57 protein-coding genes (2 of these 57 running past the window's edge) are annotated in these 55,601 nt (G+C 64.5%); 42 read left to right on the top strand and 15 right to left on the bottom strand.

Translation table 11 applies throughout. The features are described from left to right. On the bottom strand, positions 1–681 hold the 5' portion of the coding sequence (locus ACP92_RS05700; RefSeq protein ID WP_013233170.1) for a glucarate dehydratase family protein. The gene continues 594 nt to the left of window position 1, outside the view; only the first 681 of its 1,275 coding nucleotides appear in the window; it begins with the start codon at positions 679–681; the stop codon falls past the left edge of the window. A 42-nt stretch (positions 682–723) separates the two neighbouring features. Next, the gene (locus ACP92_RS05705; protein ID WP_041310283.1) at positions 724–2,052 is read right to left on the bottom strand and encodes an MFS transporter; all 1,329 of its coding nucleotides are present in this window, start codon (positions 2,050–2,052) and stop codon (positions 724–726) included. A 207-nt stretch (positions 2,053–2,259) separates the two neighbouring features. On the opposite strand from ACP92_RS05705, the gene ACP92_RS05710 reads away from it, so the two are divergent. After that, the gene (locus tag ACP92_RS05710; protein ID WP_013233172.1) at positions 2,260–2,970 is read left to right on the top strand and encodes a GntR family transcriptional regulator; all 711 of its coding nucleotides are present in this window, start codon (positions 2,260–2,262) and stop codon (positions 2,968–2,970) included. Positions 2,971–3,092: 122 nt separating this feature from the next. Here the strand turns inward: ACP92_RS05710 and ACP92_RS05715 are convergent, their stop codons facing one another. Next, positions 3,093–5,369, bottom strand: coding sequence for an NADP-dependent malic enzyme (locus ACP92_RS05715; protein ID WP_013233173.1), 2,277 nt, complete (start codon positions 5,367–5,369; stop codon positions 3,093–3,095). 456 nt (positions 5,370–5,825) lie between these two features. Here ACP92_RS05715 and ACP92_RS05720 point away from each other — a divergent pair, with 456 nt between their 5' ends. Then, on the top strand, positions 5,826–6,557 hold the full coding sequence (locus ACP92_RS05720) for a DUF2076 domain-containing protein (protein ID WP_013233174.1): 732 nt from the start codon (positions 5,826–5,828) through the stop codon (positions 6,555–6,557). Here ACP92_RS05720 and ACP92_RS05725 read toward each other — a convergent pair. The 4 genes from ACP92_RS05725 to mdlC form a co-directional block, all read right to left on the bottom strand. Next, the gene (locus tag ACP92_RS05725) at positions 6,536–7,492 is read right to left on the bottom strand and encodes a ketopantoate reductase family protein (RefSeq protein ID WP_013233175.1); all 957 of its coding nucleotides are present in this window, start codon (positions 7,490–7,492) and stop codon (positions 6,536–6,538) included. The two genes, ACP92_RS05720 and ACP92_RS05725, sit on opposite strands and share 22 nt — an antisense overlap. Then, positions 7,489–8,871 carry an MFS transporter gene (locus ACP92_RS05730; RefSeq protein ID WP_013233176.1) on the bottom strand — a complete coding sequence of 461 codons (1,383 nt, stop codon included), beginning with the start codon at positions 8,869–8,871 and terminating at the stop codon, positions 7,489–7,491. The genes ACP92_RS05725 and ACP92_RS05730 overlap by 4 nt, the downstream gene beginning before the upstream one ends. A gap of 220 nt (positions 8,872–9,091) precedes the next feature. After that, positions 9,092–10,543: an aldehyde dehydrogenase gene (locus ACP92_RS05735; RefSeq protein ID WP_013233177.1), complete on the bottom strand. Its 1,452-nt coding sequence runs from the start codon at positions 10,541–10,543 to the stop codon at positions 9,092–9,094. A gap of 75 nt (positions 10,544–10,618) precedes the next feature. Beyond that, positions 10,619–12,217 carry a benzoylformate decarboxylase gene (mdlC, locus tag ACP92_RS05740; RefSeq protein ID WP_013233178.1) on the bottom strand — a complete coding sequence of 533 codons (1,599 nt, stop codon included), beginning with the start codon at positions 12,215–12,217 and terminating at the stop codon, positions 10,619–10,621. Positions 12,218–12,383: 166 nt separating this feature from the next. Between mdlC and ACP92_RS05745 the strand changes: the two genes are divergently transcribed. The 8 genes from ACP92_RS05745 (at position 12,384) to ACP92_RS05780 (ending at position 22,127) form a co-directional block, all read left to right on the top strand. Continuing rightward, on the top strand, positions 12,384–13,352 hold the full coding sequence (locus tag ACP92_RS05745; protein WP_013233179.1) for a LysR family transcriptional regulator: 969 nt from the start codon (positions 12,384–12,386) through the stop codon (positions 13,350–13,352). Positions 13,353–13,472: 120 nt separating this feature from the next. Continuing rightward, positions 13,473–13,910, top strand: coding sequence for a MarR family winged helix-turn-helix transcriptional regulator (locus ACP92_RS05750; protein WP_013233180.1), 438 nt, complete (start codon positions 13,473–13,475; stop codon positions 13,908–13,910). A gap of 48 nt (positions 13,911–13,958) precedes the next feature. Continuing rightward, a complete protein-coding gene (locus tag ACP92_RS05755; protein ID WP_013233181.1) occupies positions 13,959–15,251 on the top strand; it encodes an MFS transporter in 1,293 nt (430 codons plus the stop codon). A gap of 177 nt (positions 15,252–15,428) precedes the next feature. Next, entirely contained in the window at positions 15,429–16,832 is a 1,404-nt protein-coding gene (locus ACP92_RS05760; RefSeq protein ID WP_041310287.1) for a S1C family serine protease, read from the top strand. Positions 16,833–16,905: 73 nt separating this feature from the next. Next, positions 16,906–18,003, top strand: a complete 1,098-nt coding sequence (locus ACP92_RS05765; RefSeq protein ID WP_013233183.1) for a LacI family DNA-binding transcriptional regulator — start codon at positions 16,906–16,908, stop codon at positions 18,001–18,003. 203 nt (positions 18,004–18,206) lie between these two features. Continuing rightward, positions 18,207–19,574 carry a glucarate dehydratase gene (gudD, locus tag ACP92_RS05770; RefSeq protein WP_013233184.1) on the top strand — a complete coding sequence of 456 codons (1,368 nt, stop codon included), beginning with the start codon at positions 18,207–18,209 and terminating at the stop codon, positions 19,572–19,574. Positions 19,575–19,685: 111 nt separating this feature from the next. Next, positions 19,686–21,029: an MFS transporter gene (locus ACP92_RS05775; RefSeq protein WP_013233185.1), complete on the top strand. Its 1,344-nt coding sequence runs from the start codon at positions 19,686–19,688 to the stop codon at positions 21,027–21,029. A 174-nt stretch (positions 21,030–21,203) separates the two neighbouring features. After that, positions 21,204–22,127, top strand: a complete 924-nt coding sequence (locus ACP92_RS05780) for a DedA family protein/thiosulfate sulfurtransferase GlpE (protein ID WP_013233186.1) — start codon at positions 21,204–21,206, stop codon at positions 22,125–22,127. On the opposite strand, the gene ACP92_RS05785 is transcribed toward ACP92_RS05780, so the two are convergent. Beyond that, entirely contained in the window at positions 22,109–22,495 is a 387-nt protein-coding gene (locus tag ACP92_RS05785) for an OsmC family protein (protein ID WP_013233187.1), read from the bottom strand. The genes ACP92_RS05780 and ACP92_RS05785 overlap by 19 nt on opposite strands. A gap of 53 nt (positions 22,496–22,548) precedes the next feature. Then, positions 22,549–23,340, bottom strand: a complete 792-nt coding sequence (locus ACP92_RS05790; RefSeq protein WP_013233188.1) for an IclR family transcriptional regulator — start codon at positions 23,338–23,340, stop codon at positions 22,549–22,551. 346 nt (positions 23,341–23,686) lie between these two features. On the opposite strand from ACP92_RS05790, the gene ACP92_RS05795 reads away from it, so the two are divergent. The 4 genes from ACP92_RS05795 (at position 23,687) to ACP92_RS05810 (ending at position 27,263) form a co-directional block, all read left to right on the top strand. Then, positions 23,687–24,463 (top strand): ABC transporter substrate-binding protein, encoded by a 777-nt coding sequence (locus ACP92_RS05795; RefSeq protein ID WP_013233189.1) that lies wholly within the window; start codon positions 23,687–23,689, stop codon positions 24,461–24,463. Between the two features lie 100 nt (positions 24,464–24,563). Further along, positions 24,564–25,220: an amino acid ABC transporter permease gene (locus tag ACP92_RS05800; RefSeq protein WP_013233190.1), complete on the top strand. Its 657-nt coding sequence runs from the start codon at positions 24,564–24,566 to the stop codon at positions 25,218–25,220. Next, positions 25,217–25,945 carry an amino acid ABC transporter ATP-binding protein gene (locus tag ACP92_RS05805; RefSeq protein WP_013233191.1) on the top strand — a complete coding sequence of 243 codons (729 nt, stop codon included), beginning with the start codon at positions 25,217–25,219 and terminating at the stop codon, positions 25,943–25,945. The genes ACP92_RS05800 and ACP92_RS05805 overlap by 4 nt, the downstream gene beginning before the upstream one ends. 16 nt (positions 25,946–25,961) lie before the next feature. Then, a complete protein-coding gene (locus tag ACP92_RS05810) occupies positions 25,962–27,263 on the top strand; it encodes an NAD(P)/FAD-dependent oxidoreductase (protein WP_013233192.1) in 1,302 nt (433 codons plus the stop codon). A 112-nt stretch (positions 27,264–27,375) separates the two neighbouring features. Here ACP92_RS05810 and sodB read toward each other — a convergent pair whose 3' ends face one another. After that, entirely contained in the window at positions 27,376–27,954 is a 579-nt protein-coding gene (gene sodB / locus ACP92_RS05815; RefSeq protein WP_013233193.1) for a superoxide dismutase [Fe], read from the bottom strand. A 318-nt stretch (positions 27,955–28,272) separates the two neighbouring features. After that, complete coding sequence (gene xseA / locus ACP92_RS05820; protein ID WP_048348506.1) at positions 28,273–29,670, bottom strand: exodeoxyribonuclease VII large subunit; 1,398 nt, start codon at positions 29,668–29,670, stop codon at positions 28,273–28,275. 163 nt (positions 29,671–29,833) lie between these two features. Between xseA and ACP92_RS05825 the strand changes: the two genes are divergently transcribed. From ACP92_RS05825 to ACP92_RS05900, 16 genes are all read left to right on the top strand, one after another. Continuing rightward, complete coding sequence (locus ACP92_RS05825; protein ID WP_013233195.1) at positions 29,834–30,439, top strand: MotA/TolQ/ExbB proton channel family protein; 606 nt, start codon at positions 29,834–29,836, stop codon at positions 30,437–30,439. 15 nt (positions 30,440–30,454) lie between these two features. After that, positions 30,455–30,883: an ExbD/TolR family protein gene (locus ACP92_RS05830; RefSeq protein WP_013233196.1), complete on the top strand. Its 429-nt coding sequence runs from the start codon at positions 30,455–30,457 to the stop codon at positions 30,881–30,883. A gap of 115 nt (positions 30,884–30,998) precedes the next feature. After that, positions 30,999–32,036, top strand: coding sequence for a tetraacyldisaccharide 4'-kinase (lpxK, locus tag ACP92_RS05835; protein ID WP_013233197.1), 1,038 nt, complete (start codon positions 30,999–31,001; stop codon positions 32,034–32,036). Beyond that, a complete protein-coding gene (locus ACP92_RS05840; protein ID WP_041310294.1) occupies positions 32,017–32,205 on the top strand; it encodes a Trm112 family protein in 189 nt (62 codons plus the stop codon). The genes lpxK and ACP92_RS05840 overlap by 20 nt, the downstream gene beginning before the upstream one ends. Before the next feature lie 15 nt (positions 32,206–32,220). Continuing rightward, complete coding sequence (gene kdsB, locus ACP92_RS05845) at positions 32,221–33,036, top strand: 3-deoxy-manno-octulosonate cytidylyltransferase (protein WP_013233198.1); 816 nt, start codon at positions 32,221–32,223, stop codon at positions 33,034–33,036. A 279-nt stretch (positions 33,037–33,315) separates the two neighbouring features. Beyond that, a complete protein-coding gene (adk, locus tag ACP92_RS05850; RefSeq protein ID WP_013233199.1) occupies positions 33,316–33,972 on the top strand; it encodes an adenylate kinase in 657 nt (218 codons plus the stop codon). A gap of 306 nt (positions 33,973–34,278) precedes the next feature. Next, positions 34,279–36,321, top strand: coding sequence for a sodium-translocating pyrophosphatase (locus ACP92_RS05855; protein WP_171941788.1), 2,043 nt, complete (start codon positions 34,279–34,281; stop codon positions 36,319–36,321). A gap of 226 nt (positions 36,322–36,547) precedes the next feature. After that, positions 36,548–37,306 carry an SDR family NAD(P)-dependent oxidoreductase gene (locus ACP92_RS05860; protein ID WP_013233201.1) on the top strand — a complete coding sequence of 253 codons (759 nt, stop codon included), beginning with the start codon at positions 36,548–36,550 and terminating at the stop codon, positions 37,304–37,306. Positions 37,307–37,366: 60 nt separating this feature from the next. After that, complete coding sequence (locus ACP92_RS05865; protein ID WP_013233202.1) at positions 37,367–38,572, top strand: patatin-like phospholipase family protein; 1,206 nt, start codon at positions 37,367–37,369, stop codon at positions 38,570–38,572. 113 nt (positions 38,573–38,685) lie between these two features. Further along, positions 38,686–39,081: a guanyl-specific ribonuclease gene (locus tag ACP92_RS05870; protein ID WP_013233203.1), complete on the top strand. Its 396-nt coding sequence runs from the start codon at positions 38,686–38,688 to the stop codon at positions 39,079–39,081. Positions 39,082–39,122: 41 nt separating this feature from the next. Further along, positions 39,123–39,602, top strand: a complete 480-nt coding sequence (locus ACP92_RS05875) for a barstar family protein (protein ID WP_231944497.1) — start codon at positions 39,123–39,125, stop codon at positions 39,600–39,602. A 123-nt stretch (positions 39,603–39,725) separates the two neighbouring features. Continuing rightward, positions 39,726–40,337: a phosphoribosylglycinamide formyltransferase gene (purN, locus tag ACP92_RS05880; protein ID WP_013233205.1), complete on the top strand. Its 612-nt coding sequence runs from the start codon at positions 39,726–39,728 to the stop codon at positions 40,335–40,337. 51 nt (positions 40,338–40,388) lie between these two features. Next, entirely contained in the window at positions 40,389–41,648 is a 1,260-nt protein-coding gene (locus ACP92_RS05885) for an RsmB/NOP family class I SAM-dependent RNA methyltransferase (RefSeq protein ID WP_013233206.1), read from the top strand. Then, positions 41,645–42,229 carry a phospholipase D family nuclease gene (locus tag ACP92_RS05890; protein WP_013233207.1) on the top strand — a complete coding sequence of 195 codons (585 nt, stop codon included), beginning with the start codon at positions 41,645–41,647 and terminating at the stop codon, positions 42,227–42,229. The genes ACP92_RS05885 and ACP92_RS05890 overlap by 4 nt, the downstream gene beginning before the upstream one ends. Positions 42,230–42,268: 39 nt before the next feature. Further along, positions 42,269–43,627, top strand: a complete 1,359-nt coding sequence (locus ACP92_RS05895; RefSeq protein ID WP_041310298.1) for a mechanosensitive ion channel family protein — start codon at positions 42,269–42,271, stop codon at positions 43,625–43,627. Positions 43,628–43,709: 82 nt separating this feature from the next. Further along, positions 43,710–44,906 carry a DesA family fatty acid desaturase gene (locus tag ACP92_RS05900; RefSeq protein ID WP_048348507.1) on the top strand — a complete coding sequence of 399 codons (1,197 nt, stop codon included), beginning with the start codon at positions 43,710–43,712 and terminating at the stop codon, positions 44,904–44,906. A gap of 314 nt (positions 44,907–45,220) precedes the next feature. On the opposite strand, the gene rpmG is transcribed toward ACP92_RS05900, so the two are convergent. From rpmG to radC, 3 genes are all read right to left on the bottom strand, one after another. Beyond that, a complete protein-coding gene (gene rpmG, locus ACP92_RS05905; RefSeq protein WP_006463731.1) occupies positions 45,221–45,388 on the bottom strand; it encodes a 50S ribosomal protein L33 in 168 nt (55 codons plus the stop codon). Between the two features lie 24 nt (positions 45,389–45,412). Then, positions 45,413–45,649 carry a 50S ribosomal protein L28 gene (gene rpmB, locus ACP92_RS05910; RefSeq protein WP_006463730.1) on the bottom strand — a complete coding sequence of 79 codons (237 nt, stop codon included), beginning with the start codon at positions 45,647–45,649 and terminating at the stop codon, positions 45,413–45,415. Between the two features lie 206 nt (positions 45,650–45,855). Beyond that, the gene (radC, locus tag ACP92_RS05915) at positions 45,856–46,530 is read right to left on the bottom strand and encodes a RadC family protein (RefSeq protein WP_013233210.1); all 675 of its coding nucleotides are present in this window, start codon (positions 46,528–46,530) and stop codon (positions 45,856–45,858) included. 195 nt (positions 46,531–46,725) lie between these two features. Here radC and ACP92_RS05920 point away from each other — a divergent pair, with 195 nt between their 5' ends. From ACP92_RS05920 to ACP92_RS05945, 6 genes are all read left to right on the top strand, one after another. Next, the gene (locus ACP92_RS05920; protein WP_041310301.1) at positions 46,726–47,181 is read left to right on the top strand and encodes an FKBP-type peptidyl-prolyl cis-trans isomerase; all 456 of its coding nucleotides are present in this window, start codon (positions 46,726–46,728) and stop codon (positions 47,179–47,181) included. A 71-nt stretch (positions 47,182–47,252) separates the two neighbouring features. After that, complete coding sequence (gene ispH / locus ACP92_RS05925; RefSeq protein WP_013233212.1) at positions 47,253–48,224, top strand: 4-hydroxy-3-methylbut-2-enyl diphosphate reductase; 972 nt, start codon at positions 47,253–47,255, stop codon at positions 48,222–48,224. A 566-nt stretch (positions 48,225–48,790) separates the two neighbouring features. Next, entirely contained in the window at positions 48,791–49,720 is a 930-nt protein-coding gene (locus ACP92_RS05930; protein WP_013232225.1) for a branched-chain amino acid ABC transporter permease, read from the top strand. Positions 49,721–49,773: 53 nt separating this feature from the next. Beyond that, complete coding sequence (locus tag ACP92_RS05935; protein ID WP_013233214.1) at positions 49,774–50,988, top strand: ABC transporter permease subunit; 1,215 nt, start codon at positions 49,774–49,776, stop codon at positions 50,986–50,988. A 15-nt stretch (positions 50,989–51,003) separates the two neighbouring features. Beyond that, entirely contained in the window at positions 51,004–51,771 is a 768-nt protein-coding gene (locus ACP92_RS05940; RefSeq protein WP_013233215.1) for an ABC transporter ATP-binding protein, read from the top strand. A gap of 15 nt (positions 51,772–51,786) precedes the next feature. Next, positions 51,787–52,512 carry an ABC transporter ATP-binding protein gene (locus tag ACP92_RS05945; RefSeq protein ID WP_013232228.1) on the top strand — a complete coding sequence of 242 codons (726 nt, stop codon included), beginning with the start codon at positions 51,787–51,789 and terminating at the stop codon, positions 52,510–52,512. Between the two features lie 132 nt (positions 52,513–52,644). On the opposite strand, the gene ACP92_RS05950 is transcribed toward ACP92_RS05945, so the two are convergent. Beyond that, positions 52,645–53,109 carry a PA2169 family four-helix-bundle protein gene (locus ACP92_RS05950; RefSeq protein WP_013233216.1) on the bottom strand — a complete coding sequence of 155 codons (465 nt, stop codon included), beginning with the start codon at positions 53,107–53,109 and terminating at the stop codon, positions 52,645–52,647. A gap of 497 nt (positions 53,110–53,606) precedes the next feature. Between ACP92_RS05950 and ACP92_RS05955 the strand changes: the two genes are divergently transcribed. From ACP92_RS05955 to ACP92_RS05975, 6 genes are all read left to right on the top strand, one after another. Beyond that, positions 53,607–53,804: a CsbD family protein gene (locus ACP92_RS05955; RefSeq protein WP_039788837.1), complete on the top strand. Its 198-nt coding sequence runs from the start codon at positions 53,607–53,609 to the stop codon at positions 53,802–53,804. Between the two features lie 153 nt (positions 53,805–53,957). Further along, positions 53,958–54,098, top strand: coding sequence for a hypothetical protein (locus ACP92_RS24505; protein WP_156181733.1), 141 nt, complete (start codon positions 53,958–53,960; stop codon positions 54,096–54,098). A gap of 65 nt (positions 54,099–54,163) precedes the next feature. Beyond that, complete coding sequence (locus ACP92_RS05960) at positions 54,164–54,478, top strand: ElaB/YgaM/YqjD family protein (protein ID WP_041310306.1); 315 nt, start codon at positions 54,164–54,166, stop codon at positions 54,476–54,478. A gap of 102 nt (positions 54,479–54,580) precedes the next feature. Next, positions 54,581–55,141: a ferritin-like domain-containing protein gene (locus tag ACP92_RS05965; protein WP_013233219.1), complete on the top strand. Its 561-nt coding sequence runs from the start codon at positions 54,581–54,583 to the stop codon at positions 55,139–55,141. Positions 55,142–55,210: 69 nt separating this feature from the next. Continuing rightward, positions 55,211–55,423: a CsbD family protein gene (locus ACP92_RS05970; RefSeq protein WP_013233220.1), complete on the top strand. Its 213-nt coding sequence runs from the start codon at positions 55,211–55,213 to the stop codon at positions 55,421–55,423. A gap of 164 nt (positions 55,424–55,587) precedes the next feature. Beyond that, positions 55,588–55,601, top strand: the beginning of a protein-coding gene (locus ACP92_RS05975) for a hypothetical protein (protein WP_013233221.1). It continues 364 nt past the right edge of the window; only the first 14 of its 378 coding nucleotides appear in the window; the start codon lies at positions 55,588–55,590; its stop codon lies beyond the right edge, outside the window.

The raw sequence follows: 55,601 nt of genomic DNA on the forward strand, positions 1-55,601 counted from the left end.
CGACCAGTTGCCGTTGGGGTCGATGCGCAGCGGGGCGTCGGGGAAGGCTTTCCTGAGCGCCTTGATGCAGGCCACCTCGTGCTCGGGCGCGAGCGCGCCGGCCTTGAGCTTGATGCTCTGGAAACCGTTTTCCTCGATCATCTTGCGCGCCTGCGCCACGATCTGTTCTTCGCTCAGCGCCTCGCCCCAGGCATCGGGCGCATAGGGACTGTCGATGTGCTGGGCGTACTTGAAGAAGAGATAGGCGCTGAAGGGAATCTCCTTGCGCACCGCACCGCCCAGCAGATCCACCAGCGGCACGTTGAGGTAGCGCGCCTGGGCGTCCAGGCAGGCCACCTCGAAGGCCGAATAGGCATTGGAGACGGCCTTGCTGGCATGCGAGCCCGGCGCCAGTTCCGCGCCGGCGTTGCTGGCCGGGGCCATGGCGGCCACCACGCCGCGCACGATGGCGCGCAGGCCATTGAGGTTGAACGGGTCCAGGCCCACCAGTCGTTCCTTCACCAGATCGAGGATCTTCAGCGCCGGCGCATCGCCATAGCTTTCGCCCAGGCCGATGTAGCCGTTATCGGTTTCGATCTCGATGATGGAGCGCAGCGCATAGGGTTCATGGATGCCGCTGGCGTTGAGCAGGGGGCCATCCTTGAAGGCGATGGGGGTGACGGTGACGCGGGTGATTTTCATGGTGGGCTCTCTTGTGGATGTGGCCTCTGCACGGGGCCGGGTTCAGCGGGGACGGCGCGTGGCGCCCGGTCCCGAACGGGCCAGGAACACGACGCCGGCGGCCACCAGCGAGGTGATGGCCAATCCCATCAGCCCGCCCTGGATGGAGCCGGTGCGCTGTTCCAGGAAGCCGAAGGCCGTCGGCGCGACAAAGCCGCCGAGGTTGCCGATGGAATTGATCAGGGCGATGACGCCGGCGGCAATGCGCGCATCCAGATAGGCTTGCGGCAGCGGCCAGAACAGCGAGGACGCCGCCTTGAAGCCGACCGCCGCAAAGCAGATCGAGACGAAGGCATAGACCGAATTGCCGAAGGTGGAGGCGAACATGCCGGCGGCCGCGATCACCAGCGCCGTGGCGGCCCAGGCCTGCTGGTGCTTGAAACGGGCCGCCAGGGCGGCGAAGGCGTACATGGCCACGATTGAGATCAGCCAGGGAATGGAATTGAACAGCCCCACCTGGAAATCGCTGAAGCTGCCCATCTTGCGGATGATGCTGGGCAGCCAGAAGGTGGCGCCATAGATGGTCAGGGAAATCGAGAAGTAGATGAAGCAGAAGATCAGGATCTGCGGATCGCGCAGCAGTTGCCGCGGCGAGACCTGCGCGGGCTGGTGCTTCATGCGCTCGGCCTGCTCGTCCACGATGGCGCGGGTGATGGCGCTGCGTTCCTGCGCGGTGAGCCACTTGGCGTCAGCGGGCATCGAATCCAGCCAGAACCAGACGAAGCCGCACAGCAGTACCGAGGCCATGCCTTCGATGATGAACATCCATTGCCAGCCCTGCAGCCCGCCGCCGTCGATCTGCAACAGTCCCCCTGAGATCGGCCCGCTGAGGATGGACGCCAGCGCCGAGCCGGACAGGAAGATCGCCATGGCGCGCCCGCGTTCGCTGGCCGGCAGCCATTGCGTGAAGTAGTAGATCACGCCCGGGAAGAAACCGGCCTCGGCCGCTCCCAGCAGGAAGCGCAGCACGTAGAAGGTGGTCTCGCTGTTGACAAAGGCCATGGCCGTGGCCGCCAGGCCCCAGGTCGCCATGATGCGGGTCAGCCAGGCCTTGGCGCCGAAGCGTTGCAGCAGCAGGTTGGAGGGCACCTCGAAGAGGGCGTAGCCGACGAAGAACAGGCCTGCACCCAGGCCGTAGGCGGCCGTGCCGATGCCCACATCGGTGGCCAGGTGGCTGCGCACGAAGCCGATGTTGACGCGGTCGATGTAGTTGACGATGAACATGATCACGAACAGCGGCAAGACGCGCTGCTTGATCTTGGCCACCGCCTGTTGCAGGACGGTGGGCGCGGCCGCGCCGGTGGCGCTGGCTGCTGGCTGGGGTGTTTCCACGCAGGTCTCCTCGATGGACAGGGCGCAGCTGGCATGGCCTCTGTGGGCGAGATGTCGTCGTACAACTGCGCGATGTGGAGCATTAAAACACTAATATATTAGTGCGTCAATCACGGGAGGGCGGTTTATCATCGCGGGTCGGGAGGGAAGTGCTCGTGGTTGACGGGCGTGCTCCCGGGTTTCCAGCAAGGACGCAAGGACATCAGCATGACCAGCACCAGCACCGCCCCCATCGTCATCACCCCGCCGCCGCTGGACCGCTCGCGCCATGCCGCGCCGCAGGTCTTCGAGCATCTGCGCGAGCTGATCATCGGCATGCGCCTGGCCCCGGCCACGGTCTTGCAGCGCGCCGAGCTGGCCGCGCAATACGGCCTGAGCCAGACGCCGATCCGGGACGCGCTCATCAAGCTGGGCGAGGAAGGGCTGGTGGACATCTTTCCCCAGCATGCGACGGTGGTCAGCGCGGTCAATGTGACGCTGGCGCGGCAGGCGCATTTCCTGCGCCGTTCCATCGAGCTGGAAATCGTCCACACGCTGGCCGCGCAGGCTGACGCCGCGCTGGTGAACCGCCTGCGCGACAGTATCGAGGTCCAGCGGGTGCTGGCCGGGCGGGAAAACTACGCCGAGTTCGTGCTGGCCGACCAGGCCTTCCACCGCCAGATGTACGAAGCGGCGCAGGTACCGGAGCTCTGGTCCATGGTGCGGCGGCAAAGCGGCCACCTTGACCGCCTGCGCAACCTGCATGTGCCTATCCCCGGCAAGACCGCACGGGTGCTGCGCGACCACGCCGCCATCGTGGACGCCATCGCGGCAGGCGACCCGGCCGCCGCCCAGGCTGCCTTGCGCGAGCATCTGTCGGGCACGCTGGCGCAGTTGGAGGAGATCCGCCAGCGTTTTCCGCATTATGTGAAGGATTAGCCAGGCCCCATCCTTGTACCGGCCCACGAAAAACGCCCCGCGTCTCACGACAGCGGGGCGTTGTTCATACAGCCGCCGCGACGGCGGCTGCAGCTCAGCTCAGAGAGAGCTCAGAGGCAAGCTCAGGCCTTGGACTTGCCGTCCTGCGCCTTGGCCGCCGCCAGGGCGGTCATGTTGATGACGCGGCGCACCGTGCTCGACGGGGTCAGCACATGCACCGGAGCGGCCGCACCCAGCAGGATGGGGCCGATGGTGGTGCCCTGGCCGCTGCTGGTCTTCAACACGTTGAAGAGGATGTTGGCGGCATCCAGGTTGGGGCAGACCAGCACGTTGGCTGCACCGGTCAGGCCGCTGTCGGCCAGGCCGGCGTTGTTGCGGATCTTTTCCGACAGGGCGGCGTCGCCATGCAGTTCGCCGGCGGATTCGACCTCCGGGGCCAGCTTCTTGAAGGCCTCATGGGCGGCCGCCATCTTGCGGGCCGACGGACGCGAGGAGCTGCCACGGTTGGAGTGCGACAGGAAAGCCACCTTCGGCGGCACGCCGAAACGCGCCACTTCTTCGGCGGCGGCCTGGGCGATGCGGGCCAGTTGCTCGGCGTCCGGGGTGTCGTTGACGTAGGTGTCGGTGATGAACAGGGTCTGGTCCGGCAGCAGCACAGCGTTCAGGGCGGCGAATTCCTGCGCGCCTTGCTTCAGGCCGATCACCTTTTCCACATGCGCCAGGTGGCCGTCGTAGTTGCCATCCAGACCGCACAGCATAGCGTCGGCGTCGCCGGCCTTGACCATCAGCGCGGCCAAGAGGCTGCCGCTGGCGCGCACGTCGGCTTCGCCGCCGTCCTTGTACTGGGCGGCGTACTGCGCCACGCGGGCGTCGGTGGCCGGGTCGATCACCTGCACGTTCTGACCGATCTTGATGCGCAGGCCGGCCTTCTTGATGCCGGCTTCGATGGCCGCAGGTGCGCCCACCAGGATAGGCGCGGCCAGGCCTTCGTCAGCCACGAACTGCACGGCGCGCAGCACGCGCTCGTCCTGGCCGTCGGCGTAGACCACGCGTTGCGGCGCGACCTTGGCGGTGTTGAAGACGGGCTGCATGAACATGCCGGTCTGGTAGATGAAGCGGGTCAGCTCGGCGCGGTAGGCGTCGTAGTCCTTGATGGGACGGGTGGCTACGCCGGACTCGGCGGCAGCCTTGGCCACGGCGGGGGCGATCTTCAGGATCAGGCGCGAATCGAACGGGGTCGGGATCAGGTAGTCGGCGCCGAACACCAGTTCCTTGCCGGGATAGGCGGCGCTGACTTCGGCGCTGGTCTCGGCCTTGGCCAGGTCGGCGATCTCGCGCACGCAGGCCAGCTTCATGGCTTCGGTGATCTTGGTGGCGCCGCAGTCCAGCGCGCCACGGAAGATGTAGGGGAAGCACAGGACGTTGTTGACCTGGTTCGGATAGTCCGAACGGCCGGTGGCGATGATGCAGTCCGGACGCACCGACTTGGCCAGCTCGGGGCGGATTTCCGGTTCCGGATTGGCCAGCGCCAGGATGATGGGCTTGTCGGCCATGGTCTTGACCATCTCGGCGCTCAGCACGCCCGGCGCGGAGCAGCCCAGGAAGACGTCAGCGCCATTGACCACGTCAGCCAGGGTGCGCGCCTCGGTCTTGATGGCGTAGCGCTGCTTGGAGGCGTCCAGGCCACCGGGGCGGCCTTCATAGATGACACCCTTGCTGTCGACCATGTAGACGTTCTCGCGCTTCACACCCAGGCCGATCATCACTTCCACGCAGGCAATCGCTGCCGCACCGGCGCCGGAGACGGCGATCTTGACCTTGCCGATGTCCTTGCCGACCAGTTCCAGGCCGTTCAACAGCGCTGCCGAGGAGATGATGGCGGTGCCGTGCTGGTCATCGTGGAAGACCGGGATGTTCATGCGCGCCGACAGCTTCTGCTCGATGTAGAAGCATTCCGGGGCCTTGATGTCTTCCAGGTTGATGCCGCCCAGGGTCGGCTCCAGCGAGGCGATGATCTCGACCAGCTTGTCCGGGTCGTTCTCGGCCAGTTCGATGTCGAATACGTCCACGCCGGCAAATTTCTTGAACAGGCAGCCCTTGCCTTCCATCACTGGCTTGGAAGCCAGCGGACCGATGTTGCCCAGGCCCAGCACGGCGGTACCGTTACTGATGACGGCCACCAGGTTGCCGCGCGAGGTGTAGTCGAAGGCCTTCAGGGGATCGGCTTCGATATCCAGGCAGGGATAGGCCACGCCCGGCGAATAGGCCAGCGACAGGTCGCGCTGGTTCGACAGCGGCTTGGTGGGACGGACTTCGATCTTGCCGCGCGACGGCGTGCGATGGTATTCGCGTGCGGCGTCACGCAAGAGTTGCTCGGCTGCAGAGATTTGTTGGGTCATGGTCTTGATGAGGAGTAAAAACGGGTGTGGTGATAGTAGGGCGCCCGTACTCCGGGCAAGGCCCGCCTTCACCGGTCTGGTTTCCTGGTGTGAATGCGGCGGAGCGGCCGGGAAGATGCTTTGACTTCCGGCCATCCGGATCGTGGGGAGGAAACCGCTAACGGCTTCCTGCGCCTGCTCCCGCTCGTTCCGGGGCTTGTGGCGGCGGGAACGGCGACGGGGAGGGGGATATTACCTAAAATTTGGCGCTTCGGGTTTTTTGCGAGCACTTGCCTTGACTTTGCTCTGGTTCTGGATGGCTGTTACAAGCTGTTTCCATCTCGTCGATTGTTGACACAAATCTTCGATATCGGCGCGAGCATAATGATGTTGACCGCGATAACTGTCATCCACTATCACCCCAGATGTCGTTGTGTCTACATTCCTCGTCTTCATCTCAGTAGGGAGTTCGTCATCATGAGTCCGCAAGAAACCCAGGCACTGCAGGATTTTCTTCAACAACTGACCGAGGTCCGGGGCATCAGCAAGGATCCCCAGGCCGATGCGATGATCGCGGCAGCGGTAGCGCGCCAGCCCGATGCGGCCTATCTGCTGGTACAGCGAGCGCTGCTGGTGGAGCAGGCATTGAACGCCGCCAAGGCGCAGGTGGCGGCGTTGCAAAGCCAGGTACAGGCGCTGCAGGCCGGCGGTGCGCGCGAGCCGGGCTTCCTCGATGGCAATGCCTGGGGGCGCGCGGCGACGGCGTCGCGTCCGCAAGCCTATGGTTCGGCCGCACCGGCCACCCCGGCTGCGCCTGCCTACGCTGCCCCTGCCGCCCCCGCTTACCAGGCCGCGCCAGCGCCGGCACCAGCGCCCTCGTCAGGCTTCTTTGGCGGCGGCATGGGCAGCATGCTCGGCACGGTGGCCGCTACGGCGGCAGGTGTGGCGGGCGGCGCCTTCCTTTACCAGGGCATCGAGCACCTGTTCAACGGCAATGGCGGCTCCGGCTTTGCGCACCAGAACGGCTTGAGCGCGCCGGTAGAAAATATCGAGAACACCACCGTCAACAACTACTACGGCAGCGATGCCGACCGGTCCTCCGACCAGGCCAGCAGCGATGGCAACGACTTCGGTTCCAGCAACGACCTGGCCGACCTGGGCAATGTCGACCTGGACGATAGCGGCGGCTACGACGATTCGCTGGTCTGAGCGGCCGGGCGCTGTTGCGCTTGCGCCGCCCCTTCCATCAACTTCACCAGCTGATGCAGGGTCTGCGTGGTGGGGACGGGCAGGCCCAGGCGCTCTGCCTCGCGGACCACGGCGCCGTTGATGAAGTCGATCTCGGTCCTGCGTCCGGCCTCGATGTCTTGCAGCATCGAGGGTTTGTGATGCAGGTGGGTGCGGAATGCGTGTTCGATGGCGTCTTCGACCTGCACCAGGCGCGCGTCAATGCCCGCTGCCTGCGCCACTGCCACGGTCTCGGCGGCAATGCGCAGGGCCAGCTCCCGGCCTGAGGCGCTGGCCCCGGCGGCGCCCACGGTCAGGCCGGTGACGGCGCAGATCGCGTTCAGCGCGGCATTGAAGGCCAGCTTTTCCCAGATGGCCTGCTGCACCAGCGGATCGGCGCTGCAGGGCAGGCCGGCTGCATTGAAATCAGCCGCGACCTGGGTCAATTGCGCGCTGGGCTGCCCCGACAGCGTCCAGATCCTGACCTGTCCTTCTCCATGACTGTGGACCACGCCCGGCGCCCTGAGGTCGGCCGGCAGATTGGTCATGCCCACGATGATGCGTTCACGCGGGATCACCTCGGCAATCAGGTCGGCATTGCCCAGCCCGTTCTGCACCGACAGCGCCCAGGTATGGGGACCTGCCAGGTGGGCCACGCTGGCGATGGCGGCCTGGGTATGGAAGCCCTTGGTGAAGAGGATGATCAAATCGAAGGCATCCTGGAAGCTGTCGGCCCGGCCCACTGGCACCCTGACCGTGTGGGCGCCGTCTTCATCGGTGAGCGACAGGCCATGGCTGCTGATCGCCTCGATGCTGGCCGGGGCCACCTCGATCAAACTCACGTCCTGTCCGGCCAGCGCCAGGCGCGCTGCGAACAATCCCCCCATGGCGCCTGCGCCGACGATGGCTATCTTCATGCGTGTGATTCCTTCTTCAATGTTTCAGCAGCCCCCGCATTCACGCGGGGGATATGTTTGCGCACCACCAGCAGCGCCACGAACACCATCAGCATGGCTCCGGCCAGCATGGCCAGGTAGCCCGCTGCGCCGCCCTGGGTGATCACCAGCGCGCCGGCAAAGGCGCTCAGGATCGCGCCCAGCCGGCCAAAGGCCAGTGCTGCGGCGGTGCCGGTGGCGCGCACCTGGGTGGGATAGATGTAGGCGCACAGTGCATACATGGTGCTCTGTACGGCGTTGACGAACAGGCCGTGCAGGCCGATGCCCACCACCAGCAGCGTGGTCTGGCTGGCCACGTCGAGGCTGCGCAGGAACAGCGCGCTGGCCGTGGCCGCCAGGCAGCACAGCAGCATGGGCAGGCGCGAACCGAAGCGCGTGATGAACAGGGCGCACAGCAGCGCGCCGAAGACGCCGCCGAAGTTGTAGGCCGTCAGCCCGGCGCCGGCTACCGAGGGGCTCAGCCCTTCGCCCGCCAGCATCGTGGGCAGCCAGCTGAAGGCGCTATAGACCGCCAGCAGGTTCATGAAGAAGGCCACCCACAGCGCCATGGTGTCGCGTGCCTGGCCGCTGGCGAAGAGCGCGCCGAATCCCGCACGGGTCTCGATGGCTTGCTCGCGGGCGTCGGCAAAGCCGGTGTCGGCGCTGACCGGTCGCGACATGCGTTGCAGGAGGCGGCGCAATTCATCCCAGCGGTGCGGATGGCGCGCCAGGTAGCGCGGCGACTCCGGAATGACGAACCACAGCAGCACCGAAAACGCCACCGGCAGCAGGCCGCCGATCAGGAACAGGCCGCGCCAGCCATAGTGCGGCAGCACCGCATTGGCGAACAGCCCGGCCAGCATGCCACCCAGCGGTACGCAGACAATGGTGGCGGTAACGGCCAGGGTGCGGCGTCGCGCCGGGCTGAATTCGGCGGTCATGGTGGTCGAGCTGGGCAGTGCGCCGCCAATGCCCAGGCCGGCGCAGAAGCGCAGGATGGCGATGGTGGTCACGTCCGGAGAAAACGCGATCAGGCTGGTGGCCACGCCGAAGACGAAGACACTGCCGATGATGGCCATGCGGCGCCCGAAGCGGTCGGCGAACAGGCCGGCAAAGGCGCTGCCGATGCCCATTCCGACCAGGCCAGCGGCCACGGCCGGGGCGAAGGCGTTGCGGGTGATGCCCCATTCCTTGATCAGGCTGGGGATGGCGAAGCCGATCAGTTGTCCATCAAAGCCATCCATGACGATGGACAGCGCCGCCAGGCACACCACCAGTTTCTGGAATCCCGAGAAGACGCCGTCATCGAGCATGCGCCCGATGTCGACGGTCTGGTTGCCATGTGCGCCTAGCTTGCTCATGTGCGCTCCCCGGCCGCGCGCAGGGCGGCGACGACGTGCTCGAGCAAGAGCAGGGAAGGTGCGAGCTGGGGCGGCAATGGCCAGGGCGTATTGCGCATGGAAGTCTCCTCGGTTGTATCACGCCGGTCCGATGGTGGGCGGCCGGCGTTGGTGATTGTTGTGGTGGTGGAACAGCGGGCCCGGCTGGCGCAGCGTGACGCTGGCCTGGCCGGGGCAGGACTCAGAACGGATAGTGGCGCGGCGTGGTCTGCACCGTCACCCAGCGCAGCTCGGTAAATTCGGCAATGCCGGCCTTGCCGCCGAAATGGCCGAAGCCGCTGGACTTGACGCCGCCGAAGGGCATCTGGGCCTCGTCGTGGACGGTGGGTCCATTGATGTGGCAGATGCCCGATTCGATGCGGCGCGACAGCGCCAGGGCGCGCGCCACGTCACGGCTGAACAGGGCCGAGGACAGGCCGTATTCGTTGTCGTTGGCGCAGGCGATGGCGGCTTCGTCGCCGGCCACGCGCACGATGGGCTTGACCGGGCCGAAGGACTCCTCGCGGTAGATCAGCATGTTGGCGCTGACGTGATCCAGCAGCGTGGCCGGCATCAGCGTGTCGCTGGCCCTGCCGCCGCAGACCAGGGTAGCGCCCTTGGCCAGGGCGTCGTCGATGAGCGCATTGCATCGCTCGACGGTGGCCATGTCCACCACCGAACCCAGCACCACCGGTCCCTGGCGCGGATCACCCAGCGGCAGGCTGGCCGCCTTGGCAGCGAGCCTGCGCACGAACTCGTCGGCCACGCTGTCATCGACGATGATGCGCTCGGTGGACATGCAGATCTGTCCCGAGTTGGCGAAGGCGCCAAAGGCGGCGGCCTCTACGGCGGCGTCGAGGTCGGCGTCGTGCAGCACGATAAAGGGCGCCTTGCCGCCCAGCTCCAGCACGGCGGGCTTGAGGTGGCGCGCGCATTGCGCGGCAATGATGCGGCCCACGCGGGTGGAGCCGGTGAAGTTGACGCGCCGCACGGCGGGTTCAGCGATGATGGCTTCGACGATGGCAGCGGCGTCTTCCGGGGCATTGGTAACGAAGTTGACCACGCCCGGCGGCAGGCCTGCCTCCTGGAGGGCGGCGATGATCAGGCCATGGGTGGCCGGGCAGATCTCGGACCCCTTGAACACCACCGTGTTGCCACAGGCCAGCGGCAAGGCGATAGCGCGCACGCCCAGGATCACAGGGGCGTTCCAGGGCGCGATGCCCAGCACCACGCCGGCCGGCTGGCGCACCCCCATGGCCAGGTTGCCGGGCACGTCCGAGGGAATCACTTCACCGGCGATCTGGGTGGTCATGGCGGCGGCTTCGCGCAGCCCGTCGGCGGCCAGCTTGACGTTGAAGCCGGCCCAGTGATGCGACGCCCCGGTCTCGGCCGCCATGGCCTGGGCGAAGTCGTCGGCGCGGGCCTGCAGCGCATCGGCGGCGTGTGTCAACAGGGCGCGGCGCTGGCCCGGCCCGATCGCGGCCCAGGCCGGGAAGGCGGCGGCTGCGGCAGCGACCGCTGCACGGGCGTCGGCCACGGTGGCTGCCGGCGCGCGCGCAGCCACGCTATGGTCCAGCGGATTGCGCCGCTCGAAATACGCAGCGCCGGTGGCGCCGCGGCGTTCGCCGTTGATCAGCATATCGATGTCATTCATGGGTCTGCTCCTCGGTTTTCTCTTGTCTGTCTGGATTCAGGGGGACGATGTCGGGCCGGATGGCGAACCTGGGGTTCAACGCACCACGATTTCCACCAGCCGCGTTTCATTGGAACACAAGGCCTCGCGCAGCGCCGGCGCCAATGCGGCGGCCTGGCTCACGCGCACGCCGTGACAGCCCATGCTGTGCGCCAGCGCCACGAAATCCAGACCGGGAAGCTCCGTCCCATGCACCGGATCCTCGGGGCCGAAACCGAACACCGGCGCGAAATCCTGCAAGGCGGCGTAGCGCCCATTGTTGAGGATGACGAAGGTGATCGGCAGTCCCAGCTGGACGGCGCTGTAGATGGCCTGTGGCGAATACATCGCCGAACCATCGCCGATGAGCCCGATGACCCGGCTGTGCGGACGCGCCAGCGCGACGCCAACGGCAGCCGGCATGCCATATCCGAGGCCGCCGCTGGCCATGGTGTAGAAGCTGCCGGGGCGAGTGAAGGGCAGATGGGCCTGCATCACGGGACGCGAGCCGGGCGCTTCCTCGACGACGATGTCGCCGGCCTCGCGCACGTCGGCCAGGGTTTGCAGGGCATAGGCCATGGACAGCGGAGCGCTTGCCTCCACCCGCGCACGGGCAGGTCGCGCCGGCGGCTGTGCACGTTGCGTGGGCGGCTGTCGCCTGATCTGCGCCAGCAGGTCGTCCAGGCCGAGCTGGATGTTGCCGACGATGGCCTGGCCGGTCGGTGTCCAGGAGGCCGTGACCGGATCGTCGATCAGCTGGAACAGGGCCGCGCCTGGCGGCACGTGCGGGCCACTGCCTTCGACGTGATAGGTGAAGGCCGGCGCACCCAGCGCGAAGAGCAGGTCGTGGCCTTGCAGGGCCTGCACGATCTTCTCGCGCATGGCCGGCAGGAAGCCGGCGAACAGCGGATGGTCTTCCGGGAAACTGCAGCGCGAGGACATCGGCGCCACGAACACCCGCGCCCGCAGTGTCTCGGCCAGCGCGATCGCAGCGTCCCAGGCGCCGGCCCGGTCCAGCTCCGCGCCCACCACGATGGCTGGGCGCTGACTCTGCTCCAGCGCCGCCGCCAGCCTGGCGATGGCAGCAGGTTCCGGACGGCAGCGGCTGGTCACCTGGGTGGGCGGCACCAGCTCGGCCGGCTGGTCCCAGTCATCCACGGGGATGGAGACGAACACCGGCCCGCGTGGTTCCTGCATGGCCATGTGATAGGCCCGCGCCAGCGCCAAGGGCACATCGGCTGCGCGGGCGGGTTCGATGCTCCACTTGAGGTAGGGCTTGGCCAGCTCGGTGGCCTGCGTGGCGCCCAGGAAGGGGTCGAAGGGGAGAATGGAGCGCGCTTGCTGGCCGGCCGTGATGATGAGCGGCGTGCGATTGCGAAAGGCGGTGAAGATGTTGCCCATGGCATTGCCGACCCCGGCGGCCGAGTGCAGGTTGACCAGGGCGGCGTTGCCGCTGGCCTGGGCGAAGCCGTCGGCCATGCCGACCACGACGGCTTCCTGCAAGCCCAGCACGTAGCGGAAATCCTCCGGAAAGTCGCGGAACATCGGCAGCTCGGTGGAACCGGGATTGGCAAAGACGGAGGTCATGCCGAGACGGCGCATGAGATCCAGCACCGCATGACGGACGGTGATCGGGTGGGGAAACTTCTGCTGCATCGCTGATCCTGTGAAGAGACCCGCACCTGTGACCAGTGCGGGCCGGGTGGATGATGGAGGGCAGTATGAAACGCTGGCTCCAGGTTGAAAATTGCCGGATGTGATCAAAGTCATTACATCTGGTAATGTGTTGAGCCTGTCCTTTCATCCTCCCAGGAGGCCCCGCGTGAGCTTCAACCTGCAACAGCTGGAAATGTTCAATGCCATTGTCTCGGCCGGCAGCCTGGGGCGCGCGGCGGCGCTGCTCAACCTGACCCAGCCGGCCCTGAGCCGCGCCATCAAGCGGCTGGAAGAATCGGTGGGCGGGGCCTTGTTCGAACGCCATACCAAGGGCATGCATCTGACCGTGCTGGGCCAGGCGCTGCTGCCCCATGCCATGTCGCTGCAGCGCGAGGCCCAGCAGGCGCGCGAGGAGCTCGATGCCATCCGCGGCCTGGCCAAGGGCGTCATCAAGGTCGGGGCGGTGGGCAGCATCGCCAGCCTGGTCTTGCCGCTGGCGGTGCGCGGTGTGCTCGATAAGTGGCCCAACCTGCGGGTGGAGATCATCGAAGGCGTATGGGACCGGCTGGTCGAGGGCTTGCTCACGCATGAGATCGACCTGGCCCTGAGCACCTCAGGAGGACAGACCGAGGGGGTGGCCGCCATTGCCGATTGCTGCTGGACCGATCTGAGCTACGTGGTCGCCGCGCCCGACCATCCGCTGCGTCAGCAAGGGCGCATTGCGCTGGAGCAGACCCTGGGACAACGCTGGGCGCTCACGCCCAAAGGCACCGGCCCCTACCTGCACGTCCAGGAAACCTTCGCCCGGCATGGCCTGCCGATGCCGGAGATCGCCGTCGAGTCGCGTTCGGTCACGGTCCTCAAGAGCCTGGTGGCGCGCTGTGGCTTCATCGGCTGGATGTCCGGGCCGATGTTCGATACCGAGCGCCAGGCCGGAGTCATCGTCGCACTGGAGGTGGCCGGGCTGGATGCGCCACGCACCCTGACCGCCTTTCGCCGCCGCCAGGGCATCCTGCCGGCGCCGGCCGCCCGCCTGCTGGACGAGCTGCGTCATCTGACCGGCTCCCTGGCGCCGACGCAGCGGGCGGGCGCGGCATCGCCGTCTGCCACTGCCATTGCTCCCATCTTCCCCTGAGGCTGCCGAGCAACGCCACTTGACTTCGCCAGGAGTGATCAATATGATGCGCATACATCGATGTATATGCATACTTAATTGACAGTCTGCCTGAAGGGCAAGACTCCACCGGGAATCCCCATGAGCAAGGACATCTGCACCTGCGCGCCGCTGCGCCGCCTCACGCGCCGCATCACCGTCCTCTACGACCATCACCTGCAGGATTGCGAACTGAGCATTACCCAGTATTCGCTGATCAGCCGCATCGGTCGCAAGGGACCCATCGCCAACATCACCCTGGCGCAGGACATGGGCATGGACCGCAGCACCCTGAGCCGGGCCTTGAAGCCGCTCATGGCGGCCGGCTGGATAGAGACCGTTGACCTGCCCGCAGACGCCCAGCTGGACAAGCGGTCCTTCGCGCTGCAACTGAGCCAGGACGGCCGCGCCAAGCTGGAACAGGCGCGCCCGTACTGGCGGCGCGCCCAGGATGAGATCGACCGCCTGCTGGGCCCGGACCTGGCGCGCAATTTCAACGATCTGATCGAAGATGCCTACACCCGACTGCAAGAAGCCTGATCTCCACCCGGCCTTGCGCTGCTGCACCCACACCTCCACTGGACTGCCATGACCAAGTTCACCCAATCGCTCGCCAACGCCGTCACGCCCCGCTTCCACTATGCCTGGGTGGTGGTGGGCGTGATCTTCCTCGTGCTGCTGTGTTCGGCCGGCATCCGCGCCACGCCCTCGGTGATGATCCTGCCGCTGGAACAGGAATTCGGCTGGAACCGTTCCACCATCTCGGTGGTGATCTCGGTCAACATCGCCCTGTATGGCCTGATCGGTCCCTTCTCGGCGGCGGCCATGCAGCGCTTCGGCATCCGCCGCGTAGTGCTGGCGGCCCTGGTGCTGCTGGCCAGCGGCACGGCGCTGTCGACCCTCATGCACATGCCCTGGCACATGCTGCTGTCGTGGGGCTTGCTGGTGGGGGCGGGCACCGGCGTGGCCGCCAATACCCTGGGCGCGACCATCGTCAGCCGCTGGTTCGAGACCCGGCGCGGCCTGGCCATGGGCTTGCTCACGGCCAGCGCGGCCACCGGCCAGATGGTGTTCCTGCCGCTGATGGCGGCCATGGTCGGCAGCTATGGCTGGCGCTCGGTCGCCTTCCTGGTGTCGGCGGTGGCGCTGCTGGCCATCCCGCTGGTGTGGCTGCTGCTGCCGGAAAGCCCGGCGGCGATCGGCCAGAAGATGCTGGGCCAGACCAGCGAGATCAAGGACGAGGGCCTGTCCCGCCGCAATCCGCTCTTCATCGCCCTGGACGCGCTGCGCACTTCGGTGCGCATGCCGGATTTCTGGCTGCTCTTTGCCAGTTTCTTCGTCTGCGGCCTGTCCACCAATGGCTATATCGGCACGCAGTTCATCGCCATGTGCAATGACTACGGCATCAACGAAGTCAGCAGCGCCTCCATCCTGGCCGCCATGGGCATGCTGGACCTGGTCGGCACCACGCTCTCGGGCTGGCTCTCGGACCGCTACAACCCGCGCGTGCTGCTGTTCTGGTATTACGGCCTGCGCGGCCTGGCGCTGATCTTCCTGCCCTATGCCTTCGGCCTGCAGTACTACGGGCTGACCATCTTCGCCATCTTCTATGGCCTGGACTGGATCGCCACCGTGCCGCCCACGGTGCGCCTGGCCAATGATGTCTTCGGTCGCCTGGCGGCCCCCATCGTATTCGGCTGGATCGTTGCCGGCCACCAACTGGGCGCGGCCACCGCCACCACGCTGGCCGGCTACCTGCGCGCCTCGCTGGGCAACTACACCTTGTCGTCCATCCTGATGGGGGTGGCTTGCCTGGTCGGGGCGGTGCTGGTCTTGCGCATCAAGGGCAAGGCGGGCGGGGCGGTGGCGGCTGTGGCCTGATCGTGCTCTGATCGTGGCCTGATAGCGGCCTCTGGATGACGCCATTTCTCCTGCGGGGGAAATGGCGTTTTTTCATTCAGCCTGTCCCTTGGGGAAATCGCCCGCCTCGTGGCCGCCGTGCGACAATGCCTGCCTACGGGGGCATTCATTCGTACACGATTTTCCGATCGCCAGAACATGAACAAGAACAATCTTGCGCGCAGCGCCTTGCTGATCTCGATGATGTGGCTGCTGCATCCCGTCGCCCAGGCGCAAGAGGCGGCGATGCCACCGGTGGAGATCCGCCAGCCGCTGGTGATGCCCGCCACGGCGGCGGCCCGGCCCAGTTACCTGGCGCGCATCCAGCGCCGTTACGAGCAGGGCAACCAGCCCATCGGCGAATTGCAGAATGGCCTGTTCTGCAGCCGCAAGAGCGATATCTACTGGACTGCCAAGGGCAGTGAAGCGCTGCTACCGACCGGGGTGATGCTGGCGCGTTTCCGTAGCGAACTGCAAAAGCATGGCTATCCCCTTCCCGGACCGAAAGAGGCGCCGCTGTTCCAGGAAAAACCGGATGACGCCACGCCCAGCCAGGCAGAGCAGTCGTTGCAGGTGGGCGTGATCGTGGCGCAGGTGCTGACCAATCTCTGTCTCAAGGGCAATGCTTCCTGGACCGGCGAGGCCTATCTCAGGCTGGAATGGCAGGTGTTCGCGCCGGACCAGCGCAAGGTCATTTTCAAGACCGTCAGCGAAGGCGTGTTCCAGTCGCGCCAGGCCAGCCTGGAAGGGGCTGCGCCGCCCATCGTGGCCGAAGCCTTCAGCGTGGGCGTGCGCAATTTGCTGGCCGATCCGGCCTTCGCGCTGGCCTTGCAGACCCCTTACGACAGGGCGGCGGCGGCCGCCAATGCCAGTATCCTGCCGCCCTCCCAGCCCGCCGCTCCGGGTGCGGGTGCGGGCGGTGCGGTCAACAAGCCCGTTCCGGGTCTGGCGGTGAGCATCGACAATCTGCCCGCAGCCCAGCCGGGCGGCGAGATGTCCAAGGTGATCGGCCAGCTGCGCCAGGGGGTGGTGACGGTCCTGACCGAGGGCCGCTCCGGCACCGGCTTCTACATCGGCCAGAGCGGCTGGCTGCTCAGCAACCAGCATGTGGTGGGCACGGCCCGCTCGGTGCGGGTGCGGCTGCCGGGCGGTCGCGAGTTGCCGGCCGAGGTGTTGCGGGTGGATGCGGCGCGTGACGTGGCCCTGCTCAAGACCGAACCGCCCGGCGTGCGTCCGCTGCCCTTGCGCCTGGATGAGCCGGGCCTGGGCGAAGATGTCTATGCATTGGGCTCGCCGCTGGGCGATACCTTCAATACCACGCTGACCCGCGGCATCCTCAGTGGCGTGCGCCTGCTCAATGGCCAGGAGTTCCTGCAAAGCGACGTCGCCATCCTGCCCGGCAGCAGCGGCGGCCCCTTGCTGGACCGCTCCGGCCAGGTGGTGGGCATCACCGTGGCCGGCCTGGGGGCGCGTGGCATGGCGGGCATGAACTTCTTCATTCCGTTGGCCAGCGCGGTGGAGCGTCTCAATCTCCAGTTGCAGCAACGTCCGCCCAAGCGGTGATCCGGGCTTGTGCAGCCCGCTTGGCAGCGCCGCGCCTTGGTAACGCTACCAGCCGCGATGCTAGAATGCGGCCATGTCCGAGAACCGCCTCTCTTCCTCCGAATTCCCCGCCGCCTCCCATCAGGATGGCGATGCCGCCAGTCCGCGCCGTCGCGGCAGCCGCAAGAGCGCCGGTGGCGTGACCTTGCGTGATGTCGCCCAACTGGCGGGTGTGGCGCCGATCACGGCCTCGCGTGCGCTCAATACCCCCTCGGCGGTGTCGCCCAAGGTCTTGCAGAAGGTGCGCGAGGCGGTGGAGAAGACCGGTTACGTGCCCAATCTGCTGGCCGGTGGACTGGCTTCCAACAAGAGCCGGCTGGTGGCGGTAGTGGTGCCTACCGTGATCGGGCCGGTGTTCCAGGAAATCGTCCACACCCTCACCGAAACGCTCGCTGCGGCGGGCTACCAGGTCATGCTGGGCCAGAGCGGCTATGAGAATTCGCGGGAGGATGCGCTGCTGGAAGCCATCATCGGCCGTCGTCCCGATGGCGTGGTGCTGACCGGCATCATGCGCTCGGCCGAGGCGCGCAAGCGCCTGCTGGCCAGCGGCATCCCGGTGGTGGAGACCTGGGACCTGACGCCCACGCCCATCGACATGCTGGTGGGCTTTTCGCACGAGGCCATCGGCCGCGAGGTGGCGCGCTACCTGCATCAGCGCGGACGCAAGAAGGTCGCCGTGGTGGGCGGGCGCGACGAGCGCAGCCAGCGGCGCATGAATGCGTTTGCGCAGGAGTGCGTGGCGCTGGGCATGCACGAGGGCAGGGCGCCCTTGCCCATGCATCATGTGACCGCGCCGACCACGCTGGGCCAGGGCCGCCAGGGACTGGCCGAGCTGCTGCAGGCGCAGCCTGACCTGGACGCCATCTTCTGCAGCTCCGACCTGCTGGCGCTGGGCGTGATGATCGAGGCGCAGAGCCGTGGCATCGCTATCCCTGAGCAACTGGCGGTGGTCGGTTTCGGCGACCTCGAATTCTCGCGCGACCTGCAGCCGCGCCTGACCACGGTGCGCATCGACGGCACCGGCATCGGCCAGCGCGCCGCTCGTTTCATCATCGACCGCGCCGCCGGTATCGAGGTGGCTGAACGGGTGGTCGACGTCGGTTTCTCCATCATTGCTCGCGACAGCGCCTGATTCCTTGCCTCTTTTACCGGGCTCTTTTACTGGCCTCTTGGGGCGCAACATTGCTGAAAAGCTATTTCAGAAAGACTGATTGACAGCACAAATTGGTACCGCTACCATCTTTTCAAATTAATTTGGTACCGCTACCAATCAAGGTAGTCCGTACCCTCGACGATTCCGTGTTTGCCGATCCATCGGCGTGAGAGAGCAGAGCCATGAGCCACAGCGCAGCCATCCCCCATACCGTCCAGCCCGTCCAGGGCGCTCCCCGCGTGACCGAGATGCGCGTCATCCCGGTGGCAGGTCATGACAGCATGTTGCTGAACCTGTCGGGTGCGCACGGTCCCTATTTCACCCGCAACCTGGTCATCCTCACTGATAGCGCCGGCAACACCGGCGTGGGCGAGGTGCCGGGCGGCGAGGGTATCCGTCAGACCCTGGAGGATGCACGCACCCTGGTGGTGGGCCAGTCCATCGGCAATGTGCAGGGCATCCTCAACCGCGCCCGCACGGCGTTTGCCGACCGTGATACGGGCGGGCGTGGCTTGCAGACCTTCGACCTGCGCATCGCTATCCACGCGGTCACGGCGCTGGAGGCGGCGCTGCTGGACCTGCTGGGCAAGTTCCTGGATGTGCCCGTGGCGGCCTTGCTGGGCGAGGGCCAGCAGCGCGATGAGGTGGAGATGCTGGGCTATCTCTTCTATGTGGCCGATCGCAACAAGACCGATCTGCCTTACCTGGCGGCCCCGGATGCGCAGGATGACTGGACGCGTCTGCGCCATGAGGCGGCGCTCACGCCGGAGGCCGTGGTGCGCCTGGCTGAAGCGGCCTATGCGCGCTATGGCTTCAATGACTTCAAGCTCAAGGGCGGCGTCATGCGCGGCGAGGAAGAGATCGCTGCCGTGACCGCCCTGGCCGAGCGTTTCCCCAAGGCGCGCATCACGCTCGATCCGAATGGCGGCTGGTTGCTCAAGGATGCGATCCGCCTGTGCCGCGACCAGCATGATGTGCTGGCCTATGCCGAAGATCCTTGCGGCGCGGAAGATGGCTACTCGGGCCGCGAAGTGATGGCCGAGTTCCGCCGCGCCACCGGCCTGCAGACTGCTACCAACATGGTAGCGACCGACTGGCGCCAGATGGGCCATGCAATCTCGCTGCAATCGGTGGACATCCCGTTGGCCGATCCGCACTTCTGGACCATGCAGGGCTCGGTGCGGGTGGCGCAGATGTGCCACGAATGGGGGCTGACCTGGGGTTCGCACTCCAATAACCACTTCGACGTTTCGCTGGCCATGTTCACCCATGTGGCAGCGGCCGCGCCCGGCAAGATCACCGCCATCGATACCCACTGGATCTGGCAGGACGGCCAGCGCTTGACGCGCGAGCCGCTGCAGATCGTCGGCGGCAAGGTGCAGGTGCCGACCAAGCCAGGACTGGGGGTGGAGCTGGACATGGCGCAGGTGGAAGCGGCGCACCAGACCTATCGCAACATGGGTCTGGGCGCACGCGATGACGCCGTGGCCATGCAGTACCTGATCCCGGGCTGGAAGTTCGATCCGAAGAAACCCTGCCTGGTCCGCTGAGGACGGGCGCTCGACGCTCCAGCAAGGCCGCCACAAGAGCGCGCTGACGCGCCGGCGGCCTGGCATGTATTTCATCAACCGGCAGTACGGGCTCAATAGAGGAGACAACCCGTGAATCCTTCCCAGTCATCCACCCCGGCAGGCCTGGCGCTCACCTCGGCAGTCAGCAAGATCAAGTGGCGGATCCTGCCGCTGTTCGTGGCGATGTTCATCATCAATTACATCGACCGCGTCAACATCGGTTTCGTGCGCAGCCATCTGTCCACCGACCTGGGCATTGGCGCCGCCGCCTTCGGCCTGGGCGCGGGGCTGTTCTTCGTGGGCTACGCCCTCTTCGAAGTCCCCTCCAACATGCTCTTGCAGCGCTATGGCGCGCGCGCCTGGCTGACCCGCATCATGTTCACCTGGGGCCTGGTGGCGGCCTGCATGGCCTTCGTGCAGAGCGAAACCAGTTTCTATTTCATGCGTTTCCTGCTGGGCGTGGCCGAGGCGGGCTTCTTCCCTGGCGTGGTGTACTACTTCACGCAGTGGCTGCCCAATCATGAGCGTGGCCGGGCGATGGCGGTGTTCCTGTCGGGCTCGGCGATCGCCTCCATCCTGTCCGGTCCGATCACGGGAGCCCTCTTGCTCATCGAAGGCGGTGGGCTGCATGGCTGGCAATGGATGTTCATCATCGAGGGCGGGGCGTCGATGGTGTTCTGCGTGGTGGTATGGCTGGTGCTGGACTCCACTCCGCGTGAGGCCAAGTGGCTCTCGCAGGAGCAACGCGAGGCGCTGGCCGCCGTCATCGCCGCCGAACAGGAGCAGCGCGCGGCCAATCGTCCGGCCCATGTCTCGGCCTTGTCGCTGCTGCGTGATCCGCAGATCGTGCTGTTCTGCTTTATCTATTTCGCCATCCAGCTGACTATCTACGGCGCCACCTTCTGGTTGCCGACCATCATCAAGAAGATGGGGCATTTCAATGATTTCCAGGTGGGGCTGTTCAACTCCATCCCCTGGATCGTGGCCATCGCGGCAATGTACCTGTTCGCCGTGCTGGCGGCGCGCTACAAGAAACCGCAGTTCTGGGTTGCCACCACGCTGGTGATCTCGGCGGCGGGCATGGCCATTTCGGCGGTGGCCGGTCCGGTGATCGGTTTCGTCGCGGTGTGTTTCGCCGGCATCGGCTTCAAGGCGGCCTCGTCGCTGTTCTGGCCGATCCCGCAGGCCTATCTCGATGCGCGCATCGCGGCGGCGGTGCTGGCGCTGATCAATTCGCTGGGCAACCTGGGCGGCTTCTTTGCTCCCGCCACCTTCGGCTATCTGGAGCAGAAGACCGGTTCCATCCAGGGTGGCCTGTTCGCCTTGTCGGGCGCTTCATTGCTGGCGGCGGTGCTGGTGTTCCTGGCGCGCACCCGGCCGGCCGCGCCGGATGGCGGCGGCCCGGCTGAGGCGGCGGTGAAGCACGCTGCCTGAAGCGGCGTTACGGTTTTCTCCGAGGTTTTCCTCGTTTGCGCCCTGTGCGCCGGACCTGTGCCGGCGAGCAGGGCGCTTTTTCATGCCCGGCCCGATGCAAGCGGGCGCGCTGCGGCGCACCTATAATGGCGGTCTGCAATCCGCCATCGCGGCGGGACATCAAGGCTGCCTGCCATGGAAACCCTTTATCACCTGATCGAGCAGTATGGTCTGCTCATCGTCTTCGTCAATGTTCTGGTGGAGCAGCTCGGCGCGCCTGTGCCGGCCTATCCGACCCTGATCCTGACCGGCGCGCTCTCGGCGGCGGGGCGCTACTCGCCGGCGGTGCTGTTGCTGGTGGCGGTGTGCGCGGCGCTGCTGGCCGACTATGTCTGGTACCTCGCAGGCCGGCGCTATGGCCGCCAGATCATGTCGCGGCTGTGCCGTATCTCGCTCTCGCCGGACTCCTGCGTGCGCCAGACCGAATCGATCTACCTGCGCTGGGGCGCGCGTTCGCTCTTGCTGGCCAAGTTCATTCCCGGCTTTGCTTCCATTGCCAGTGCGCTGTCGGGCACGATGGGCACGCGCCGTCGCAGCTTCCTGCTGTGGGACGCCGCCGGCAGCGCCTTGTGGGCCGGGCTGGGCATCTTCCTAGGCTCGCTGTTCAGTTCGGCCGTGGATGACCTGCTCAATGTGCTGGCCGAACTCGGCCATTACGGCATGCTGATGATCGCGGTGGCGCTGGCGGCTTTCGTGGCCAACAAGTGGTGGCAGCGCCGGCGTTTCCGCAAGTCGCTGGAGATGGCGCGCATTTCGGTCGATGAGCTCAACACCATGCTCGAAGAGGGCAATGCTCCCACCATCATCGATGTGCGTTCGCCGCTGTCGCAGCAGGATGGGCGTATTCCGGGCGCCGTCACCATCTCCAACCAGGAGATCCAGACCTTCGTCTTCGATGGTCCCGTCGAGGGCGAGGTGGTGGTCTACTGCGCCTGTCCCAACGAGGCCTCGGCAGCGCTGGTGGCGCGCCAGCTGATGCGGCGCGGCTATACCCGTGTGCGTCCGCTGACCGGCGGCATCGATGCCTGGCGCGCGGCGGGTTACGCCATCGATGTCTGAATGGCGGTGCCTTGGCGGATGGTCTTGGTGACCGGGGTCTTTTCGCAGATCTCGGCCAGGCGGGTCAGTTGTTCCTGGGACAGAGTATTGCCGAAGCTGATCTTGCGGGTGATGGTTTCCAGGCCGCTGTCATCGCGTCCGAAGTGGGCGTCCACCGAGATGCTGCCCAGGTCCCAGCCCTTGCGGTCGGCGTACATGCGCAGGGTCAGCGAGGTGCAGGAGGCCAGCGCAGCCAGCAGCAGCTCATAAGGCGCGGGGCCGGTGTCCTTGCCGCCATTGCTTTCGGGTTCGTCGGACTTGAGCTGGTGGATGCGCGCCTTGATGTCCTGGGCGTAGCCGGCGGCGTTGTGCAGGGTGACGTGGGCCATGAGGGTCTCCGTGGGGCAAGTGGTCAATGTGATCGGTGATTGTGTCACAAGGCTCACACCAGCGTGCGTACCGAATTGGAAATCGCGCGAGCGCATTCCAGCACCAGCGGCCCCAGTTTCTTCTCGGCCTCTTCCACGCTCCAGCGGCTGGTCGGCGCCACCACATGGACCGATGCCACCGGCTTGCGCTCGCTGTTGAATACTGGTGAGGCGATGCTCATGTCACCCAGGAACAGCTCTTCCCGGTTGCTGGCAAAGCCGCGCTCGCGGCTGGCGGCAAGGAGTTGCATGATGTCTTCCACATCGGTGCGGGTATGGGGCGTATGTACCGTGCGTTCGCTGGACTCCAGGATGGCCTGCGCTTCCTCAGGCTCCAGCGCGCTCAGGTAGGCGCGGCCCGAGGCGGTGCAGTACATGGGGATGCGGCTGCCGATGGGCATGTGGATGGGAATGAACTTGCTGGCGACGAAGCGCGCCACGTACACCATCTCACCGTCGTAGGGCTCGGTCAGGTTGACCGTCTCGCCGGTGATGTTGGCCAGTTCCGACAGGAAGGGATTGGCCACATCCACCAGGATATCGGCGGCCAGATAGTTGTAACCCACTTCCATCACCTTGGGCGTGAGCTGGTAGCGCCGCGTTTTGGGGTGCTTGCAGATGTATCCCAGCGTCTCCAGCGTATGCACCATCCGTTGCGCCGAACTCTTGGAGATGCCGGTCGCGCTGGCCACGTCGCCCAGTGTCATGGTGCGATGCTGCGCATTGAACGCGCGCAGCACGGCCAGGCCCTTTTCCAGCGATTGATTGAATAAGAGATCCGATGCGGTGTCGTCGGGCTCGTTCATGCGGGCTCCTGGAGGAGTGGGAAGGAATGGCCAATTCTACGGTAATTCACGTCATTCGTATCGAATATCGATTCATAAATATCTGTTGACGATTCGAGTAAACCAAATATACTTATTTCAACACCTCATTTTGATATCCAAGCTCTGCATCCAGGCCATACCGGGCAGTCCGATGCGAAGGTGCTTGCCTGAGGTGTTGCAACATCCGGTTCCGTCAGGGCCGCCGCAGTCCATGCTTGTTCAGCAGGTCCACGCACCGCCGAGGGGGCGCCAGCACCGTCGCGCGGACTTCCAGTCGTCCATCCTGATCGCACCTGACCGCGATCTTGCGCCAAAGGGGAGTCGTATGAAGCCATTCCATTGCCTGTTCAAACACCTGGTCGGCAGCGTCGCGCTGGCTGCCGCGGTGGCCACCCTGGGTAGCGCGCCCGCGATGGCGCAGGCCAGCTACAACGTGGGCGCCACTTCCACGGGGGTGCCGTTCACCTTCCTCGATATCAAGACCAACAAGCTGCAGGGCATGATGGTCGACACCGTCACCGCCGTGGGCAACAAGGCCGGGTTCTCAGTCAATATCCAGCAGACGCCCTTTGCCGCGCTGATCCCCTCGCTGACTGGCAACAAGATCGACATCATCGCAGCGGCCATGTTGAAGACCGAGGCGCGCGCGCAGATCGTGGACTTCAGCGATCCGGTGTATTCCTATGGCGAGGGCTTGTTCGTCAACGCCCAGGATGGCAAGAGCTACAAGAACCTCGATGACCTCAAGGGGGAGATCGTTGGCGCCCAGGTCGGCACTGTCTTCGTGGACGCGCTGAACAAGAAGGGCGGCTTCAAGGAAGTGAAGACCTACGATTCGGTGGCTGACATGATGCGCGACGTCGCCCTGGGCCGGATCAAGGCCGGCTTCGGCGATCGCCCCATCGTGGCCTACCAGCTTGCGCAGGGCGCCAATCCGCAGGTGCGTTTGGTCAAGGAATATCAGCCTACGCTCATGGGCGATGTCTGCCTGGTCATCCGCAAGGGCGATCCCAAGTTGATGGAACGGCTCAACAAGGCGATTGCCGAGCTCAAGGCTGATGGCACGCTGGCGCGCATCGTGGAGCAGTGGAAGCTGAACTGATCCACTCCCTGTCGTCGTCTTCCTCCTTATCGGCACAGGCAGGGACGTCACCTGCGACGTCCTGCCTGCCTCTAGCCATCCTCACTGCTCGCGTTCGCCCATGCTCCTGCAAAACGTGCTGGACTTCCTGCCCATCCTCCTGAAGGGAGCGCTGGTCACCGTCGAAGTCACGATCTATTCCTTCCTGCTCAGTTCGGTCATCGGACTGCTGCTGGCCCTGATGAAAGTATCGCGCCTGAAGCCCGTGGCGCTGGCCGGGGCCACCATCGTCAACATCATCCGCGGGCTGCCCATCATCGTGCAGTTGTTCTACATCTATTTCGTGCTGCCTGATATCGGGATCCAGCTCTCGGCCTTCCAGGCCGGTGTGGTCGGCCTGGGCATCGCCTATTCGGCCTACCAGGCGGAGAACTTCCGTGCCGGCATCGAGGCCGTGGATATGGGGCAGATCGAAGCGGCGCAATCGATAGGCATGCGCGGGCCGTTGATCATGCGCCGCGTGGTCTTGCCGCAGGCCTTTCGCATCGCCTTGCCGCCCTATGGCAATACGCTGGTGATGATGCTGAAGGATTCCTCGCTGGTCTCCACCATCACGGTGCTGGAGATGACGCGCGCCGGCCAGATGATCGCTTCCAGCACCTTCCAGAACATGACGGTCTATACCACCGTGGCGGTGCTGTACCTGCTGCTGTCGCTGCCGCTGGTGTTCCTGATTCGTCGGCTGGAGATCCGCAACAGCAAAGGGAGAGCGCGATGATCGAGGTCAAGCGTATTTCGAAGTGCTTCGGCCGGCACGAAGTGCTCAAGGATGTCTCGCTCTCGGTGGCCCAGGGCGAAGTGGTCTGCCTGATCGGGCCGTCGGGTTCGGGCAAGTCGACGGTGCTGCGTTGTATCAATGGACTGGAGTCCTACGAGCGGGGCGACATCCTGATCGACGGCCAGCGCGTGGACCGCGATGGCCCGGATATCCACCGCCTGCGCACCCGGGTGGGGATGGTGTTCCAGCGCTTCAACCTGTTCCCGCATCGCACGGTGCTGGAGAACGTGACCGAGGGGCCGATCTATGTCAATGGACTGGCGCGCGCGCAAGCGCGTTCAGAGGCCATGAGCTTGCTGGACAAGGTGGGGCTGGCGGCGCGCTGCGATGCCTATCCAGCCCAGCTCTCCGGAGGCCAGCAGCAGCGCGTGGCCATTGCCCGCTCGCTGGCCATGCAGCCCGAAGCGATCCTCTTCGACGAACCCACCTCGGCGCTGGACCCGGAGCTGGTGGGCGAGGTGCTGGCGGTGATGCGCACGCTGGCCGCCGATGGCATGACCATGATCGTGGTCACGCACGAAATGGGGTTTGCCCGCGAGGTGGCCGACCGTGTCTGTTTCCTGCATAGCGGCAGCATCGTCGAATCTGGCGCGGCAGCGCAGGTGCTGGCCGAACCGCAGCATGCGCGCACCCAGGATTTCCTGCGCCGCGTGATCGGCAAGTGAGAGCGAGGTCTTGCCCATGACAAAGCATTCCAACCCGGCCTTCCCGCCATCCCTGTGGGCGGCGACCGCTGGCGAGTTTTCCGGGGCGCCGCCCCTGCAGGCCAGCGCGCGCTACGATGTGGCCATCGTCGGCGCCGGTTACACCGGCTTGTCCACGGCCCTGCACCTGGCCCAGGCCGGTGTGTCGGTGTGTGTGCTGGATGCCCATGCGCCAGGCTGGGGTGCGTCTGGGCGCAATGGCGGACAGGTCATTCCCGGTCTCAAGTACGATCCCGACCAGTTGCGGGTCATGTTCGGCAGTGCCGTGGCCGATCCCTTGATCGCGGCCATTGGTTCAGCGGCCGATACGGTGTTCGACCTGATCGCACGTCATGGCATCGAGTGCGAGGCGCAACGCGCTGGCTGGATCCAGCCCACCCATTCGCCCAAGATGATGCGCGCCCTGGAGGCGCGTGCGCGCCAATGGATGGCTGAGGGGGCGCCGGCCCAGTTGATGGATGGGGCTGAAGTGACGCGCCGCATCGGTACCGGCGCCTATGTGGGCGGATGGAAGGATGAGCGGGCCGGCAGCCTGCATCCGCTGAAGTATTGCCGCGGACTGGCGCAGGCGGCGCAGCGCCTGGGTGTGGTCATCCACGGCGATACACGGGTGACGCGCCTGGAGCGCCGTCAGGGCGGCTGGCGCCTGCATGGTCCGTCCGGAGAGCAGGGGCCGCATATCGATGCCGAACGGGTGGTCCTGGCCACCAATGGCTATACCGATGACCTGTGGCCGCATCTGCGGCAATCGGTGATTGCCGCCAACAGCTTCATCGTCGCCACCCGGCCGTTGCCGCCAGCGTTGGGCGCCAGCATCCTGCCCGGTGGCGAGGTCACTTCCGATTCGCGCCGCTTGTTGCTGTACTACCGGCGCGATGCACAGGGCCGGCTGCTCATGGGCGGCCGCGGGCCCTTCGGCGAGCCGCAGGGACCCGCGGACTTCGCCCATCTGGAGCGCTCGGTGGCCTTGCTGTTCCCGCAACTGGCCGGGGTGGAATACGAATACCGCTGGTCGGGACGGGTCGCCATCACGCGGGACTTCCTGCCCCATGTGCATGAGCCTGCGCCCGGCCTGAGCATCGCACTAGGCTACAACGGACGTGGCATTGCCATGGCCACGATGATGGGGCAGCGCCTGGCCCAGCGCCTGATCGGACCGGCCGGGACGGCGTTTCCCTTCCCAGTCAGCACCATTGCGCCCATTCCCCTGCATGGCTTGCAGCGCTTCTACATCGCCGCCGGTGTGGCCTGGTACAGTGTGCTGGACCGGTTTTCCTGAGTCGCCTGACTATCCTGTCTATCCTGATCGGAGTTCAGGCGGTGCAGGCGAAAAAAAACCACGCTTGCGCGTGGTTTTTTCTTGCCGGGAAGGCCGTCGCTGATGCTGAAGATCAGGCGAAGTTCTTGGCCACGAAGTCCCAGTTGATGATGCCCCAGTAGTTCTCGACATACTTGGCGCGTGCGTTGCGGTAGTCGATGTAGTAGGCGTGTTCCCACACGTCCACGGTCAACAGCGGCTTGCTGTCGGTGGTCAGCGGGGTGCCGGCGCCGGTGGTGTTGACGATGTCCAGGGTGCCGTCAGCCTTCTTGACCAGCCAGGTCCAGCCGGAACCGAAGTTGGCCAGGCCTTGCTTGGTGAACTCGGCCTTGAAGGCGTCGAAGGAGCCCCACTTGGCGTTGATGGCGTCAGCCAGCGCGCCGCTCGGAGCGCCTTGGCCCTTCGGGGTCAGGCCGTTCCAGTAGAAGGTGTGGTTCCACACCTGGGCAGCGTTGTTGAAGATGCCGCCGGAGGATTTCTTGATGATCTCTTCCAGGGACAGGTTTTCGAATTCGGTACCCGGAATCAGGTTGTTCAGGTTGGTCACATAGGTCTGGTGGTGCTTGCCATAGTGATATTCCAGGGTTTCCTTGGAAATCGTGGGCGCCAGCGCGTCCAGATCGTAAGGCAGTGCCGGAAGGGTATGTGCCATGATGAATCCTTTCAGTCTTGTTGGTTTGCTACGAAGGTTCTATTCAGAACCTGAGATTCTAAAGCGGAAGACAATTCTTTGCACTCGATCAAATGCCGTCTTCGCCGGGCAGGCGCCCGTATGGCGGGCGGCAATGCGAATGCTTCCTGTTGCGCAAGCGCCCGGCCAGCAGCGGGCAAAGCCGTAGATGCCAGCGCGGCGCAGACGTTCCAGCTCATCCGAAGGCGCGTGCGGCCCGCAGACAGCGCAGGCCGGCTACACCAGGGCGGCAGAAGCTTATGCAAAAAAAGTCTGCCACAGCGGTCAAGCCTGCCTGGCTCAATCCAGTCGTGGCTGCACGCTGGCGATACCCACTTCGGCGCTGCCCTGGGCCAGGCGGATGGTGATCTCGGTGCGGGCGGCCAGCTCGGCGGGGCTGTGCAGCACGCGACCCTGGTGGTCGCTGACGATGGCATAGCCGCGTTCCAGGGTGCGTTGCGGGTTCAGCAGTTCGAGCTGGGAGTGCAGGGTGGTCAGCGTCTGGCGCTGCGCACTCTGCTGCGCGCCTTGCGCGCGTTGCAGGCGGCGCGCCAGCTCGGCCAGGTCGCGCCGGGCGTGGCGGGTATCGGGCAACTGGTGCGCCAGTCGGGAAGCCAGTTGCTGCAGGCCATGACGCATGCGCGTGAGCGGGATCTGGTTGGCGTGCGAGAGCCGGTTCTGCAAGGCCAGCAGCTTGACCCGTTCATGCTGGATATAGGCGCTCGGGCTGACCAGGCGGCGCGACAGCCAGTCCACGCTCTGGGCCTTGTCGGCGAGCGTGCGGCGCAGGGCGCGGGTCAGGTCGGCGGCGTGGCCGCGCAGCTCGGCCAGCCAGTCCTGGCGGGAGCTGGCGGCCAGCTCGGCGGCCGCTGTCGGGGTCGGGGCGCGCAGGTCGGCGGCAAAATCGGCGATGGTGAAATCGGTCTCGTGGCCCACGCCCGAGATCACCGGCATGGTCGCGGCCACGATGGCGCGGGCGACCACCTCTTCATTGAAGGACCACAAATCCTCGATGCTGCCGCCGCCCCGGCAGACCAGCAACACATCGCATTCGGCCCGTTCCGAGGCGCGTCCGATGGCCGCGGCAATGCGCTGGCCCGCGCCTTCGCCCTGCACCGGCGTGGGATAGAGCACCACCTCCACATGGGGAGCGCGGCGGCGCAGCGTGGTCAGCACATCGCGCAGGGCCGCAGCCTGGGGGCTGGTGACGATGCCGATGCGACGCGGGAAGCCCGGCAGTGCGCGCTTGCGCTCGCGGGCGAAGAGGCCCTCGCGCTCCAGCCTTTCCTTCAGTTGCAGGAAGGCGGCGTAGAGATCGCCTACGCCCGAGCGGCGGATGGCTTCGACGTTGAGCTGGTAGTCGCCGCGGGGCGCATAGAGCGTGACCAGGGTGCGCACCTCGACCTTGTCGCCCTCGCGCGGCATGAAGCCGGCGTACTGGGCGCGACCCTTGAACATCACCGCGCGCACCTGCGCGCCCTCGTCCTTGAGATTGAAATACCAGTGGCCGGAGGCGGCGCGGGTGAAATTGGAGACTTCCCCCTTGACCCAGAGCAGCGGGAAGTTGCGCTCCAGCATCCGTCCCACCGCCTGGTTCAGGGCCGAGACGGTCAGCATGGGCGGCCCGCCATCGGCGCTCGGTGCAGCGGGCGCGAGCGGGCGGGCGGTCGGGAAGGGGGGGAACTTGTCGGATGGCATCGGGCGTCAGGGCGTGGTACGAGTGGGAGGCGATACAATGTCGCATTGTAAAGCCAAGCCGCATAGGCTACATTCTGCACCGCAGATTGCAGCGCCCCCTGGCAGGGCCGCCGCGCCTGCCCATCGGAACCATTGCATCTCATCAGGACATTAGGAGTACGTTTTGCTCGCCATCATCCTCGCCGCAGGCTGGCCGATCTGGCCCTTGCTGATCGCATCCATCATCGGCCTGGCGCTGGTCATTGAAAGACTGGTGTACCTGCGCCGCAGCCGCATCCTGCCGCCCGACCTGCTCAACCAGGTGGTGCGCGTCTACCAGAGCGGCCGCATCACCGACGACGTGGCCGACAAGCTGGAACAGAATTCGCCGCTGGGCCATGTGCTGGCTGCGGGCCTGCGCAACGTCGACGCCCCCCGCGAGGTCATGAAGGAAGCCATCGAAGAGGCCGGCCAGGCCGCAGCCCATCGGCTGGAGCGCTTCCTGACCACGCTGGGCACCATCGCGTCGCTGGCCCCGCTGATGGGCCTGTTCGGCACCGTGGTGGGCATGATCGAGATCTTTGCCTCGCAGAACGCCGCCGGCACCAATCCGGCGCAGTTGGCGCACGGCATTTCCATTGCGCTCTACAACACCGGTTTCGGGCTGGCCATTGCCATGCCGGCGCTGGTGTTCTACCGCCACTTCCGGGCGCTGGTCGATGGCTTCGTGGTCGACATGGAACAGCAGGCCGTGAAGTTCGTCGACATCGTGCACGACGTGCGCCGCTGATCTGCCGAGGCCGCCATGAACTTCCGCAAGGGCCGTCCCCGCGAAGACCTGGAAATCAACCTGATTCCCTTCATCGATGTGCTGCTGGTGATCGTGATCTTCCTGATGGTCACCACCACCTACAGCAAGTTCACCGCGCTGCAGCTGACCCTGCCCACGGCCGATGCGCCCAAGGCGCTGGAGCAGCCCTTCGAGCTCAACATCGCGGTTGACGCCAATGGGCGCTACGCCCTCAACAACAAGCGCATTTCTGCGCGCGACGCCCAGGGGCTGTCCGAGGAAATGCAGGCCGTCGTGCGCGCCAGCGCCAGCAAGCTCGATCCGGTCATCATCATCAATGCCGATGCGCTGGCCACGCACCAGACCGTGGTCAACGTCCTGGAAGCCGCGCGCATGGCCGGTTATCCCAAGGTGACGTTTGCGGCACAGGCCAGCAGCAAGTGAGATGGACGTCATTCTGGCGTAATCGATTCTTCACCGGAGGTACGTTGGGCCTGTTGTCACTGTCATCAGTGATCAGCGCCCGCCGTACATCGTTTTCATTTTATGGATTGAACCCATGGCCGATTCCAGGCCCAACGCCGAAGCCATCCTGAGCCGCGCCTGGCAGTCGCGGGGCCCGCTGGCCTGCCTGCTGTGGCCGCTGTCGCTGCTCTTTGCGGCGCTATCCGGCGTGCGCCGGCTGCTCTTTGCACTGGGCGTCAAGCGCAGCGAACGGCTGCCGGTGCCGGTGGTGGTGGTGGGTAACATCTTCGTCGGCGGCACCGGCAAGACCCCGTTTGCGATCTGGCTGATCGAGGCGCTGCGCGCGGCCGGTTATACGCCGGGCGTGATCTCGCGCGGTTATGGCGGAGGCGCGCAGCAGACCGTGGAAGTCAGCGCCACGTCTGCGGCTGCGCAGGTGGGCGATGAGCCCTTGCTGATCGCCCAGCGCACCGGCGCGCCGCTGGTGGTGGGGCGGCGCCGCGTGCAGGCTGCGCGCGCCTTGCTGGCGGCGCATCCGCAGGTCGATGTGCTGGTCTCCGACGATGGCCTGCAGCATTACGCCATGGCGCGCGATATCGAGATCGTGCTCTCGGATGCACGCGGTGTCGGCAACGGCTGGCTGCTGCCGGCGGGGCCGCTGCGCGAGCCGGCGTCGCGCCGGCGGGACTTCTCGGTGCTCAATGTGGGCAGCAGCGGCATGGCTGGCGCCGCGCCTGCCGGCGTGCATGCGATGCAGCTGCTGGCCACGGAGGCGGTGCAACTGGCGCCGCCTGCGGCGCGCAAGCCGCTGGCGCGCATGGGCGAGGGCGGGCTGCGGCTGGCGGCGCTGGCCGGGATCGGCCATCCGGAACGTTTTTTTGCCACCCTGCAGGCGGCGGGATTATCCTTCTCGCGCCATCCCTTGCCCGACCATTACGACTTTGCCGTTGATCCCTTTGCCGGCCTTGCCGCTGATGCCATCCTGATCACGGAAAAGGATGCAGTAAAATGCAGGGCTATCGAGGCCATCCGAAACGACCCGCGCATCTGGGTCGTGCCTGTAACAGCGCGCATCGACGGCGCGCTGGCTGAACACATAGTGGAGAAACTCCGTGAACGCCCGACTGCTTGATATCCTGGTCTGCCCCCTCTGCAAGGGTCCGCTGGACTATGACAAGAAAGCCCAGGAACTGATCTGCAAGGCAGACAAGCTGGCCTATCCCATCCGCGACGGCATCCCCATCATGTGGGCCGACGAAGCGCGCGAGCTCACCGCTGCGCCGGCCGCGCCGGCGGCCTGATCCATCGGCCTGCCCATGAGCTTCACCGTCATCATCCCGGCGCGCCTGGCTTCCACGCGCCTGCCCAACAAGCCCCTGGCCGACCTGGGCGGCAAGCCCATGATCGTGCGGGTGGCCGAGCGCGCAGCCCAGTCGGGTGCGGCGCGCATCATCGTGGCCACCGACCATCATGACATCCATGCGGCCTGCCAGGCCCATGGGGTGGAAGTGGCCATGACCCGCGCCGACCATCCCTCCGGCACCGACCGCATCGCCGAAGTGGCGGCCGCGCTGGACCTGGCCGAGGATGCGGTGGTGGTCAACGTGCAGGGCGATGAACCGCTGATCGATCCGGGCCTCATCGCCGCCACGGCGGCCCACATCAAGCCCGGCGTGCCCATGGCCACGGCCGCGCATGCCATCGAGAGCGCCGCCGATGCCTTCAATCCCAACGTGGTCAAGGTGGTGTTGAACAAGGAAGGTTGCGCCATGTACTTCTCGCGCGCCACCATTCCCTGGCACCGCGATGCCTTCGCCCAGTCGCGCGAGGTCTTGCCTGACGCCAGCGGTCCCGACCACGCCAACGAATACGTGCCGCTGCGCCATATCGGCCTGTACGCCTACAGCAACCGCTTCCTGCAGCTCTATCCCACGCTCTCGCCGTCGCCGGTGGAACGCATCGAGGCGCTCGAACAGCTGCGCGTGCTCTGGCATGGCCACGCCATCGCCGTGCACGTGACCTCGCTGCTGCCCGAGGCCGGGGTGGATACCCCCGAGGATTTGTTGCGCGTGCGCAAGCATTTCGAGGCTCCGCCCGACAGTCCCCTGGTGCAGACCATTTCGTCCCTCTGACCCGGACCTGCGCCGGCATGATCCGGCGCAAGGCAGGCCGGATCGGCTTGCTGTAAGTTCCATGTCAAGCTGACACGACACAATCAAGGCCCGGAGACTGCTTAAAAATCAGGCGTTTGTCATGGTTCGGTAAGATTTTGTGGTAAGTTTCGTCCCAGAGTTGATGCAAACGGCGCGCAAACAAGCTGCATAACCGTCCAGATGGCAGGCATCCTCTGCCATCACGTCACACAAGAATTCAAGCATTCAAATTTCAGAAACCTCAATTTAGGAACCCATATGCGCCTCATCCTTTTAGGAGCGCCTGGTGCCGGTAAAGGCACGCAAGCCACTTTTATCAAGGAAAAATTCAACATTCCGCAAATCTCCACCGGCGACATGCTGCGCGCGGCCGTGGCGGCGGGTACTGAACTGGGCGTCGCGGCCAAGAAGGTGATGGACGCGGGCGGTCTGGTTTCTGACGACATCATCATCGGCCTGGTCAAGGATCGCCTCAAGCAGGCCGATTGCGCCAACGGCTACCTGTTCGACGGCTTCCCGCGCACCACGCGCCAGGCCGACGCGATGAAGGAAGCCGGCGTGGCCATCGACTACGTGCTGGAAATCGACGTGCCCGACAGCGCCATCGTCGAGCGCATGAGCGGTCGCCGCGTGCATCCGGGTTCGGGTCGCAGCTACCACGTCAAGTTCAACCCGCCCAAGGTCGAGGGCAAGGATGACGTCACCGGCGAGCCGCTGGTGCAGCGCGATGACGACAAGGAAGAAACCGTCCTGAAGCGCCTGGCCGTCTACCACGACCAGACCAAGGTGCTGCTGGGTTACTACAGCAACTGGGCAGCCTCGGGCCAGCCGGGTGCGCCGAAGTATCGCAAGATCGCCGGCGTGGGTCCGGTGGAAGAAATCAGGGATCGTGCATTTGCCGCCCTGGCGGAGTAAAGTAAAGCGGACTTCGGTCCGCTTTTTTATTAGTCTTTTGATGCGTGGCACAAGCAGCGGTCGAGCTGGAAAACTAACAGCGCTAAGAGAGCCAAGAGAAGAGCAGGCAACAGAGCAGTGATGATCACGACGCTATCCCGCCCGGGGATGCCGTCGCGACAGCCCCGGCAGGCACAACAACTCCAACAGTAAGGGCGACGTAATTTGCAGGCGCAGTATCGGTGGTGACGCAGGCAGCGCAAGACTGCAGGCGGCACGGCGGATGTTCGTGATTGTTGATGAGTCGTGATAACAAAGGAGATGAAGATGGCACTTGCCCTGTGGTTCGCCATTGCCTGCGGCATTGTCGCGGTGATCTATGGCCTGGTATCGCGCAACTGGATTCTCAAGCAAGACCCTGGCAACCCCCGCATGCAGGACATCGCCCTGGCCATCCAGCAGGGCGCATCCGCCTACCTGGCGCGCCAGTACCGCACCATCGCCATGGTCGGGGTGGTGCTGTTGATCCTCATTGCCCTGATACCCGGCCTAGGGTGGCTCACCGCCATTGGTTTCCTGCTGGGGGCGGTATTGTCGGGAGCGTGCGGCTTCATCGGCATGAATGTCTCGGTGCGGGCCAATGTGCGCACCGCGCAGGCCGCCACGCAGGGCATGAACCAGGCGCTGGCCGTGGCCTTTCGCGGTGGCGCCATCACTGGGATGCTGGTGGTGGGGCTGGGGCTGCTGGGGGTGTCGCTGTTCTTCTGGGTCTTGTACATCTATGGACAGGGCCGCGCGGCCAGCCTGCATGACGCCATCCAGCCCTTGATCGGACTGGCCTTCGGCGCGTCGCTGATCTCTATCTTCGCCCGGCTGGGTGGGGGGATCTTCACCAAGGGCGCAGACGTGGGCGCCGACCTGGTGGGCAAGGTCGAAGCCGGCATTCCCGAGGATGACCCGCGCAATCCTGCCGTGATCGCCGACAATGTCGGCGACAACGTGGGCGATTGCGCCGGCATGGCCGCCGACCTGTTCGAGACCTATGTGGTCACGCTGGTCGCGACCATGCTGCTGGGCAGCCTCATGCTGACCGGCATGGAGACGCTGGCGGTGCTCTATCCGCTGGCCTTGGGCGGGGTCTCGATCCTGGCTTCCATCGTCGGTTGCGCCATGGTCAAGGCGCAGCCCGGCAAGAAGATCATGTCGGCGCTCTATACCGGCCTCTGGTGGGCGGCTGGCCTCTCCTTGATCGGTTTTGCCGTGGTCACCTGGCTGCTGTTGCCGCCGCCCCTGCGTGTTCCCTTGATGGGAGCGGCCGTGGTGGGCATCGCCCTGACCGGGCTGATGGTCTACATCACCGAGTACTACACCGGCACCGACTTCAAGCCGGTGCAGCACATCGCCCAGGCCTCGACCACCGGTCATGGCACCAACATCATCGCCGGACTGGGCGTGTCGATGAAGTCCACGGCCTACCCGGTGCTGGCGGTGTGTGCGGCGATCCTGCTGTCGTACTGGCTGGCCGGGCTCTATGGCATCGCCATTGCGGCCACGTCCATGCTGTCCATGGCCGGCATCGTGGTGGCGCTGGACGCCTACGGCCCCATCACCGATAACGCTGGCGGCATTGCCGAGATGTCCGGCCTGCCCGAGTCGGTGCGCGCCATCACCGATCCGCTCGATGCGGTGGGCAACACCACCAAGGCCGTCACCAAGGGCTATGCCATTGGTTCGGCCGGGCTGGCGGCGCTGGTGCTGTTTGCCGATTACACCCACGCGCTGGAATCGGTGGGCAAGAGCGCCAGCTTTGATCTCTCCAGTCCGGCAGTGATCATCGGCCTGTTCATCGGCGGACTGATTCCCTACCTGTTCGGCGCCATGGCGATGGAGGCGGTAGGGCGTGCGGCCGGGGCGGTGGTGGTCGAGGTGCGGCGCCAGTTCAGCGAGATCAAGGGCATCATGGATGGCAGCGGCCGGCCTGAGTACGACAAGGCCGTCGATATGCTGACCTCGTCGGCCATCCGCGAGATGATCCTGCCCTCGCTGCTGCCGGTGATCGTCCCTATCCTGGTGGGGATGCTGCTGGGGCCGTCGGCCCTGGGCGGCCTGCTCATGGGCACCATCGTGACAGGCCTGTTCGTGGCCATCTCGATGACCACCGGCGGCGGCGCCTGGGACAATGCCAAGAAATACATCGAGGACGGCCATCACGGCGGCAAGGGTTCCGAGGCGCACAAGGCTGCCGTCACCGGCGACACCGTGGGCGATCCCTACAAGGACACCGCCGGCCCGGCCGTCAATCCACTCATCAAGATCATCAACATCGTGGCCCTGCTGCTGGTGCCGCTGTTGCCGGCCATGCCGACCTGAGCCTGGCCGGTCTGGCTAACCCTGACTTACCTTGGCCAACCCACACAGCAATTGTCGCCGCGCCGATAGTCTGCGGTGCGGCGGCCCCGCCATAATCGATCCGCAGAGGCGGATTGCCAGAGTGGACGATCCGTCCAATAATGCCGCCTGATGCATCACATCATCATCCAGGCGCACGGCCCGGGCGATCCGCCCGCGGCTGTCACGACGCTCATCAGGAGACTCCATGCGTATCGAAGGACATGTTTTCATCATCACCGGCGCGGCTTCCGGGCTGGGTGCGGCCACTGCGCGCATGATCGCAGCAGCCGGCGGCAAGCCCGTGCTGGCCGACCTGAACCAGGAGGCAGGTGAGCCATTGGCGGCGGAGCTGGGCGGTGTCTTCGTACGCTGTGATGTCAGTTCGGAAGAGGATGCGCAAGCCGTGGTGCGTGCCGCCGAGGCCCTGGGCAGCCTGCGCGGCCTGGTCAATTGCGCCGGCATCGCCCCGGCGGAAAAGCTGGTCGGCAAGAGCGGCCCGCATACCATGGCGCTGTTCATGAAGACCCTCAACATCAATCTGGTGGGCAGCTTCAACATGGCGCGCTTTGCCGCCGAGGCCATGGCCAGGAGCGCGGCGGTGGAGGAGGGCGAGCGCGGCGTCATCATTCATACGGCCTCGGTGGCGGCCTACGATGGCCAGATCGGCCAGACTGCCTATGCCGCCTCCAAGGGCGCCATCGTGGCGATGACCCTGCCGATGGCGCGCGAGCTGTCGCGCAGCGGCATCCGGGTCATGACCATTGCGCCGGGCATCTTCGAGACGCCCATGATGCTGGCCATGCCCCAGGAAGTGCGCGATTCGCTGGGGCAGGCGGTGCCGTTCCCGCCACGGTTGGGACGCGCGGCGGAGTATGCGCAGCTGGCGCGCACCATCATCGAGAACGTGATGCTCAATGGAGAGACCATCCGCCTGGACGGTGCGATCCGCATGCAGCCCAAATAAACCGCATTTACCTGCCAATTCTCTTGTCCACAGGGTCGGCGCTGCTGCTAAGCTCAGGCCATGGAGACAACCACACATAAGACCGGACTGATCCTCACCGGTGGCGGTGCACGCGCCGCCTACCAGGTGGGCGTGCTCAATGCGATTTCCATGATCCTGCTCGAAGCAGGCTGGCCGGTGCATAGCAATCCCTTTCCCATCATCTGCGGCACCTCGGCCGGCGCCATCAATGGCACTGCGCTGGCCTGCCGCGCCGATGATTTCGGCGAGGCCGTGCGCGAGCTCATGGCGGTGTGGAGCAATTTTGGTGTGGACCAGGTCTACCGGGCCGATTCGCTGGGCGTGATCCGCTCGGGCGCGCGCTGGCTGTCGCTGTTTTCCTTCGGCTGGCTGCTGCGCAAGTGGCGCGCCAATCCGCCCAACTCACTGCTGGACAACACGCCCCTGGTGAGCATGCTGCACCGCCTGCTGGACCTGCCGCGCCTGGACGCCGCCCTGGCCGAAGGCCAGTTGCATGCGCTGGCGGTGACCGCCTCGTCCTACACCAGCGGCCAGCACATCACCTTCTACCAGTGCGCGGGGGAGATCGAGCCCTGGCGGCGCACCCAGCGCCTGGCCATCCGCGACCAGATCGGCGTCGACCATCTGCTGGCGTCTTCGGCCATTCCCTTCATCTTCCCGGCCATCCCGGTCTATATCGATGGGCGCTGCGAATACTGCGGCGATGGCTCCATGCGCCAGATCGCGCCGATCTCGCCGGCCATCCACCTGGGGGCGACCAAGGTGCTGGTGATCGGGGCAGGGCGGATGGGCGAGAAAGGCGAGCAGGCGCCCACCAACACGCCGCACTATCCCAGCCTGGCGCAGGTGGCGGGCCATGCGATGTCGGGCATCTTCCTCGATGGCCTCTCAGCCGACATCGAGCGCATCAACCGGGTCAACCAGACCCTGTCGGTGCTCAACGAAGAACAGCGCCGCCACACACCCTTGAAGCCCATCCGCACCCTGGTCATTTCACCCTCCAAGCGCATCGACAGCATCGCCAGCCGCCATGTGGGCAGCCTGCCGCGTCCTATCCGCACCATGCTGGGCGGCATTGGCGCGACCGAAGCGCGCGGTTCGGCGCTGGCCTCCTATCTGCTGTTCGAACAAAGCTTCACGCGTGAGCTGATCGCCCTGGGCCAGAGCGATACCTACGCCAAGCGCGACGAAGTGATGGCCTTTTTTGAACCCGACACGGCGCAGCTGCTCCAAGCCTCTGCCTGATTTGCTGCCGGTCAAGCTTGGCCGCTGCGACGGTTGCCTAGCCGAAAGCAACACGTTAATCTACGAAATGCTTTCGCCTTGAATTGACAAAATTGCAATTAACAAAAACGCAGATGCGAGCCCGATTCATTTTCTCGATATTTTCCCGCTACTGGCTGGTGCTGTTGACCGCCCTGATGCTGTCGGCGCCGGTGCAGGCGCGCGGACCTGCGCCGGGGGGCTTGCCGGAGGTCAACCTTGACCAGCTGCCGCGCGAAGCCCAGCAGACCATGGCCCTGATCCGCGCCGGCGGACCTTTCCCCTACGAGAAGGATGGAGCGGTGTTCGGCAATTACGAAGGGGTGTTGCCCAGGCAAAAGCGCGGGTATTATCGCGAATACACCGTCAAGACGCCGCGCGCACGCAATCGCGGGGCCCGCAGGATCGTCAGCGGAGGGGAGCCCAAGACTTCCGGCGAATACTATTACACCAGCGATCACTACAAGACCTTCCGCCGGATACGGGATTGAGGCTGGTCGGGCAGCAGGGCGCACCAACCCTGCCTGCACGCATGCAAGTCAGACCTGGTCACCAGATCCACCACGATAGCCACCACAGCCACACAGCCCCGCCTATGGATACTGAAGGGAAAATAAGTTTGTTTAAAACGGTGCCGCCCAATATCGTGCAGTCCATTCGCGCCTTCCGCGTCAATGAACTGCAGCAGGAGGCCGCGCATCTGCAGCAGCATTTTCTCTATGCCTATTGCGCCCAGGCCGTGACCAAGCAGCAGGTGCTGACCAGCATCGCCACCGCTTTCCACTTCCCGCGCCACTTCGGCAAGAATTTCGACGCCCTGCACGATTGCCTGACCGACCTGACCCACAAGGCCGGCAAGCAGCCCGGTTTCGTGGTGGTGCTGGAGCAGTTGCCCAATACCCAGAAGTTCGACAAGGAAGCCCGCGAGACCCTGCTCGACGTCTTCCGCGACGCGGCCGATTACTGGGCGGAGAAGAAGGTGCCATTCCGCGTCTTCTATTCCTTCCAGTAAAGATCTGCAGCCCATCCGCCGCCGATCCGGATACTTTTTGATAAAACATTTACGCCACGATCTGCCTTGCACATCGTGAAAAACGGCGGCGGGCGGGCCGCCAGCGGGTACAATGCGCACACCATGAGAAGCATTGTCATCCTGATTTCCGGACGAGGCAGCAATATGGAAGCCATCGTCCGCGCCGCACAGGCCGAGCAGTGGCCTGCCAAGATCGCCGCCGTCATCAGCAACCGCGCCGACGCCAGCGGCCTGGCGTTCGCCGCCCAGCGCGGCATCCCGACCGCCGTCATCCCCAGCCGCGACTATTCCACGCGCGAGCAGTTCGATAGCGCCCTGCGCGACAAGATCGACACCTTCGCGCCGGACCTGGTGGTGCTGGCCGGTTTCATGCGTATCCTGACCGCGCCCTTCGTGGAGCACTATCAGGGCCGCATGCTCAACATCCACCCGTCGCTGCTGCCCAGCTTCCCCGGGCTGGCCACGCACCGCCAGGCGCTGGCGGCGGGCGTGAAGCTGCACGGCGCGACCGTGCATTTCGTCACGCCCGACCTCGACCATGGTCCCATCGTGGCCCAGGCGGCCGTGCCGGTGCAGGAAGAGGACAGCGAAGAAGCCCTGGCCGAACGGGTGCTGGAACAGGAACATGTGATCTACCCGCGCGCCGTGCGCTGGTTCATCGACGGCCGTCTGCGCCTCGATGGCCATCGCGTACGCCTGGCGACGGCGTCCTGAACGCCCAGCCTGCGCAACCCCTTATCTTGAATTGAATCTGAAGGACCTAGCATGAGATTGCCTCCCGCGATCATTCCCCATACCGAAGAACTGCTGCGCGAAGTGCTGCGTTTCACCGGCCCGGCCGATGTGACGCTGTCGCGTTACTTCCGCGACAACCCCCGGCTGGGCAGCCGCGAGCGCGGCGTGATCGCCGAGGCCGTCTATGGCCTCTTGCGCAACAAGACGGTGCTGACCAACTTTGCCGAATCGGGCAGCGGTCCGATGATGCGCCGCCTGGCCCTGCTGGGCCTGGCTGATGCGGTGGGTGCAGAATCCATCGCCGGCCTGCAGGAAGGCGAGGCCGACTGGCTGGAGCGCGTGGCCCAGATCGATCGCACCCAACTGGCTGCGCAGATGCGCAGCAACCTGCCGCCCTGGCTGTGGGACAAGCTGGTGGCGCGCATGGGCGAAGCGGCCACGCTGGAACTGGCCGAGGCCATGAACCGTCCGGCCCCGCTGGACCTGCGCGTCAATGCCCTCAAGGCCGATCGCGACACCGTCATCGCCGAACTGGCCAAGGCCCCGGTGGCCTGCGAACCTACGCCGTATTCGCCGCTGGGTTTGCGCGTGCTGAAAAAGCCGGCCCTGCAGAACCTGCCGCTGTTCAAGGATGGCGCCATCGAGGTGCAGGACGAGGGTAGCCAACTGCTGGCCCAGATCGTCGGCGCCAAGCGTGGCGAGATGGTGGTCGATTTCTGTGCCGGCGCCGGCGGCAAGACCCTGGCGCTGGGCGCGCTGATGCGCAATACCGGTCGCCTGTACGCCTTCGATGTCTCCGAGAAGCGCCTGGCCAAGCTCAAGCCGCGCCTGGCGCGCAGCGGGCTGTCCAATGTGCATCCGGTGGTGATCGCCCACGAGAACGACGCCAAGGTCAAGCGCTTGGCCGGCAAGCTCGACCGCGTGCTGGTCGATGCGCCTTGCAGCGGCCTGGGCACGCTGCGCCGCAATCCTGACATGAAGTGGCGCCAGACCGTGGAGACCCTGGCCGAGATGCGCGCCAAGCAAAGCTCCATCCTGGCCAGCGCCGCCCGCCTGGTGCGCGCCGGCGGCCGCCTGGTATACGGTACCTGCAGCTTCCTGGAAGAAGAGAATGACGAAGTCATCGCCGACTTCCTGCAATCGCATCCGGACTTCATCCTGCGCCCCATGGGCGAGGTGCTGGCCGAACAGAAGATTGCGCTGGAGATGGGCGACTACCTGAAGCTGTTGCCGCATCAACATCAGACCGATGGCTTCTTTGCGGCCGTCCTAGAGCGCCGCGCGGCATGATGCGAGGGTGCTTCTCCCGCGCTCTGCTCGCGCTGGCACTGTGCCTGCCGGCCGCCGCGCCGGCGCTGGCGCGGCAGGCCCGCGAGGCCGTGCCGCCGCCGCCGGTGATGCCGGCCCAGGGCACGATACAGCCGGCCTTTGCCCCCTGGGACGATGTCGAGGGCCTGATCGTCGGCCAGCTCGATGGCGCCCGCCGCCAGATCCTGGTGCAGGCTTACCTGCTCACCAGCCGGCCCATCACCGATGCGCTGGTTGCGGCCCGCAAGCGCGGCGTCGATGTGCGGGTGCTGATGGATGTGGGCCAGCTCGACAAGAATTCCAATGACCGTCTCAAGCAATTGCGCGGCGCTGGCATTCCGGTCTGGCTGGAGACCGATTATCGCAACGCCCACAACAAGGTCATCATCATCGACGCCCCCTTGGCGACGGCCACCGTGATCACCGGCAGCTACAATTTCACCTGGTCGGCCCAGCACAAGAATGCCGAGAACATCCTGGTGCTCGGCAAGAATCCGGCGCTGGCCGCGCGCTATGCCGAGAACTGGCAGCGGCACCGGCAGGATGCCGAAGCCGCTCCCTGAGCCGCCGTCCTCGCTTCGTCCTTTTGCTTCCCGGCCTGCATGACCGATCACTTCTTTTCCCTCTTCACTGATCCCGCCCCGCTGTCGCTGCTGCGCCAGCTGGGCCTGATCGCCCTGTGCCTGCTGGGCGGCATCGCCCTGTCGCGCTGGTTGCGGGCGCGTTTCATGCTGCCCGGCGACGACGTCCCGCAGTCGCTGGTCATGCAGATCGGCGTGAAGAGCTTCGCCCGCGTGCTCTCGCCACTGCTGGCGCTGGGGCTGCTGACGGCCGCCTACTACGCGCTCAAGCGCAGCGGCCATTCGGTGACACTGTGGGAAATCATGTTTCCGCTTACCGTGGCGCAGGTGGCGATGCGCTTCGTGTTCTATGTGCTGCGCGGCATCTTCGTCAAGGACGCGACCGTGGGCGCCCTGTTGCACCTGTCCGAGAAGGCGATCGCCGTGCTGGTCTGGCTGTGCGTGGTGCTCTGGATCACCGGCTTGTGGCCGGACTTTGTCGATTACCTGGATGGCACCACGCTGCCGCTGGCGCGCCACAAGGTCTCACTGTTGACGATGTTGCAAGGCGCGGCCTCGGTGCTGGTGACGCTCATCATTGCCCTGTGGATAGGGACGGTGCTGGAAAACCGCCTGATGAAGTTCAGCGGCATGCATTCCTCGCTGCGTACCGTGGTGGCTCGGATGCTGCGGGCGCTGCTGATCCTGATCGCCTTCCTGGTCAGCCTGTCGCTGGTGGGCATCGACCTGACGGTGTTGTCGGTCTTCGGTGGCGCGCTGGGGGTGGGTATCGGTCTGGGCTTGCAGAAGATCGCCAGCAGCTATGTATCGGGTTTCGTAATCCTGCTCGAGCGCAGCATGGTCATCGGCGACATGGTTGCCGTGGATAAATATTTCGGCAAGGTCACCCAGATTAATACCCGCTATACCATCCTGGAAGGGCTGGACGGCATCGAATCGGTGTTGCCCAACGAACTGTTTGTCTCAAATCCGGTACAGAACTATTCATTGACGCACCGCATTGTACGTTTGTCCACACAGCTTACAATTCTGTACCAGGATGATGTCGAGACCGTCTTGTCAATCATGGAACAGGCCGCACTTGGGGTGCAGCGGGTATCCCAGCAGACCGCCCCGCAGGCCCTGCTGATCAAGATCGGGGCCGACGGGCTGGACCTGGAGCTCGGTTTCTGGATTACCGATCCGGAAAATGGCCGGCTCAATGTCTTGTCGGACGTCAATCGGGCCATCTGGGCTGCCTTCAAGCAACATGGCATTGAAGTGGCGCACGCCAAGCGCGACATTCGCATCATGGATGAGCGCAGCTTCCGCCAAAGTACGGGCAAGGAAAATCCTGATATGCCAGGGGGGCAGAATTCGCGTACAATGCCCGGTAATTAAAAGAAAATAAAACCATTTTCACGGAACAAGTAATAATCCTGTTTTGTAGTCCAATAGTTGTTTTCTATTTGGAGTTGTACTGATGACCCTTGATGCGATCCTCGACTTTGTTGCCAACGGCCTGCTGCATGCATCCGGTTGGCAGATTGTCATTTACACCCTGGTGATGACCCACATCACCATCGTGGGCGTGACACTCTACCTGCATCGTTGCCAGGCGCATCGCGCGCTCGAACTGCACGCGATCCCCAGCCACTTCTTCCGTCTGTGGCTGTGGATGACCACCGGCATGGTGACCAAGCAATGGGCCGCCATCCACCGCAAGCACCACGCCAAGTGCGAGACCGAGGAAGATCCGCACAGCCCGCAGACCCGCGGCATCAAGAAGGTGATGTGGGAAGGCGCCGAGCTCTATCGCGCCGAATCCAAGAATGACGAAACCATGGAGAAGTTCGGCCATGGCACTCCCGACGACTGGCTCGAGCATAACGTCTACAGCAAGTACAGCTGGCAAGGCGTGGGCCTGATGCTGATCATCGACGTGCTGCTCTTCGGCGCCATCGGCCTGACCATCTGGGCGGTGCAGATGGCCTGGATTCCCTTCTGGGCGGCCGGCGTGGTCAATGGCCTGGGTCACTTCTGGGGTTATCGCAACTACGATTGCGTGGATGCATCGACCAACCTGTTCCCGATCGGCATCCTGATCGGCGGCGAGGAAATGCACAACAACCACCACACCTTCGGCACCTCGGCCAAGTTCTCGGCCAAGTGGTATGAGTTCGACGTCGGCTGGATGTATATCCGCATCCTGGAAACCTTCGGCCTGGCCAAGGTCAAGAAGGTGTTGCCGGTGCCCAAGTTCGACCGCCAGAAAGCCGTTATCGACTTCGACACGCTGCAATCGGTGATCGCCAACCGTTACGACGTCACCGCCAAGTACGCCCGCTCCCTCAAGAGCGCGTGGAAGGATGAGCTGGACCACCTGATCGAGAAGGCCAAGCTGGAATCGCGCTTCCTGAAGTCGTCCAAGAAGCTGCTGCAGCGTGAGCCGGGCCGTCTGGAAGATGGTCAGAAGCAACAGCTCTCCGAACTGTTCGCGCACAGCAAGGCGCTGCAGACCATGCATGAAATGCGCATCGAGCTTAGCGCCATCTGGGAGCGTTCGCACTCGACCCGCGAGCAACTGCTGCAGCAATTGCAAGACTGGTGCGCACGCGCCGAGGCCTCCGGTGTGAAGGCCTTGCGTGACTTTGCACTGCGCCTGCGCAGCTATGCCTGATTGACCAGTGTTGGCCAGTACCCGCTGGCCACCTGGGCAGGAATAAAAAATCCCCGCAGAGTGATCTGCGGGGATTTTTCTTTGTGCGCGGGCTGGTGTGCGCAGGCTTGAGCGCCGTGCGCCAGTCTACAGCCCCCTTGTCCTGTCGCGGCGCCGCTGCCCGGCGCCATCAGCGGCGAGGCCTGCCGAGGCGCTCCCGGCTTTGCGTCGAGACAGCGGCGCGAAGGGGGGGAGGGCAGTGGACGATGGCCGGCACAGGCAATAAAAAACCCGCAGATCGCTCTGCGGGTTTTTCATCGGGAGACCGGGATCAATTACTTGATCTTGGTTTCCTTGTATTCGACGTGCTTACGTGCCTTGGGATCGAACTTCATGATGCTGATCTTTTCGGGCGTAGTACGCTTGTTCTTGGTGGTGGTGTAGAAGTGACCAGTACCTGCGGTCGACTCCAGTTTGATTTTGTCGCGGCCGGATTTCGCCATGATAGATTTCCTTTACTCTGCTAATTAGACTTTTTCGCCACGAGCACGCAGATCGGCCAGAACGGCGTCGATGCCGATCTTGTCGATCACGCGCAGGCCGGCGTTGGACAAACGCAGCGAAACCCAGCGGTTCTCGGATTCGACGAAAATGCGGCGGTTCTGCAGGTTGGGCAGGAAACGACGCTTGGTCTTGTTGTTTGCATGGGAAACGTTGTTGCCGACCATCGGCCCCTTCCCGGTGACTTGGCAGACACGTGCCATGTGAGACTCCTTAAAAATTTCCGAATTTGGGAAAAGCGAGAGTATAGGGAAAAAACTTAGACTTTTCAATGACTTGCGAAAAACAATTGTGTCGCGGTTAGAAAAATGCATTTAACAATTTTCTTCGTCACGCTTTCCCGAGCCTGCCTTGTCGACGCAGAACCCGCCTCCCGTGCGGGTTTGCGGCCGGTCTGCGCGGTCCGGTGCTACATCTTCCCGTGGTCGGCGAAGGAGTAGAGACGTGTTCCGGCCACCACGAAATGGTCCAGCAGGCGGATGTCCATCATCTGCAGCGCCTCGTCCAGCGCGGCGGTCAGCCGCAGGTCGTGGTCGCTGGGTTCAGGGTCCCCCGAGGGATGGTTGTGGGCCAGGATGACCGAGGCCGCGTTATGCCGCAGCGCGGCCTTGATGACCTCACGGGGGTAGACGGCGGACTGGGTCAGCGTGCCCTTGAATAATTCTTCGGTGCCGATGAGCTTGTTGCGCACGTCCAGGAAGAGGGCGACGAAACATTCCTGTTCGCGATGGGCCAGCATCAGTTTCAGATAGTCGCCCACAGCCCGTGTCGAATTGAGCAATTCGCGCTGCCGCATCTGCGTGTGGATGGCGCGGCGGGACATTTCCAGCACTGCCCGCAGCTGGGTGCAGGTGGCAGGTCCCAGGCCCTTGCCCAGCGGCAGGTCTCTTTCGACCGCGCCCAGCACGCCGTCCAGCGAGCCGAAGCGCTGTATCGTCTCGCTGGCCAGCTCCACCGCATTCTTGCCGGGAATGCCCACGCGCAGGAAGATCGCCAGCAATTCCGCGTCCGACAGCGCGGCCGGTCCGTGCTGGGCCATCCGCTCGCGCGGCCTTTGTTCCTTGGGCCAATCCGTGATCACCATGTCTTGAAGCTCCTGAAAATGAAGGAAATGAAGGAAATCGCCTGCTCGGTCCGGCGGCCCCGGCGGGGTCTTGAGCCGCCTCAAGGACAGTGCAGGGAAGTGCGCCCGCCTGGTCGCCAAGATGAATCCAGCCCCGGCGCGGCAGGCCAACGTGGCTTACAATAGCGGGCTATTGTGCCTATCCGAGTTTCCGCCATGTCCAGCCCATCCGTACCCGTCGTCACCGAAAACGCCTATCTCACGCTGCATTACCGCCTGGCTTCGCTGGAAGGGGAAGACATCGTCAGCACCTTCAACGAGAATCCTGCCACCCTGCAGTTCGGACAGGGGCAACTGGCGCCGTTCCTGGAATCCTGCCTGCTGGGTTTGCCCGAGGGCGCGCACCAGACCTTCGAGCTGGCCCCGGCCCAGGCCTTCGGCGAGCGCACCGATGAACTGGTGCAGCGCATTTCCCGCGCCACCCTGGAAGAGAACTCTTCCATGGACGAGCAATATCGCATCGGTGACCTGGTGGATTTCGCCGCGCCCGGCGGTGGCCGCTTCGCAGGCATCCTGCGGGCGATGGATGATGATGGCGCAATTTTCGACTTCAATCATCCGCTGGCCGGCCAGACATTGAAGTTCGAAGTGAAAATCATAGGAATCCTGTAAGCGCCTCGATATTTGGCGATGCAGTGCTAGTGAAGTAGTGAAGAAAGTCGTGAAGAATCAAGGAAATCACCATGACCATGGATAAAGCCGAATCCGAAATCCTGCTGGCCCAGCCCCGTGGTTTCTGTGCGGGCGTGGATCGCGCCATCGAGATCGTCGAGCGCGCGCTGGCGCAGTTCGGCGCACCGATCTATGTCCGCCACGAGATTGTCCATAACGCCTACGTGGTCAACGACCTGCGCGCCAAGGGGGCCGTGTTCATCGAGGAGCTGGCCGATGTGCCGGCCGGCAGCACCGTCATCTTCTCGGCCCACGGCGTGTCCAAGGCGATCCAGGCCGAGGCGGCCGAGCGCGGGTTGACGGTGTTCGACGCGACCTGTCCGCTGGTCACCAAGGTGCATATGGAAGTGGCCAAGATGCGCCGCGAGGGTCGCGAGATCATCATGATCGGCCACGCCGGCCATCCCGAGGTGGAAGGCACCATGGGCCAGACCGAAGCCGGCATGCACCTGGTGGAAACGGTGGAAGACGTGCAGCGCCTGCAGGTAGCCGACCCCGCGCTGCTGGCCTATGTTTCCCAGACCACCCTGTCGGTGGATGACACGGCCGAGATCATCGCCGCCTTGCGTGAGCGCTTCCCCGCCATTTCCGAGCCCAAGAAGGGGGACATCTGCTATGCCACTACCAACCGCCAGGAAGCCGTGAAGTTCATGGCGCCGCAGGTGGACGTGGTCATCGTGGTGGGCAGTCCCAACAGCTCCAATTCCAACCGTCTGCGCGAGCTGGCCGAGAAGAAGGGCGTGGCGGCCTTCATGGTGGACAATGCCGCCCTGATCGATCCGCTATGGATCCAGGGGCGCCAGCGCATCGGCGTCACCGCCGGGGCTTCCGCGCCGGAAGTGCTGGTGCAGGCCGTGATCGACCGTATCAAGGAAATCGGCGCGCGCAGCGTGCGGGTGCTGGAAGGGATTGAAGAAAACGTCACCTTCCCCCTGCCCAAGGGCTTGGGGACGCGCACGGCGCCCAGCGAGACAGCCGCCTGAGGCCGGGTCGACACTGAAGAGCGTGGAGCGCATGGATTGCGTTAAAAGGCTTGCCGATGCAAGCCTTTTTCAATTTGGCCGCAGTTGATGCAATAAAACGGTGCGGTTCACTGGTCTTACCGCGCTTTCTTATGTAACAGCCGGGTCTTTCTGCTGGATTGTATGAAGGTTCTGCGTATAATTCCGCACCAATATTGACGAGCCGCCCAAAAGGCGGCTACGCGAGAAGCCTCCTTCGAGCGAGGCCCGGCGCGCCGCCAACGCGGCGTAACGAGAGACAGGGAGACCCCAACCATGCAAGTCCATCTGCCAGCCGGCCTGCGCCGGCCTTGTCGGCATTCCCGCCACAGGCGCTGCTGTCGCATCCGCGGCGACAGCGGCTGATATCGCTTCACTTCCCTCTGTCCCCGTCTGTCAGCTTGGCTGAGCAAGCCTTTGGTTGAAGGGCAATGATCGTATCCCGGCCGCCGGGAACGGATTTTGCTAATCGCCATGCTTTCGTGCAGCGCCCGCCCGGTGCAGGCCTCCGCGTTTTTCTTGTTTTCATCTAGATCGAAGAGTTAACCATGGACATTTTCATCCAGCAGATCATCAACGGATTGGTGCTAGGCAGCATGTACGCACTGATCGCCCTGGGCTACACCATGGTGTATGGGGTGCTGAACCTGATCAACTTCGCCCACGGCGACATCCTGATGGTGGGTGCGATGGTCGGCCTGTCGCTGCTCAAAGTGGTGCAGCAGGTGGCGCCCGGCCTGCCGGGCATCGTGCAGCTGGTCATCGCCATCGTCGGCGCCATTCCGGTGTGTATCGTGGTGAGCCTGCTCATCGAGCGCATCGCCTATCGTCCCCTGCGCAACGCCCCGCGCCTGGCCCCGCTGATCACGGCCATCGGCGTGTCCATCCTGTTGCAGACCTTGGCCATGATGATCTGGGGCCGCAGCCCCTTGCCCTTCCCGCAGGTCATGCCGTCGGACCCGGTGCATATCGCCGGCGCCCTCATTTCGCCCACACAGATCATGCTGCTGGCGTTGGCCGTGCTGGCCATGGTGGGCCTGGTGCTGATCGTGGAAAAGACCAAGATGGGCCGCGCCATGCGCGCCACCGCCGAGAACCCGCGCATCGCCGGCTTGATGGGCGTGGACGCCAACAAGGTCATCGTGGTCACCTTCGCCATCGGCGCCGGCCTGGCCGCCATTGCCGGGGTCATGTGGGCGGCCAACTATTCCACCGCGCAATTCGCCATGGGCTTCGTGCCGGGCCTGAAGGCCTTCTCGGCCGCCGTGCTGGGCGGCATCGGCAACATCTACGGCGCCATGCTGGGCGGCATCCTGCTGGGCCTGATCGAAAGCCTGGGCGCGGGCTACATCGGCGACCTGACCGGCAACTTCCTGGGCAGCAACTATCAGGACATCTTTGCCTTCATCGTGCTCATCATCGTGCTGACCCTGCGTCCCTCGGGGATCATGGGCGAGCGCGTCGCTGACCGCGCCTGAGCCTGGCCATCCTCCAGTCATCCACACCTTTATAGAACCAGAAGAGAAGACCTATGGCTCTCCTAACTTTCGACATGAAGCGTAATCCCCAGCAAGCCCGCATCAGCCTCTTGCTGCTGCTGGCCCTGATGATCGTGTTTCCCTTCGTGGCCCAGCAGTTCGGCAATTCCTGGGTGCGCATCATGGACGTGGCGCTGCTCTACATCATGCTGGCTCTGGGCCTGAACGTGGTGGTGGGCTTTGCTGGCCTGCTGGACCTGGGCTACATCGCCTTCTACGCCATCGGTGCGTATAGCGCGGGCTTGCTGGCCTCGCCGCAGTTTGCGGCGGTCATCGAATCCTTCGTCAACACCTATCCCAGCGTCGGCAACTTCCTGGTGTGGCTGTGCGGTCCCGAGATCGTGCAGAACGGCATCCACCTCTCGCTGTGGCTGATCGTGCCGATCTCGGCCTTGCTGGCTGCGCTCTTCGGTGCGCTGCTGGGCGCGCCGACCCTGAAGCTGCGCGGCGACTACCTGGCCATCGTGACGCTGGGCTTTGGCGAGATCATCCGCATCTTCATGAACAACCTCAACGCCCCGGTCAACATCACCAACGGGCCGCAGGGCATCAACCTGATCGATCCGATCAAGGTGTTCGGCGTCTCGCTGGCCGGTGAGCCCGGCTCGGGCTCGATGGTCAAGGTCTTCGGCATGAGCATGCCCTCGGTCAACGCCTATTACTTCCTGTTCCTGCTGTTGTGCATCGGCGTGATCTTCTTCTCGGTGCGGCTACAGGATTCGCGCCTGGGCCGGGCCTGGGTCGCCATCCGCGAAGACGAGATCGCCGCCAAGGCGATGGGCATCAACACCCGCAACGTCAAGCTGCTGGCCTTCGCCATGGGCGCGTCCTTTGGCGGCGTGGCCGGGGCCATGTTCGGCGCCTTCCAGGGCTTCGTCTCGCCGGAATCGTTCTCGCTGACCGAATCCATCGCCGTGCTGGCCATGGTGGTGCTGGGCGGCATCGGCCATATTCCTGGCGTGGTGCTGGGCGGCGTGATCCTGGCGGCGCTGCCGGAAGTGCTGCGTCACGTGGTGGAGCCGGTGCAGATGGCCATCTTCGGGAAGGTCTGGATCGATGCCGAAGTGCTGCGCCAGCTGCTCTACGGCCTGGCCATGGTGGTGATCATGCTGACCCGCCCGGCCGGCCTGTGGCCCTCGCCGCGCCATGAAGACCGCCCCGAAGCGGACCATACCCAAGTCGGCACGACCGGCGAAGTCAAAGCCTAAGCAGGAGAGAACAAGATGAGCCAGACACTGCTCAAGATCCGCGACGTCAGCAAGCGCTTCGGCGGCCTGCAAGCCTTGAACGGCGTGGGCATCACTATCGAGCGCGGCCAGATCTATGGCCTGATCGGCCCCAATGGCGCGGGCAAGACCACCTTCTTCAACGTCATCACCGGCCTGTACCAACCCGACACCGGCACCTTCGAACTGGACGGCAAGCCCTATTCGCCCAGCGCCCCGCATGAGGTGGCCAAGGCCGGCATTGCCCGCACCTTCCAGAACATCCGCCTGTTCGGCGAGATGACCGTGCTGGAAAACGTGATGGTGGGCTGCCATGTGCGCACCAAACAGAACGTCTTCGGCGCCGTGTTCCGCCACAAGGCCGCCCGCGAAGAGGAAGCGGCCATCCGCGAGAAATCGCAGAAGCTGCTGGACTTCGTGGGCATCGGCCAGTTCGCCAAGCGCACCGCGCGGCACCTGTCGTATGGCGACCAGCGCCGCCTGGAGATCGCCCGCGCCTTGGCGACCGATCCGCAACTGCTGGCGCTGGACGAACCGGCCGCCGGCATGAACGCCACCGAGAAGCTGGGCCTGCGCGAGCTGCTGGTGAAGATCCAGGCCGAGGGCAAGACCATCCTGTTGATCGAGCACGACGTCAAGCTGATGATGGGCCTGTGCAACCGCATCACGGTGCTGGACTACGGCAAGCCGATTGCCGAAGGCGTGCCGGCCGATGTGCAGAAGAACCCGGCGGTGATTGAGGCCTATTTGGGTGCGGGACATTAAGCGAGACCATAGAACATGACAACCAACATTCTTAAAGTCCAACAACTGAGCGTGGCCTATGGCGGCATCCAGGCCGTCAAGGGGATTGACCTGGAGGTCAATGAAGGCGAACTGGTTACGCTGATCGGCGCCAACGGCGCGGGCAAGACTACGACCCTGAAGGCCATCACCGGCACGCTGCCGGCCAGCCGTGTCGAGGGGCATATCGAGTACCTGGGCCAGCCGCTCAAGGGCAAGAAGTCCTTCGAGCTGGTCAAGGACAAGCTGGCGATGGTGCCGGAAGGGCGGGGCGTCTTCACGCGCATGAGCATCCAGGAAAACCTGTTGATGGGCGCCTATACCAGCGACGATAAGGGCCAGATCGCAGCCGATATCGACAAGTGGTTCGCGGTCTTCCCGCGCCTGAAGGAGCGCGCGGCGCAGATGGCGGGTACGCTCTCGGGCGGCGAGCAGCAGATGCTGGCCATGGCGCGGGCGCTGATGAGCCATCCAAAATTGCTGTTGCTGGATGAACCGTCGATGGGCTTGTCGCCGATCATGGTGGAGAAGATCTTCGAGGTGATCCGCAATGTGTCGGCGCAGGGCATCACCATCCTGCTGGTGGAGCAGAACGCCAAGCTGGCGCTGGAGGCGGCGCATCGCGGTTACGTGATGGAGTCGGGCCTGATCACCATGCAGGGGCAGGCGCAGCAGATGCTGGATGATCCGCGGGTGAAGGCGGCCTATCTCGGTGAAGGGTAAGAGTGCTGAAGCGCTCGTTTTTCTGTAAATGATATAAATTATTTACCGAACGATAGCGGTCTCAATGAAAAACGCAGCCACACAGGCTGCGTTTTTTTATGCTTACGTCATTGCATATTGACGCATCCAGGATCAGGCCGCCTTGCGCGCCCGCACCTCATTGCGCAGGCTCTTGACCTTGTCGTGGTTGGCCAGCACGCCCTGGTACTGACGTTCGATCAGCAGGCGGATGTCGGTCGGCAGGTCTTCGCTCAAGGCCTTGCGATAGGCGTTCACAGCGGCATCCTCGCCGCGTTCGCATTCTTCCAGGATGCTTTCGTCATCCCGTCCGGTGATGGCGCTCTTCAGGTTCACCCATTGGCGGTGCAGCGCGCCGCCCAACGTGCTGTGGCTGGCCGGTTCACCACCCAGGCGGCGTACCAGGTCCTGCAGGTCCAGCACGGTCTGCGCGCATTCAGTGGCGCGCGCCATGAAGGTGTCCTTGTAAGGGATATAGCGCTCCTGGGCGTCATCGGCACAGGCGCGGAAGCCCTTCTCGCCATCCATGGAAATCTGGATCAGGTCATTGAGGGTGGAAATCAGGTGGTCGTTGGTCATGGTGGTCTCCTTTCTGGCATAGCGCCGTGCGCGACTTGGACGACTTGGGACTCAGGTCACGCCGGCAGTCCGTGGAATCGGGCAGGTCAGTGAACGAAGAAGTAGATCAGCACCAGCAGGAAAGCCGGTACGCCGCACAGCCACGCGAGGAAATACTTGCCCATGGGATTCTCCTTGTGATGGGTTCAATGGATTGCAGCAGTGGCGTCGCCTTGCTGCACAGTTTCATCCTAGGAGCGCATAGGCCCCTACGCCATCGGACGAGGCCGCAAGCGCCTGTAGGAAACGGTCTTCCCATGCACTGGAAAATGGCGCTCGAAAGCTCCCCTCCGAATGACGCAAGCCCAGTTCCCGCAAGGCTTTGCGCGTTGTCCTACAAGACAATCGGCCGGCGTCCTATAGAGCCCTGCAGTATGGCGTTGCTACCATTTTTTCCATGCTGCACAGGCTGTCCTGCAAGGGCAGGACCCGACCACCTTGACCACGAGGAGACGCACATGAACAAGAAGACCATCCACGGCCAGTGGCAGCTTGCGCTGGGCAAGTTCCAGGAAAACCTGGGCGCCGCACTGGGCAATGTCAACCTGCAGCGCGCTGCGCAACGCCGCCAGATGGATGGCCGCATCATGCATGCCGTGGGCCAGGCGCAAGACCTGATCAAGCGTTCGCTGCGCCAACGCGCAGGTTCGCTCTGAGTGCGGCGCTCGGCGTGGCCCGTTGTCCTACACGGCAATCGGGATGGCGCCGATACAAAGCGCGACAAGGGATCGATATCGTGTTGACTACTTGCTCAAGTGCGCAGACATGCAGGTAGCCAAGAGTAGGCAGAACATGCAAGGAGGCGCCGGATGTTGCAACGCGACAGCGTTCCACCAGCACCCGGCATCAGCAAGAACAAGATGGGAGGAGACGACATGGACAAGCTCGTGCTCGGATGGCTTCTGGGTGTGCCGGTGCTGATGCTGATCGTTCTGCAATACCTCATGTAAGCACCCTACGCCGAGGCTGGCATGGCCGCCTCGATCAACCCGAAACGAATTCATGGAGGGCTAGCATGCAAGCCAACAAGTTCAAGACTGTCCGTACCGATGTGCAATCCCTGCTGCAGCAGGCCCAGGACATGTTCGCCGAAGCGGCCAATGCCACCGGCAAGAAGGCCGACGACCTGCGCGCCAGCGCCCAGGAGCTGCTGGAACAGGCGCTCAACACCGCCCAGGACGCCCAGGCAGCGGTGGTCGATACTGGCCGCCAGATCGTCACCACCACCGATGACTACGTGCAGTCCAACCCCTGGCGCGCCATCGCCATCGGTACTGGCATCGGCCTGTTGGTTGGCCTGGCGGTGGGGCGCTGCGCCGATCGCTACTGATCCCCGGCGCACCCGGACGATGCCAGTGCGGCATGCCCGGATTGAGCCAGGCGCAGGGACGTAACTTCTCTTGCGCGTTAGTCAAGTCACCGGAGAAAAGGAATGAGTATGACCAAGAATCCCCCCCAGACCGATGTGAAGTCCACCCCCTTCCACCTCGACAAGCAGGCCATCCGTGCGGCCGCCGCCAAGATCGATGAAGGTGCGGTCACCGAAGGCTATCGCGGCAATCGCGAAGAAGTCATCGCCATGCTCAACGATGCGCTGGCCACCGAGCTGCTGTGCGTGATGCGCTACAAGCGCCACTACTACACCGCCAAGGGCCTGGAGATCGAAGCCATCAAGGGCGAGTTCCTCCAGCATGCCCAGGAAGAGCAGAGCCACGCCGACCAGATCGCCGAGCGCATCGTGCAGTTGAATGGCGAGCCGGATTTCAATCCCAAGACCATCGCCGAGCGTAGTCATGCGCAGTACGACGAGTCTGCCGACATCAAGGACATGATCCGCGCCAACCTGGTGGAAGAGCGCGTGGCCATCGAGGCGTATCGCCAGATGATCGAACGCATCGGCGACGACGACCCGACCACCAAACACATGCTCATCCAGATCATGGCCCAGGAAGAAGAGCACGCCGACGACATGAGCGACCTGCTGGGCCTGTAAGACTTCGCGCCGGGTAGGCCCGGACAAGTTGGCGGGAAAGACCCGCTCCATCACAACAAGGAGATCAACATGAATTGGGACATCGTCGAAGGCAACTGGAAGCAATTCAAGGGCAAGGCCAAGGAGCAATGGGGCAAGCTCACCGATGACGACCTCGACGTCATCGCCGGCAAGCGCGACCAGCTCGTGGGCCGCGTGCAGGAAGCCTATGGCGTCTCCAAGGATGAAGCCGAGAAACAGATCCGCGACTTTGAAGACCGCAACAAGGATTGGCGCCAATAAGGCGAGGCCAGCCCTGACGGTCGGCTGGTCGGTATCAGCCAAGCGTGAAAGCGCGAACGTGAAAGTGCAGGTGTGAGTGCAGGAGAAGGAAGCAGGCCGGCTAGCTGGCCTGCATAACAACGGCCCAGGGCCGCAACCAAGAGCAAACCATGAGGAAGGACACAATGAAAAAAATCAT

This window comes from Herbaspirillum seropedicae, assembly GCF_001040945.1.
Taxonomy (GTDB): Bacteria; Pseudomonadota; Gammaproteobacteria; order Burkholderiales; family Burkholderiaceae_D; genus Herbaspirillum; species Herbaspirillum seropedicae.

What these genes read in the sequence shown, in the direction of transcription:
- ACP92_RS05710 (WP_013233172.1), top strand. Translation starts at nt 2,260, where the DNA reads ATGACCAGCACCAGCACCGCCCCCATCGTCATCACCCCGCCGCCGCTG.
- ACP92_RS05715 (WP_013233173.1), bottom strand. Translation starts at nt 5,369, where the DNA reads ATGACCCAACAAATCTCTGCAGCCGAGCAACTCTTGCGTGACGCCGCA.
- ACP92_RS05720 (WP_013233174.1), top strand. Translation starts at nt 5,826, where the DNA reads ATGAGTCCGCAAGAAACCCAGGCACTGCAGGATTTTCTTCAACAACTG.
- ACP92_RS05725 (WP_013233175.1), bottom strand. Translation starts at nt 7,492, where the DNA reads ATGAAGATAGCCATCGTCGGCGCAGGCGCCATGGGGGGATTGTTCGCA.
- ACP92_RS05730 (WP_013233176.1), bottom strand. Translation starts at nt 8,871, where the DNA reads ATGAGCAAGCTAGGCGCACATGGCAACCAGACCGTCGACATCGGGCGC.
- ACP92_RS05735 (WP_013233177.1), bottom strand. Translation starts at nt 10,543, where the DNA reads ATGAATGACATCGATATGCTGATCAACGGCGAACGCCGCGGCGCCACC.
- mdlC (WP_013233178.1), bottom strand. Translation starts at nt 12,217, where the DNA reads ATGCAGCAGAAGTTTCCCCACCCGATCACCGTCCGTCATGCGGTGCTG.
- ACP92_RS05750 (WP_013233180.1), top strand. Translation starts at nt 13,473, where the DNA reads ATGAGCAAGGACATCTGCACCTGCGCGCCGCTGCGCCGCCTCACGCGC.
- ACP92_RS05755 (WP_013233181.1), top strand. Translation starts at nt 13,959, where the DNA reads ATGACCAAGTTCACCCAATCGCTCGCCAACGCCGTCACGCCCCGCTTC.
- ACP92_RS05760 (WP_041310287.1), top strand. Translation starts at nt 15,429, where the DNA reads ATGAACAAGAACAATCTTGCGCGCAGCGCCTTGCTGATCTCGATGATG.
- ACP92_RS05765 (WP_013233183.1), top strand. Translation starts at nt 16,906, where the DNA reads ATGTCCGAGAACCGCCTCTCTTCCTCCGAATTCCCCGCCGCCTCCCAT.
- gudD (WP_013233184.1), top strand. Translation starts at nt 18,207, where the DNA reads ATGAGCCACAGCGCAGCCATCCCCCATACCGTCCAGCCCGTCCAGGGC.
- ACP92_RS05780 (WP_013233186.1), top strand. Translation starts at nt 21,204, where the DNA reads ATGGAAACCCTTTATCACCTGATCGAGCAGTATGGTCTGCTCATCGTC.
- ACP92_RS05785 (WP_013233187.1), bottom strand. Translation starts at nt 22,495, where the DNA reads ATGGCCCACGTCACCCTGCACAACGCCGCCGGCTACGCCCAGGACATC.
- ACP92_RS05790 (WP_013233188.1), bottom strand. Translation starts at nt 23,340, where the DNA reads ATGAACGAGCCCGACGACACCGCATCGGATCTCTTATTCAATCAATCG.
- ACP92_RS05795 (WP_013233189.1), top strand. Translation starts at nt 23,687, where the DNA reads ATGAAGCCATTCCATTGCCTGTTCAAACACCTGGTCGGCAGCGTCGCG.
- ACP92_RS05800 (WP_013233190.1), top strand. Translation starts at nt 24,564, where the DNA reads ATGCTCCTGCAAAACGTGCTGGACTTCCTGCCCATCCTCCTGAAGGGA.
- ACP92_RS05805 (WP_013233191.1), top strand. Translation starts at nt 25,217, where the DNA reads ATGATCGAGGTCAAGCGTATTTCGAAGTGCTTCGGCCGGCACGAAGTG.
- ACP92_RS05810 (WP_013233192.1), top strand. Translation starts at nt 25,962, where the DNA reads ATGACAAAGCATTCCAACCCGGCCTTCCCGCCATCCCTGTGGGCGGCG.
- sodB (WP_013233193.1), bottom strand. Translation starts at nt 27,954, where the DNA reads ATGGCACATACCCTTCCGGCACTGCCTTACGATCTGGACGCGCTGGCG.
- xseA (WP_048348506.1), bottom strand. Translation starts at nt 29,670, where the DNA reads ATGCCATCCGACAAGTTCCCCCCCTTCCCGACCGCCCGCCCGCTCGCG.
- ACP92_RS05830 (WP_013233196.1), top strand. Translation starts at nt 30,455, where the DNA reads ATGAACTTCCGCAAGGGCCGTCCCCGCGAAGACCTGGAAATCAACCTG.
- lpxK (WP_013233197.1), top strand. Translation starts at nt 30,999, where the DNA reads ATGGCCGATTCCAGGCCCAACGCCGAAGCCATCCTGAGCCGCGCCTGG.
- kdsB (WP_013233198.1), top strand. Translation starts at nt 32,221, where the DNA reads ATGAGCTTCACCGTCATCATCCCGGCGCGCCTGGCTTCCACGCGCCTG.
- adk (WP_013233199.1), top strand. Translation starts at nt 33,316, where the DNA reads ATGCGCCTCATCCTTTTAGGAGCGCCTGGTGCCGGTAAAGGCACGCAA.
- ACP92_RS05855 (WP_171941788.1), top strand. Translation starts at nt 34,279, where the DNA reads ATGGCACTTGCCCTGTGGTTCGCCATTGCCTGCGGCATTGTCGCGGTG.
- ACP92_RS05860 (WP_013233201.1), top strand. Translation starts at nt 36,548, where the DNA reads ATGCGTATCGAAGGACATGTTTTCATCATCACCGGCGCGGCTTCCGGG.
- ACP92_RS05865 (WP_013233202.1), top strand. Translation starts at nt 37,367, where the DNA reads ATGGAGACAACCACACATAAGACCGGACTGATCCTCACCGGTGGCGGT.
- ACP92_RS05870 (WP_013233203.1), top strand. Translation starts at nt 38,686, where the DNA reads ATGCGAGCCCGATTCATTTTCTCGATATTTTCCCGCTACTGGCTGGTG.
- ACP92_RS05875 (WP_231944497.1), top strand. Translation starts at nt 39,123, where the DNA reads ATGCAAGTCAGACCTGGTCACCAGATCCACCACGATAGCCACCACAGC.
- purN (WP_013233205.1), top strand. Translation starts at nt 39,726, where the DNA reads ATGAGAAGCATTGTCATCCTGATTTCCGGACGAGGCAGCAATATGGAA.
- ACP92_RS05885 (WP_013233206.1), top strand. Translation starts at nt 40,389, where the DNA reads ATGAGATTGCCTCCCGCGATCATTCCCCATACCGAAGAACTGCTGCGC.
- ACP92_RS05890 (WP_013233207.1), top strand. Translation starts at nt 41,645, where the DNA reads ATGATGCGAGGGTGCTTCTCCCGCGCTCTGCTCGCGCTGGCACTGTGC.
- ACP92_RS05895 (WP_041310298.1), top strand. Translation starts at nt 42,269, where the DNA reads ATGACCGATCACTTCTTTTCCCTCTTCACTGATCCCGCCCCGCTGTCG.
- ACP92_RS05900 (WP_048348507.1), top strand. Translation starts at nt 43,710, where the DNA reads ATGACCCTTGATGCGATCCTCGACTTTGTTGCCAACGGCCTGCTGCAT.
- rpmG (WP_006463731.1), bottom strand. Translation starts at nt 45,388, where the DNA reads ATGGCGAAATCCGGCCGCGACAAAATCAAACTGGAGTCGACCGCAGGT.
- rpmB (WP_006463730.1), bottom strand. Translation starts at nt 45,649, where the DNA reads ATGGCACGTGTCTGCCAAGTCACCGGGAAGGGGCCGATGGTCGGCAAC.
- radC (WP_013233210.1), bottom strand. Translation starts at nt 46,530, where the DNA reads ATGGTGATCACGGATTGGCCCAAGGAACAAAGGCCGCGCGAGCGGATG.
- ACP92_RS05920 (WP_041310301.1), top strand. Translation starts at nt 46,726, where the DNA reads ATGTCCAGCCCATCCGTACCCGTCGTCACCGAAAACGCCTATCTCACG.
- ispH (WP_013233212.1), top strand. Translation starts at nt 47,253, where the DNA reads ATGACCATGGATAAAGCCGAATCCGAAATCCTGCTGGCCCAGCCCCGT.
- ACP92_RS05930 (WP_013232225.1), top strand. Translation starts at nt 48,791, where the DNA reads ATGGACATTTTCATCCAGCAGATCATCAACGGATTGGTGCTAGGCAGC.
- ACP92_RS05935 (WP_013233214.1), top strand. Translation starts at nt 49,774, where the DNA reads ATGGCTCTCCTAACTTTCGACATGAAGCGTAATCCCCAGCAAGCCCGC.
- ACP92_RS05940 (WP_013233215.1), top strand. Translation starts at nt 51,004, where the DNA reads ATGAGCCAGACACTGCTCAAGATCCGCGACGTCAGCAAGCGCTTCGGC.
- ACP92_RS05945 (WP_013232228.1), top strand. Translation starts at nt 51,787, where the DNA reads ATGACAACCAACATTCTTAAAGTCCAACAACTGAGCGTGGCCTATGGC.
- ACP92_RS05950 (WP_013233216.1), bottom strand. Translation starts at nt 53,109, where the DNA reads ATGACCAACGACCACCTGATTTCCACCCTCAATGACCTGATCCAGATT.
- ACP92_RS05955 (WP_039788837.1), top strand. Translation starts at nt 53,607, where the DNA reads ATGAACAAGAAGACCATCCACGGCCAGTGGCAGCTTGCGCTGGGCAAG.
- ACP92_RS24505 (WP_156181733.1), top strand. Translation starts at nt 53,958, where the DNA reads ATGTTGCAACGCGACAGCGTTCCACCAGCACCCGGCATCAGCAAGAAC.
- ACP92_RS05960 (WP_041310306.1), top strand. Translation starts at nt 54,164, where the DNA reads ATGCAAGCCAACAAGTTCAAGACTGTCCGTACCGATGTGCAATCCCTG.
- ACP92_RS05965 (WP_013233219.1), top strand. Translation starts at nt 54,581, where the DNA reads ATGAGTATGACCAAGAATCCCCCCCAGACCGATGTGAAGTCCACCCCC.
- ACP92_RS05970 (WP_013233220.1), top strand. Translation starts at nt 55,211, where the DNA reads ATGAATTGGGACATCGTCGAAGGCAACTGGAAGCAATTCAAGGGCAAG.